The following is a 57,671-nucleotide window of genomic DNA, read 5'->3' as shown; positions in this document are numbered from 1 at the left end:
AAAAGAGAATTCGTATATTATAGAAGACGATTATGATGGAGAATTTAGATATAAAGGAAAACCTATTCCTTCCCTACAAAGTCTTGTTTCAAATAATCGGGTTATATATTTAGGAACCTTTTCTAAGTCCTTGATGCCTTCTATCCGAATTAGCTATATGGTTTTACCCAAAGAATTAATGGAAATATATAAAAATAATTTTACAATCTACGAGCAGCCTGTGCCTAGAATAATTCAAAAATCCTTAGAAATATTTATTAAAGAAGGTCATTGGTACAAACACTTAAAGAAATGTAGAAATGTTTATAAAAAAAAGCATGATTTATTAATAAGCTCTATATATAAATACTTTGGACCAAAAGCAGAAGTAATTGGAGCAGATTCAGGTCTCCATATACTTTTGAAAGTTAATAATGGCATGGATGAAACAAATTTAATATCGGCAGCTAAAGGTTTAGGCGTAAAAGTAAGCCCTACATCAATTTATTACTCATTCCCTAAAAAATCAAATCCTCAACTAATATTTTTAGGCTTCGCAGGCATCAAATTGGAAAACATCCCGAAAGGCATTGAGTTGTTAAGTACTGCCTGGCTATAGTTTACTTACAACCACATTTTTTATACTGCCTATATGTAGACAAGCTTTCATTAATCCTATAAAATAGTTAGGACAACCAAACTAAATATTTAAACAAAATAATAGTTATTCATTTGATTTAACTATTATAAAAGGAAGGATTATTTTATGACAAAAATTCTAATATTATGTATCGTAGGCTTCATCGCATCTTTTGTAGATTCCATTGCTGGTGGAGGGGGTATAATTACAATTCCCGCCTACTTAGCATCTGGAATTTCCCCACACTTGGCTTTAGGAACAAATAAATTTGCTGCTTCATTTGGGTCTGTAACTTCTTCTATCAAATTCGCTAAATCAGGTAAGGTTAATTTTAAATTACTTAAATTTCTTATTCCTTTTACTTTTTTAGGCTCTATTTTGGGAGTTAAAACTGTGCTATCTATCAGTCAAAACTTTTTATCTACTTTTATACTGGTTATGATATTAATAATTGCTGTATATAGCATATTTAACAAATCCCTAGGTATAGAAAACAATTATACCTCACCTACCAAATTAACATTACTATTTGGTATAATTATGGCTTTTTCACTAGGATTTTATGACGGTTTCTTTGGCCCAGGAACAGGTTCTTTTTTAATGTTTTTATTAATTAAAATTTTTAAATTCGATTTTGTTAATGCTTCTGGTAATGCCAAAATATTAAATTTTGTTAGTAACATAACTTCATTGTTTATATTTGCATTAAATAAACAAATCATCTATACTATTGGATTACCTGTAGGTATTTGTATGATTTTTGGTGCAAGATTAGGTAGTCACCTGGCTATAAAAGATGGTGCCAAATTAATTAAACCTATATTTATTATTATGTCTGTAGCTGTAGCAGGTAAACTAATTGTTTCATTCTTCTAAATTTATTCAAAAAAGAAAAAAAGCAAGTCAATTGCTTTAAGTCAACTGCTTGCTTTATTCATATAATACCCAAGTTATAATTTCTAATTTCGTCAATTGCCATAAGGTCAACTGCTTTTTATGATGTATTTTTAATGGTAATACATTTAAAAGCAATATAATCAAATAACCACCATAACATTTATTACAAAATGTTTCATTTATGATATCTGTCATGTTTTATATTAATTTCATTTGCTTTTTAAAGGTATTTACATGTTTTTCCAAACCATCACTAAAACACTATACAACTTTTTTTTAGGCTTGTCAATATTTTACCTCAATTAATAGTAATATATCAACTAAAACACACTTTATTCACCTAAAACCATAACATTCTCATAAGTTATAATACTTTTAATATTATAAATTTTCACACAATTGTACTAATAATATCTTTTACCCTATATTCTGTTCAAAACTATTTCACTCATGATTTTGTTTTCTACATTTTTTTTTGCAGAAACCCTGTTTTTTAGAACATCTTATTTCTTCTGATTTACAATTAGGACATTCAACTTCATCTCTTTCATAATTCATATCAAAAACATGATCACAATCTAAGCATTTCATGCTACATATATTATAAGTGAAGTTTCCTCCATCTATTTTTATGCCCTTTCCTTCAACTAAAGCTATTGTAACTTTTTTTCTTGCACTTTCTATTATATTTTGAAAGGTTTGCCTTGAGACCATCATTTTCTCCGCACATTGTTCTTGATTTAATTTTTCAATATCTTTAAGTCTCATAGCTTCAAGTTCTTCAATTTTCAAGGTCACATTCTCTAACAAGCAATTTTTTTTATCTACTGGAATAAAATAAGTACTCTTAGGTTTGACTTGAACCCTTCTCCACTTAATTGGTCTTGGCATGATTATCCTCCTTACATAAATTGCAGACACCATCAATAACAATATTAGTGTCCATTATATCTATACCATATAATTTTTCTAATTTAATACTTAAATCTAAGTAATTATCCATCAATTCTGCATCTTTAATATCAATTATCTTACCACATTTTTTACATTTTACATGAACGTGAATACACTTATTAATGCATAGCTTAAGTTCATAATAATTTATATCATCGATATTTATCTCTTGAATAATGTTCAAATCTGTAAAAATTTTTAAAGTTCTATATACCGTTGCTAATCCAATATTTTTATTTTTAACTTTATAATATAATTGTTCTGCTTTCATATGCTTTGATGTTAAATAAAATTCATTTAAGATTATTCTTCTTTGATAGGTCATTTTAAATCCACTATTAATTATAATTTGCTCAACATTATCTACTCTACTATCCATACTTACTTCTCCTTTTTACGATTGCTTATATAATAACAGATATTCCTTGAAAAAAAAAGAAAGTTGAAAATATTTTCTCTATTGTTTATACTTTTTAAAAGAACATATATAATATATTATAAAATTTGTTTTATAGATGGGAGTTACTAACTATGCATTATGAAAAAATCAACGGGTCCACTTATATAATTAAAGGTAACACCAACGTTGGTGTTTATGTTTTTAAAAATAAATTTGTTTTATTAATTGACTCTGGAATAGGTGATAGTCACGCAAAAAAAATAGATTTAATTTTAAAAGAAAATAATCTACACCCTAAATATATAGTAAATACTCATAGTCATGAAGATCATTGTGGTGGAAACCCATATTTTAAGAAAAATTACCCTGGTACTTTGGTATATACTTCTGAAAAAGAAAAGCTTTATATGGAGAATAAAGAATTAAGAGCTTTCATTATTTGCAATTCTTCCCCTCTAAAGAAATTTAATAAAGATAAAAATCCTCATGTAGTAGATTTTATTTTAGATTATGGTTTAAATAAAATCAATGATGAGAAATTCCAAATAATATCCTTAAAAGGTCATAGTCATGAACAAATAGGAGTTATAACTGATGACAAAGTTTGTTTTTTAGGAGATTCTATTTTTAGCCAGAAAATTTTAGATAAATATTCTTTTCCTTACCTTTTCAATATTGAAGAAAGTATTGAAACTTTAGAATCTTTAAAAACTATTGATGCTGATTACTTTGTTATTGCCCACGCTGATGAAGTATTAAATAAAGATGAGCTACTTGTATTAATAGATAAGAATTTAGAAAATATAAATACCTATGCAACCCAAATCTATGAGCTTTTAGATCAACCTTTAACAAAAGAAGATTTACTTCAAAATATTATTATTTTAAATGATTTAAATCTCTCAAAATTCGATTATTTTTTAAATCTAACCTCTGCCTCTGCTTTTCTATCTTACTTATATAATAACGACAAAATAGATATTTCTTTAGAAGATGGAAAAATGTATTATTATAAAATATAAATTCAAGTTTTTATAAATGAAAGCTCCTTAGATTAAATGATAGTATTGAAAGTCAAAATATGGGACGGCATGTAAACCGTCCCTACAAAATACAAAATACTTATTCCTCTTCCCATGCCATTTGTGCAAGTGGAAATGGTTTAAGGGCTCTATCCAAAATACCATGCACGTAAGCAATTAAAACCCCATAATTAACTATTGGTACTTGCATTTCTTCTGCTTGATCAATTCGGTGCATCATTCCTGTTCTATTTAACATGCATCCTGCACAGTGAACTATCAAAGCATATTTTTTCACATCTTCTGGGAAACTCATCCCACTTGTATATTCAAACTCTATTTGTTTACCTGTTATTTGTCTTATCCATCTTGGAATTTTTACAGTTCCAATGTCATCAGATTGTCTATGATGAGTACATCCTTCTGATATAAGAATTTTATCACCATCTTTTAATTTTTCAATAGCTTTAGCTCCTCTAACTAGTTCTGACAAGTCTCCTTTTGTTCTAGCTAGCAAAATTGAGAAAGATGTCATTAAAATATCCTGTGGTGTATCTGCTGACACTTTTAAAAATGCTTGTGAATCTGTAATTACCATCTTTGGTTTTTTACCTAGATTTTCCAAGGTTTCTCTTAACTCATATTCTTTAGTAACAATTGCAATAGCATCACTTTCTAAAATATCTCTTATAGTTTGTTGTTGAGGAAGGATAAGTCTTCCTTTTGGTGCTGCTTTATCAATAGGCGTAACTAGCACCACAAAATCTCCTGGCGAAATCAAATCTCCTACTATTTTGAATTTGTCCTCTTCTTCTGGAACTGATTTTGCTAATGCTTCTTTTAATTCATTAATACCTTTTTTAGAATTTGCACTTGTAGCAATAACCTTGCATTTAAATTTCTTTTGTAGCTCATTTATTTTTTCTTTGGGAAATTCACTTAAATCAGTTTTATTAATAACCGCAATCACTGGTATTTTTTTAGCTTTAATTTGTTCTAAAATATCTTCATCATAGTCAGTAACCCCCATGGTTCCATCCATTATAAGTAATGCTATATCTGTTTTATTTAATACCTCTATAGTTTTTTTTCTTCTAAGCTCCCCAAGTTCACTTACATCATCAAGCCCTGCTGTATCTATTAAAACTACTGGTCCTAATGGTAATAGTTCCATAGCTTTATATACTGGGTCTGTAGTTGTACCCTTCACATGTGAAACTAAGGCTAAATCTTGTCCTGTTACTGCATTTATAATACTTGATTTACCTGCATTAGTTTTCCCAAATAAAGCTATATGTACTCTATCTGCACGAGGTGTTTGATTTAATCCACTCATTTATTTTCCTCCTTCTCCTGGTGTTCCAGGACTAGTTATTCCAAAAGGATTAAGAATTTTATTTAATTCTTCCTTTGTAAATAGCTTTTCTTCTTTTAAAATTTCTTTTATAGTTTTTCCTTCATTTATTGCTTTTTTAGATATTTCAGCTGCTTTATCATATCCAATATAATTAACTACAGCTGTTACAAGTGCAAGAGAATTCTCAAGATTTTCCTTACATTTAGCCTCATTAACTTTTATTTCTTTAATACACTTATCTTTGAATTTATTAACAACACTATCCATCAGCTCCAAAGATTCTAATAAACAATGAGCGATTAATGGAGCAAAAGCATTTAATTCTAATTGTCCACTATATGCAGCAGTTGTTATAGCGCTATCATTAGCAATTACTTTCATAGAAACTTGAGCAACCATTTCTGGTATTACTGGGTTTATTTTATTAGGCATAATAGATGAACCTGCTTGCATAGAAGGTAAAATTAATTCTCCCAATCCTCCGTAAGGACCTGAATTTAATAATCTAAAATCATTAGAAATCTTCATTAAATTTACTGCTGCTGATTTCAATAAACCTGATACTTCTACAAATACATCCATATTTTGAGTAGTATCAATAGGGTAATCACTTCTTGCCATACCAAAACCAGTTAATGCCTGAATATAATCTGTTACTATATAAATATATTTTTGAGAAGCATTTAATCCCGTTCCTATTGCTGTGCCCCCCATATTCATTTCCCTAAGTCTTTCTTCTACTTTATAAATTCTCCACCTATCTCTAGCAATAGCTCTTGCGTAAGCCCCAAATTCCTGTCCCACCATTATAGGTACAGCATCCATAAGTTGAGTTCTTCCTAGCTTTATAATATCCGCAAATTCATTTTCTTTTTCTTGAAGTGTTTCTTGAAGAGCTGCAAAACTTTTACTTAACTTTCTTATTAATTTTATAGATGCTATTCGAAGAGCTGTAGGATATACATCATTGGTGGATTGTGCAAAATTAACATGCTCAATAGGATGAATTATATCATATCTTCCCTTCTCCTCATTTATTATTTCAAGAGCTACATTTGCAATTACTTCATTAACATTCATATTAGTAGAAGTTCCTGCTCCTCCTTGATATGGATTCACCAAAAATTCACCTTGAAATTTTCCTTCTAATATTTTATCACAAGCTTGAATTATAGCATCACAAACTTTTATATCTATTTCTTTTAACCTTTTATGAGCCATAGCTGCTGCTTTTTTTACTGTAACCACAGCATTAATCAAATTTATATTTACCGTACTTTTATCTATATTAAAATTATTCAAAGCTCTAGCTGTATGAATACCATAGTAAGCATCCCTAGGAATCTTCAACTCACCAAGAGAATCTTTTTCAATTCTATAATTAACTCCATCTTTATTCATCATTTTTCCTCCAGAAATTCACTTTAACATTCTGACTCATTTCTAATTCTAACAAATTAATAACATATCTTCAATGATAATAATTGTATTTTACATAAAATAAAAGCAAGCTGAAAGCTTGCTTTATTATAAAATTGGTGATAGTAATCTTGATATAGATTCTTTTATTTGAATAATCCTCGATCTATTTTTATACAACTCTTCAGTAATTTCCTCGCAGCACTTCATATCCTCAATAAATATTTTCTGTAATTCTCCCGCCACATCATGGTCGTAAATAAAAGCATTAACTTCGAAATTTAACTTAAAGCTTCTAATATCCATATTAGCTGTTCCCACTGTAGCTATTTCTCCATCAACCACAATAGTCTTTGAATGTAGAAATCCATTGTTATATTTATAACTTTTAACTCCTGCTTTTAATAACTCCCCTACATAAGAGTAAGTAGCCCAATAAACAAAAGGATGGTCCGGCATATGCGGAATCATTATTCTAACATCCACTCCCGACAATGAAGCTATTCTTAATGATTCAATAATACTATCATCCGGAACAAAATAAGGTGATTGAATATAAATAGATTTTTGAGCCTTTTGAATCATTTTTAAAAATCCATTTTTAATTTCCTGCTCCACAGAATCTGGTCCACTAGATACTATTTGAATTCCCGTTGTACCACATTGATCTTTTAATTTAAAATATTTTTGTTCAAAATGAATTTTTTCATCAGAAGCATATCTCCAGTCAAGTAAAAATCTTTTCTGTAACCCGTCAACAACATCGCCGCATAATCTTAAATGAGTATCTCTCCAATTACCAAATTTTTTACTTCTTCCTAAATATTCATCACCAATATTAAAACCACCAACATAAGAAATTTTACTATCAATAACTGCTATTTTTCTGTGGTTTCTATAGTTAACTCTTATATTAAAATGAGGTATTTTTGATGGAAAGAATATTGCTACCTGGCCTCCTGCATCTTTCAATCCGTCAAAAAAATGTTTACCTATAGTTCTTCCTCCCATGGCATCATATAAAAGTCTAACCTTAACCCCTTTTTTAGCTTTCTTAATTAATGCTTCTAAAATTTCATTTCCAATTTTATCTTGCTTGTATATATAATATCCAATATGAATATGGTGAGTTGCATTATTTATATCCTCAAGCAAAAAATTAAATTTTTCATTTCCATCAATGAATATTTTTACAGAATTATTTTGGGTATATAATGAATTACTGTATGTATAATTCATTCTTATCATATCTAAATATCTTTGTGTTTTTGAATCGTTAGGTACTAGCTTTGATTCAATCAACTCTTCATTTTGTAAAAGTAACTTTTTATGAAGTGTGTCTTCTTCAGTTTTTAACTCAAACATCTTTTGTCTATGAAAATTCTGTCCCAAAAACAAATACAATACAAACCCTATGCCTGGTAAAATCAAAAGAATTACAAGCCAAGCCCAAGTAGATGTAGGGTTTCTTCTTTCAATAAATATTAGCAATAAAGCTAGTAACATATTTAAAACAAACAATATTACTACTATAAAATTAAAAATATCCAAATACTCACCTCAACTTAATTATAATTTAATTATAATTTAGGATATCACTATTACTTTCCTTCAACAAAACTATCAATTACTTCTTTATGCACATCTAACCTTTTTAACTCTTCTATCAATGCTGAATTATCATGTTTAAGCTCTATTATTTCTGCACTTATTTCATAATCTATATTTATTAATGCATAAGTTATATTATGAGTTGCATTTTTAGGTTTTCCAACACTTCCATCATTAATCATCATCTTATCACCAAAGTATTTTACAAAAGGTAGATGGGTATGAGCACAAACTAAAACATCTCCTTGGAATTTCTCCATAATTTCTTTTGTATCTTCAGCATCTTCAAAAAGATATTGATTAACCTTTAAAGGACTTCCATGAACTACCTTTATAACCTTACCATTAATAGCAAGAGTAATACTCTCCGGAAGTTTTTTAAGCCAATTTTTATTTTCCTCTGAAACAGTATTTACACTCCATGGCAAAGCAAAATTTTTATTAAAAGGTGTATCTTTTATAAAGTTAACGTCATTATTAGCTACTGCTGCGTCATAATTACCATATATCAATAAAATATTTTTGCTATTAATATATTCAATAACTTCATTTTGGTAAGGACCATATCCCACTAAATCTCCTGCACAAACTATAGTATTCACTTTTCTTTTTTCAATGTCTTGGACTGCTTTCTTTAATGCCTCTAAATTACCATGAATATCTGATATAACTGCTATTTTCATTCTATTATTCCTCCCAATGTTATAATGCTTTTATTTTTATCTTGCCCATTTAATAATACTAATATATCACTGACTGAAAAATATGGCAATTATTTATACGACTCTTTATTATACAGGCTAAATTAAGTTTCACAGTGTGTTCACTATATAATAATTTTACTAGCAACTATCATACATTAAATGTTATTATATACTTATAAATTGTTTGAGTTTAGTATAAAGATATAATGATTTTACTATATTACGGAGGTATTTTTAGTGGAGGAAAAAAATTTAGTTACCCTAAGAAGGGAATTCAAAGCAGAAATTGAAAAACTAGAGCGTAATCATTTGAGGTTCAAAAGAATGATTTGTGTGATTTTTAACTTAATAATTCCAGGTCTAGGATTTTTAATATTTGGAAAAGATTTTCTAAAAGGATTGATATCTTTTATACTTTTTTTTGGATTTATTTATTTACACATTAAATATATTCTTCCTAATACAGACTTTAGTATTGCTGTTATCTACTTTATTCCTGCTCTTATTATTTGGATTATAAGTGCTTTAGTTGTCTCTAATTTAGAAGATTAATTTTATATTTTTTAGTATGTTAGCTCAAAATAAATACTATTAACGTAATTTAGTAGTTATCGATTCAAGCATTTATAAATATAAATATTATTTTACATCGGAAAGGATTAATTATGAATTTATTATCAATTGAAAATATATGCAAAAGTTACAGTGAAAAAATATTACTAAATGAAGTATCTCTTGGTATTGAAGAGGGTGACAAAATAGGGGTTATTGGGGTAAATGGTACAGGTAAATCCACCTTTTTGAAAATTATTGCTGGTGTGGAAGAAGAAGATGCGGGTAGAATCCTTAAAGGGAACAATGTGCGTATTGAGTATCTTTCCCAAAATCCATATATGGATTCTAATGCCACTGTATTAGAACAGATTTTTAAAGGTAATTCTTCATTAATGACCTTATTAAGAGAATATGAATCTTTATTAGATGAGTTAAACTTTAATTCAAATAATGCTTCCTTACAAAATAAATTAATTTCTTTAAACTCAAGAATGGATGCTCAAAATGCTTGGACCGTTGAAAGTGAAGCAAAAACCATTCTTACTCAATTAGGTATTTCAGATTTCCATGCAAAAGTAAGTACATTGTCTGGTGGACAAAAGAAAAGAATAGCATTAGCTTCTACCTTAATATCCCCAGCTGATTTATTGATTTTAGATGAGCCTACTAACCATTTGGATAATCAAACCATAGAATGGCTAGAAAATTTTCTAAATAGTCGCAAAGGCTCTTTACTTATGATTACTCATGATAGGTATTTTCTTGATAGAATAACCAATAAAATCATAGAACTAGATAAAGGAAATTTATATGCTTACAAAGGTAACTATAGCGAATTCTTAGAAAAAAAATCTGAACGATTAGATTTAGAAGCTGCAAGTGAAAATAAAAGAGCTAATCTTTTTCGCAGAGAACTAGCATGGATTAGAAGAGGTGCAAAAGCTAGAACCACAAAACAGAAAGCAAGAATTGACCGTTTTGAAGATATAAAAGCGGCTAAAATAGATATTAATACTGAGAAAATCGAAATTTCCTCTTTAAGTTCTCGACTAGGCAAAAAAATTATTGAAATTGAAAATTTGAGTAAAAGTTACGGTGATAAAAAACTTTTAGAAAATTTCAGCTATATTCTTTTAAGGGATGATAGAATAGGTGTTTTAGGCCCTAACGGAAGTGGAAAATCAACTTTAATGAATATAATTTCCGGTAAAGTTCCTTCTGATAGTGGGCTAGTTGATATAGGTGATACAGTTAAGATAGGCTATTATTCTCAAGAAAATACTCATATGGATGAAAATTTACGTGTTATTGAGTATGTTAAAGAAGGTGCTGAATTCATAACCGTAGCTGATGGAAGTAAAATTAGCGCCTCTCAAATGTTAGAAAGATTCTTATTTCCTCCAACACAGCAATGGACTTATGTAGGGAGTTTATCTGGTGGGGAAAAACGAAGACTTTATTTGTTAAGAGTTTTAATGGAAGCCCCTAATGTACTTTTCTTAGATGAACCTACAAATGACTTAGATATAGAAACTTTGACCATATTAGAAGATTATTTAGATAGTTTTAATGGTCCAGTTATAGCCGTTTCACATGATAGATACTTTCTTGATAGAATGGCTAAAAAAATATTTCAATATGATGGCTCTAGTAATATTAATATATTTATTGGTAACTACTCTGATTACAGTGAAAGAATTCAAATATTAGAAACAGAAAAAGAAATCTCTAAACCTTTATCAGAAAATAAATCTGATACAAATAACTCAAGAGACAAAAAAACAAAACCTTTAAAATTCTCTTATAATGAAAAAAGAGAATTCGAAGAAATAGATTCAATTATTGAAAATCTTGAACTTGCTATAGAAGAAATTAATGTTAAAATCGGAAAAGCATCCTCTGATTATACCAAACTTCAATTATTAATGGAAGAAAAAGGTATTCTTGAAGATAATTTAAATGAAAAAATGGATAGATGGGCTTATTTAAATGAGCTGGCAGAAAAAATCGAAAATGGTATTAATGAATAATTTATTAAAATTAGCCCACCTAAACCGGTGGGCTATATTCAAATTAAATGAATTTTCTATTTTTCATAGATTTAACTAAAAATCCACCTTTAAACTTTCTAGGTTCATAAGAAACAATAAAAGCATTAGGGTCATATTGATCTATATACTTTAAAAGTTCTGTTTCTCTACTTCTCTTTGTTAAGATCTCTAATTTAAATCTTATGCTATCTCTACCTTCCCCTTCATAAACTGTAACCCCAAAACCTTTTTGTCTAAGAAAATCAATCAATTCATCATTCTTATTAAAAAGATTTGCTTGTATTGAAGTGTATCCGATGGCCATTTTGTTTTCAACATACCCTCCAACAAAAAGCCCTAGTCCAAAACCCACTGCATAAACTACCATAGAAATAATATTTTGGTCCCCATTAAAAACTAGTGCTAATCCAAATACATATATTAAGCTTTCTAAAAAACCAAATAAAGAAGCTAGAAAACTCATATTTTTAACCATAAAAATAGTTCTTAAAGTTAACATAGGTACATACATTAATTGCAACAATAAAATTAGTATAATATTTCTCAAATCTCTCTCCTCTCTTATGTTATTTTGTTAAAAAACTCTTGTTTGAATTTTTCAATCTATAGATAATTAAAAAGCAACTTTCAAAATCAAAAGTTGCTTTTTGTTTTATTTATAATGTTTTACATTTTCTAAATATTCATCATAAGTCATTTGCTTATCAATAACACCGTCATTTGTAATTTCAATAATTCTATTAGCTATTGTTTGAACAAATTGATGGTCATGAGAAGCAAATAAAACTACACTTTTGTAATCTGCTAATCCATTATTAACTGCTGTAATAGATTCTAAGTCTAAATGGTTTGTTGGTTGATCCAGCATTATAACATTTGCAGTACTTAACATCATTTTTGATAGCATGCAACGAACTTTTTCTCCCCCGGATAAAACATTAACTTGCTTTAAAGCTTCTTCTCCTGAGAATAACATTCTACCAAGGAAACCTCTTAAGTAACTTTCTGTTTTATCCTCAGAAAATTCACGTAACCACTCAACTAAGCTAAGATTTACATTATCAAAGTATTCATTGTTATCTTTTGGGAAATATGCTTTAGTAATTGTTATTCCCCAAGTGATTTCTCCACTATCTGGCTCCATTTCACCATTTAATATTTTAAATAAAGTTGTAACTGCATTAGGATTTTCACTTACAAAAGCAATTTTATCATCTTTATTTACTGTAAATCTAACATTATCTAAAACTTTTTCTCCATCTATTGTTTTGCTTAAACCATCAACTTGAAGAATTATATTTCCTACTTCTCTTTCTGGTTTGAAACCAACAAAAGGATATTTTCTTGTAGAAGGTTGAATATCATCTAAAGAAATTTTATCTAATAATTTTTTACGAGATGTTGCTTGCTTAGACTTAGAAGCGTTAGCACTAAATCTAGCGATAAAGTTTTGTAAATCTTTTATTTTTTCTTCCTTTTTCTTGTTTTGATCTTTTGTTAATTTAAGCATTAATTGACTTGACTCATACCAAAAATCATAGTTACCTACATAAAGTTTGATTTTTCCAAAGTCTACATCCGCCATATGAGTACATACTTTATTCAAGAAGTGTCTATCATGGGATACAACTATAACAGTGCCTTCAAAATTTATTAAAAATTCTTCAAGCCAGTTAATAGATTGAATATCCAAATGGTTTGTAGGTTCATCTAGAATCAAGACGCCAGGTTTTCCAAATAAAGCTTGCGCTAACAATACTTTTATTTTTTCTGAATCTGAAACATCCATCATTTGCTTATAGTGCAAGTCTGTTCCTATTCCTAGTCCTTGCAATAATGATGCAGCATCTGATTCTGCTTCCCATCCATTTAACTCTGCAAATTCTCCTTCAAGTTCTGAAGCCTTCATTCCATCTTCATCTGTAAAATCTGCTTTTGCATAAAGTTCATCTTTTTCCTTCATAATGGCATACAATCTTGCATTACCCATAATTACTGTATCAAGAACACTATAGCTATCATATTTAAAATGATCCTGTTGTAAAACAGACATACGAACACCACTACCAATTGAAACATCACCTGTATTAGGCTCAATTTCACCAGATAAAATCTTTAAAAAGGTACTTTTACCTGCTCCATTTGCTCCAATTACTCCATAACAATTACCCGGTGTAAATTTAATATTTACATCTTCAAAAAGTTTTCTTGCCCCGAATCTTAGGCTTACATTTGTAACATTAATCACAGCACTACCATCCTTCACTCGTTTTTTAACATTCCAGTAAATTATAACATAGTTTAAAAGCTTTCGCCATAGCGAAAGCTTTCCATTAAAAGTTTATAACCCATAAATTCTTAATTTTCTACTTTTCTTCCTCTAATTCCACAACACTTTCTTTCATAGTAGTTTCCAATTTTTTCCCTTGTAATATTTCTGGCAATTCAAGTCCAGCAGTCTTAAATACGTCATCAAAAGGAGGAATTGATTTTAACATTCCTGATAAAAAATTTGCTGTAGTAGGTGTTCCTTGCCCATTTCCACCCATTGTATCCCAAACTGTAACTTTATCAATTTTAATATTTTTAATTGCTTCCACTTGTAACTTAACAAGTTCTGGTAATTTATCAGCAATCATAAGCATAACTGCATCTTTTGTATCGTTACCTGCTGCTTCAACCAACTTATTGAAACCTTCTGCTTGCTTACTTAAAATCTCCATATTACCTTGTGCTTGAGCCTTCATCTTGAATAAAATAGCGTCTGCTTCCCCTTTTGCTTGTCTTCTTATCTTTTCAGCTTGAGCTTCTGCATCTAATTCAACTTTTTCCTTATCAATTTGAGCTTTTACGATGATATCCGCAACACTTGTTGCTCTATCTCTTTCAGCACGGGCTTTTTCTGATTCTTGTTCTGCTGCATAAGCTTCTTGTAATGCTTTAGCTGTTTGAACTTTTTCAGCAGCTATAGCAATTTTTTCTGCTTCTGCTTCTTTTTCTCTTCTTTCAGCGTCAGATTGAGCAACTGTTATTTTAGCATTATTCTCTCCTTTTATTGCTTGAGAGTTAGCTTCAGATACACTTATTCTTTCTGCTCTTTTTGCTTGAGATTCACCAATAGCACCATCTCTATTTTTCTCAGCTACGCTAACCTTTGCATCATTAATAGCTTTAGCCGCTGCTTCTTTACCTAGTGCCTCTATGTATCCAGATTCATCTTTTATATCTGTAACATTAACATTGATAAGTTTCAAACCTATTTTCTTTAACTCTTGCTCCACATTGGTAGATACATTAGCAAGAAACTTATCTCTATCAGAGTTTATTTCTTCTATATCCATAGTTGCAATAACTAATCTTAATTGTCCAAATATAATATCCTTAGCTAAATCTTGAATATTTTGTCTGCTTAAACCCAAAAGTCTTTCTGCTGCATTATTCATTATTTCTGCATCAGTGGAAATACCAACTGTAAAAGTAGAAGGTACATCAACCCTAATATTTTGCTTACTTAAAGCCTTTGTAAGATTAACATCAATAGATATTGGTGTTAATTCCATAAACTCATAACTTTGAATAACAGGCCAAATAAAAGCGGCTCCCCCATGAATACATTTAGCAGAACGATCTGTTCCATCTGTATCCCTACCAGTTTTACCGTAAACAACTAAAACCTTATCAGAAGGACATCTTTTGTACCTTGCAAATAAAGCCACTATAACAATAAAAATAGTTAAAACAATTGCTGCAATCAAAATCATACCTGGAAAACTTAACTCATTCATTTCTTTTACCCCTTTCAAAATAAATATATTATTTAAGACTTTCAAAGAAAATCTCATAATCTAACAATTATTAACTATGCTCTAAGTATTCTTTAACTAATAACATTCCATTCTTAATTCCTACAACTTTTATTGAAGACCCAGTTTTAATCTTTTCTCCTAGTGTTATTGCCTCAACTACTTGATATCTCCCTTGAAAAGTAATTTCTATCTTGCCGCTACCTTTTTCTTCTTCTGGTATGGTTAAGTAAACCTTTCCTTCCTTATTGATAGCATTTTCGATATTAATATTACCCTTTTCTTGAAGTATTATTAAAAGAGCAAATATAGTTGTTATGATACCAATTACTGTGGTGGCTATTATAGTTGAAATAACAATAGTGAAGAATAAATTCTTACCTTTCTCTAAAAATGTTATTCCTGACCAAGAAAAAATAGTTGAAAATATAATAACGTTTCTTATAGTTATTAATTTAAGTGGTACACTTGATGATTTTACATCCGAAAAAGAAAACTCTCCTTCATGATTCAAATCAAAATCATTTACTTCCACTGAGCCAGTATGCATATCATGAAAATCAAAATCCCCATCTCCATCAACATCTAAACCCAAAACTAAAAGTATCATCTGAAAAATAAACAAAACTGTTGACGGAATAGCTATAATCCAAAATATTTTTTCTACACCAACCAACGCATTCCACCAATTTGTCATATTATTCCCCCTTGAAACTTATATCATATAAAATATTATAACATATATTTCCTTGGATAAATTACAAATGTATTACAAAAGTCATGGTTTATTCACCATGACTTTACTATTATTTTAACTTTATTTTAGATTTTTATGTTCTTTTTTTAAACTCATGCTTACAGGTTTTACATGTAACAACTAAGTTTCCTTTATTTTTAGGTAGTCGTAGTTTTTGTTTGCATTGAGGGCATTTGACTATTTTATAATTTTTATTGTGAGCTGCTTTTCTTAAAGCCTTGTTATAACTGCTTTTTATTCTATCAAATATTCCCCAGTTTAACTTTTTTGATATCTTATAGCTTAATCCACTCAATCTATATTTTAAAGTTCCTACAAAATTTTTATAACCCATTTCTTCTCTTTGTCTTTTCTGAAAATCCTTAGACAAAATTCTAAAGATACCATACCCTGCAAATACAACTGCTGCTGGATATGATTTTATTAAAACTAATACAGCACTTGCTATTAATAAAAACTTTGAAAAACTATCTAATCCGTATCTTCCATTGATGTAATTTTTTTTCATGTGTCCACCCCTAATATTATTTGTTTTTATTTTATAATGATATTTTTATCTATCATTAATTAATAATAATCTGCTTAATGAATAATTACAATAGATTTAAGTGTTTATTAATAGTTTCTTTATAATATCTTATATGTATATGAATAAATAAAAAATAATATATGATTTTAAAAATTATATTTGTGAAAAGAAGCTATAGGGTTTTCAGTTCAAATATTAATTTTGCAAATATATGTATATTGTTGAATTTATCTATTGTTAAATTTTATAGAAATAAAGGTAAAATTAATAATTAGTAGAATATAAATATAGTAATAAATCCTATATCAAATAAAAATTATTTGCTGAAAAGGGGGTAAACAACAGTAGCAAAAACTTTATAAAACATTATAAAACATTAGAAAACTATACACTTTATTTACAATATATGTTATAATAGCTTTAAGAGGTGGTTCTTTTGAAATATTATTCAATAGGAGAGTTTGCAAAAGCTATTGGGAAAACAACGAAGACTTTAAGAAATTGGGATAAAGTAGGTACATTAAAACCTGTTAGAGTTGAATCTACAGGATACAGATATTATTCACAAGAACAACTTAATCATTTTTTAGGAATTAAAGGTATTAAAGCTAAAACTAAAAAAGTAATTGGATACTGTAGAGTTAGTTCACACAAGCAAAAAGATGATTTAGCAAGACAGATAGAAAATGTTAAAACATACATGATTGCTAAAGGCTATCAATTTGATGTTATTACTGACATAGGTAGTGGAATTAATTATAATAAAGAAGGATTAAATCAACTAATAGACATGATAACTAATTCAGAGGTTGAAAAAGTAGTAATTCTATATAAAGATAGATTATTAAGATTTGGGTTTGAAATCATAGAAAATCTATGTAATAAGTATGGAACTGTTATTGAAATTATAGACAATACTGAAAAGACAGAAGAACAGGAATTGGTTGAGGATTTAATTCAAATAGTTACAGTTTTTAGTTGTAGGTTACAAGGTAAGAGAGCAAACAAGGCAAAGAAAATGATTAAGGAGTTGTTGGAGAATGATACTGGGGAATAAAATTAGATTATATCCAACTAGAGAACAGGAACAAAAATTATGGCAATCAGTTGGTACTGCAAGATTTATTTATAATTGGACTTTAGCAAGACAAGAAGAAAATTATAAAAATGGTGGCAAATTTATTTCAGATAATGATTTAAGAAAAGAATTGACTATCTTAAAGAAAACAGAACTTAATTGGCTAAATGAAGTATCTAATAATGTAGCTAAACAAGCTGTTAAAGATTGTTGTGAAGCTTATAAAACCTTTTTTAAAGGAGTAGCGGATAAGCCAAGATTTAAAAGTAGAAGGAAGTCTAAACCAGCATTTTATAATGATACTTCAAAACTTAAAGTTAAAGAAAATTCAGTTCTAGTTGAAAAAATTGGTTGGGTAAAAATTAAGAAAAAATCTGTACCTATGAATTGTAAATATACTAATCCAAGGATAAGTTTTGATGGAAAGTATTGGTTTATATCGGTAGGAATAGAAAAAAAACAACCACAAATTAAACTAACTAATGAGAGTATAGGTGTTGATGTTGGTATCAAAGATTTAGCTATATGCTCAAATAAAATGACTTTTGAAAATATTAATAAAACAAAGAAAGTAAAAAAACTTAAAAAGACTTTGAAAAGAAAACAAAGAAAAGTTAGTCGAAAATATGATATGAATAAAATTGAAAGCGAGGTGAAAAACCGTTGTCAATTCAAAAAGACTAACAACATTATAAAACTTGAAAAGCAAGTTAGATTACTCCATAGAAAATTAGCGAATATAAGGACTAATCACTTACACCAAGCTACTAACGAGATAGTGAAAACCAAGCCATCGAGAGTTGTTATGGAAACACTTAATATAAAAGGTATGATGAAAAACAAATATTTGTCAAAAGCTATTACAGCGCAATGTTTATACGACTTCAAAGTTAAACTTAAATACAAATGTGAGTTTAATGGAATTGAATTTGTAGAAGCTGATAAGTGGTATCCATCATCAAAAACTTGTAGTGAGTGTGGTCATATAAAGCCGAAACTGTCACTATCTGAGAGAACTTATATCTGTGAAGAATGTGGTTGTATTATAGATAGAGATTATAATGCAAGTATAAATCTTAGTAGATATTCAGCATAATTACTTAAACAATTATGGCTGAGGTGTACCATTCGTTGTATGGGAAGTTAAGCCCTTGGACTATTATATCAAACCAAAGTAGCTTTTAGCAAAATGGGATAGGTTGAATGGGGAATTAAACAAGCTTTATAAAGTTTTATAAGGTTTTGGCAACGGTAATTGCTATGTACAAGCACCACGAAGAAACAATAAATACTTTATTAAAGAAACTAAAAGTAGATGAAGAGATAGAAGGCATCTTATTATCTGGTTCTATAGCTCATGGATTTGAAAGCAAAAGATCCGATGTAGACATAATGATTATTGTATCTGAAGAAAACTTTGAAAAAAGATGCAAAAGTGGCAAGTTGACCTATTGGAATAATGAGCTTTGTTCATATGATGGCGGTTATGTGGATGGTAAATATATAAGTGTTAGTTTTATGGAGAAAGTAGCCGATTATGGTAGTGAACCTTCTAAATTCGCTTTTCAAGGAGCTAAAGTATTATATTCAAAGCTTAATGAACTTGAATCATTACTGTCAAAAACCATAAAATATCCAATAAATAATAAAGAAACTAATATAAATAGATTTTATGCCCAATTTCAAGCTTGGAAATGGTATTGTTACGAAGCAATAAAGCACAACAATTTATATTTATTAGATCATTCAATATCTAATTATATCTTATTTGGGGGAAGGCTCATATTAGCCTACAATGAAATACTTTATCCATATCATAAGTGGTTTCTTAAAGTTTTAAATGCAGCTAATGAAAAACCCAAAGACCTTGAGAGTATTATTAATAATTTGCTATCCAATAAAAATAAAGAGAATATTGAAAATTTTTATGATGCCATTATTAATTTTACAAATTGGAATGTGGGAGAAAGCAACTGGCCTAATCAATTTGCAATGGATAGTGAGCTAACTTGGATGTATGGTAATATTCCGGTATCAGATATATAAAACCTGATTTGATGATAAACTTATAAAACCATGATTAATCAATCTTTGATTAATCATGGTTTTATTTATTATGTTTACTAGCTTATAACTAGGTAATTAGGCTAAAACTATTTCTTTCAATTTTCCACTTGACATAAAGGAATTATATGTATAATATATAAAGTGTACTACTTGTAGTAATACACTTAGTTCACGCCACGCACTATTTTTATTTAACCCATTAATGAAAGGAGGTTATTCCTTGTTAAAAATTGATAGCAGAAGCAGTCGCCCTATATACGAACAAATAATTGAGGGAATGAAAGTAAATATTCTTAAAGGCATAATATTACCTGGAGAAAAATTACCCTCAGTAAGAGAATTATCCTCAATGATCACTGCAAATCCAAACACTGTAAGTAAAGCCTACAGGGAGCTTGAACGACAAAAAGTTATTGAAACTATAAGAGGAAGAGGAACTTATGTATCTTCAGATTATAAACCGAAACTGGAGGAGGATAGAATGAAAGTGTTAAAAGAAGATATAAAAAAAATCATTATAGAAGCTCATTATATGGGTATAGAGAAAAAAGATTTATTAGAAATCATGAATAATTTTTACGAAGAAGTAAATGTAAATTTTAAATCCAAAGGAAGTGAAAAAAATGATAAAAGTTTCCAAAGTTTATAAAAGCATTGAAGATAATAACATCCTTAAAAATATTGATTTTTCCTTAGAAAAAGGTAGTATCTTTGGATTAATTGGACCAAACGGTGCTGGTAAAACTACTTTGATAAAATGTTTAACTGGTATTTATGAAGCTGATAAAGGAAGTATCACTATTATGGATGAACCTATTTATAATAATAAATATTTAAAAGAAAAAATTGCTTACGTGCCAGATTCATGTACTTTCTTTGAATTTAATAAAATTAAAGACGTAATTAAATTCTATAAGCTTACTTACAAGAATTTCGATATGAATAAATTTAATAGAATAAATAAAGTTTTTAATATTCCTTTAAATTCTTCAGTAAAAAAATTATCAAAAGGGATGAATATGAGATTCTCCATTCTACTTGCTTTATGCATTAATCCAGAAGTAGTAATCTTAGATGAACCTTTATCAGGAATTGACCCTATTGTTAAAAGTCAAATTTTAAAATTATTAATAGAGGAAGTAAGCGAAAGAGAAACAACTGTAATTATTTCATCTCATAATTTAAGCCAGCTTGAAAAAATATGTGATACTATTGCCGTTATGAATAATGGTGAGATTAAACACTTCAGTTCTTTAGATGAAATGAAAGAGAACTTTAGAAAATTACAATTAGTTTTTAAAGATTCTTCCCTTGTAAAAATTGAAAACTTACCTGGAATTGTTTCCTTTAATAATATTGGAAGGGTACATACCTTTGTAACCTCCAAGTATGACGACTTCAAAAAAGCCCTTACAGGTATTGAATTAGTTCTTTGTGAAGAAATTGATTTAAGTTTAGAAGACATATTTATACATTCACTAGGAGGTGATGGCATTGAAGAAATTTTATAATAAAGCTTTATTGTATAAGGAATTAAAATCCTCTATTGCTTTTATTGGTATAGTATGGATTGCTTTATTTATGGAATTTAGTTATGGTTTTATGAATACTACAAAAAATTTGATTTGGCAAAAAGATTCTTTAGTTAAAAATGGTGAGTACTCTTCCCTCTCCATGACAGATCAGATTAATTGGAGTCTTTCAAACTTAACCAATAGCAGTTATATATTTTTCTCTATACTGTCCATAATATTGATAAGTTCCTGGATTATTGGCAAAGAAAGACAAAATAAAAAAAGTGAAATGCTTTCAACTATGCCCTTTTCCATATTGGAGATTGTTTCCTCTAAATGGATTATAGTAATTTCAAGTATTTTAGTTGGGATGGTCATTAATTTATCTTTAGTATTACTAAATTGTTATAACAGCAGTGAAATATATATTTATTACCCTAAAATATTTAATTTCATTTATTTTTGGATTTTATCAAAAACTTTATTGTATATTTTTATAGCAACTTTTATTATGTTTGTATCTTCTTTATGTGGAAGACTATTTACTGGAGGAATTCTTGGAGGAATTTTCTTACTTGTTCCTTTCTATATACTTGGAATAGTTCCTGCATTTTTAAGGTGCTTTGAAACAATAAATGGTACAACAATTATATCTAAATCTTTTATATCAAATTTAGAGAAAACTATTTATAATATATCAAATTTAGGCATTGACTATGACTCATTTAATTTTATAGCTAAATTCACAATAATCATATATTTATCAATAATATTCATAATTGTTTTCATGATTTTACTAATCCTAATCTATAAAAATAATAAAATCGAGAAAATCGGTGAAATTTCAATGTTTAAATTCTTTGAACATATTTTAAAAATTGGAGTTAGTATATGTTTTGCCTTACTTATTCCAGTACTCTTAGTTGAAAGTATGGTAAATTATAACGACCCTAATCACATATAACAAGCTTACTTAGCTTTTCCAGCAACCTTAGTAACATTTGTTGTTGCTTACTATGTAACCCATAAGATTATAAAACACTTTAAATAAGAGATAGAATAAGTGCACAGTAATGGTAGGGGCGGGTTTCCATGCCCGCCCGTTTGTACTGAACCAACTCAATTACAATTAAACAATAATAGAAAAACAAATATTGTAATATACTTTGATTTACAATATTTATTACACTACATTGGGATTGTGGGGCGGCATGGAAACCGCCCCCTACAAAAATAAGGAGGATACACATGTTTGTATTAGAAGTTAAAAACGTTAATAAGCATTTAGGCAAAAGAGAAATTATAAAAGATCTTAGTTTTTCAGTAAAAAAAGGAGAGATTTTTGGCTTTTTAGGCCCTAATGGGGCTGGTAAAACTACCACTATTAGAATGTTAGTGGGCCTTATTGCCCCCAATTCAGGTTCAATATGTATTATGGGACATAACATCAAAACAGAAAGAGAGCTTGCTTTAAGTAAGGTGGGAGCTGTGGTAGAAAACCCTGAATTATATACTTATCTTTCTGGGAAAGAAAATTTAATGCAAGTTGCAAGAATTAGAAAAATATCAAAAGAAAAAGTAGATGAAGTTATTGAATTAGTTCAATTGACAGATCGTATAAATGATAAAGTTAAAAAGTATTCCCTAGGTATGAAACAAAGATTAGGTCTAGCCTTATCTTTATTATCAGAACCTGCTTTATTAATATTAGACGAGCCTACTAATGGTCTTGACCCTTCTGGTATTTTAGATTTTAGAGAAATTGTACAAAAGGCTGCAAAAGAAACTGGTACCGCAGTTTTTGTTTCTTCTCATATTTTATCAGAGGTACAGCAATTATGTGATACTGTGGCCTTTATCAATAAAGGTGTTATTCAATCAGTTGAAAGCATTAAAAACAATAATGAAGTTAAAAGCGCTTCTGTTACTTTAATTACAAGAGAAATAGAAGAAACAATGGAACTATTAAAAACTTTATCTGTTGTAGAAGATTTTTCTTCAAAAGACAATATATTTTCCTTGAAAATCAAAGAAAAATCTGTTTCTGAGCTAATTTTTGAGTTAGCTAAAAACCATATACATATAGAAGAAATCTTTAAAAACCATAAAGAACTTGAAGAAAGATATATGCAACTTGTAGAAGGAGGAATAAGATAATGTTAACCTTGATTAAAAATGAAACTATTAAACTTTTAAAGAGACCCAAAACTTTAGTTACTTTTATAGCTTTTTTACTTTTAATATCTTTAATAGCTTTTTCTAGTTATAAAGAAGCAGAAAATAGAAAACAATGGAATACTCCTGATTATAAGATAAGTAATGCTGAATATAATTTGGAGTGGATGAAAGAAGAACTTAAAAACCCTAATACTGATGAAATGTATAAAACTCAACTTAAAGAATCCATTAAACAAGAAGAAGAAAATATTATTCAATATAAGAAAGAAAAAGAATCTGGAATTGCTGATTGGAGAATATCAGTAAAAGCATCCATTGAAGAGAACAACTCCCTGCTACAGCAGCCTGAATTAGACGAAGGTAGTAAATCATATTATGAAAGCCAAATAGCCTATAACCAATATCTTTTAGATAATGATATTGATCCAACTAAAGGCATAGAATTCAATTCTTTTAATGCTATTCAAACCATATTTTTAATTTTAGGCATGGTGTTTTTAGCTGTGGGACTTTGTATTTTTGCTGCTGATATGGTTTCAGGCGAATATACCCCTGCCACAATGAAGGTTTTACTTATTCAACCTGTATCAAGAGGAAAAGTATTATTTTCAAAGTTTATTTCTGTTATTATAACCTGTATTCTTTTAATAACATCTGTTGAAGGCATAGCTTTTTTACTAATAGGCTTATTCTTTGGTTTTGGAAATGCTCATTTCCCTATAAGTCAAGGCAGTAAATTTGCTTTTGACAAAATAACCACTAGTGATATGGCTAAGCAAGTACATGAAATTATGGGAAGTTCAACTATGACTCCTATTTGGAAGGTAACTTTGAATTCACTATTATTACAAATACTATTCATAATAGCAGTAGTATCCTTTGTATTTCTAATATCTACAGTGTTAAAAAGTAGCATGCTTTCTACTAGTTTAAGTACTGTTTTAATAGTTGCATTATTTATTATCCCTAATTTATCAGCTTCCATAAGAAAAATAATGCCTTATTGTTTCTTAACTTACGGAAGTCCCTCTGATTTACTTTCTGGATATATAAATATGAATTACAACACCACCTTTATAACTCCAACCTTTGCAATAATAGTTATGCTCATATGGAGCACAGTTTGTTATTTAGTTGCACATTTTGTTTTTGTTAAAAAGGATATACTTATATAAAACTTGTAGGGGCGGGTTTCCATGCCCGCCCTTTGTATTGCACCAACCCAATTACAATTATAAAGTAAATTAAAGAATCACTATACTCTATCCTTTAATTCACTTTATTTCTTTAGTCATCACACTAAAGTGGGGCGGCGTGGAAACCGCCCCCTACAATTAAAACATTCCACCAAATAACCTACTAATAATGGCCCATATTGAAAAATCATTTCCTCCAAAAGCTTGATTAAAACCTGCCACTGTGTTGAATAGTGAAGGCATAGCAAAATTAACTAGTAAAATTAAAACAACTCCACTAATTGCACTTGATACTATTGCAGCTTTTCTTCCACCATAAGCATTAGCAAAAATTGCCCCTGGCGCCACATCAAAAAAGCAAGCCACTGTTAAAGGTATAATAGAGTAATTTATATTACCTGTCCATGCTAAAACTACAATGGTAAGTATACTAGAAATCATACTAATCAAAAATCCTAGAGTTAAAGCATTAGGTGCATAGGAAAAAACCATTGGTATATCCAAAGCTGGAATAGCGTTTGGTATAAATTTATCAGATATACCTTTAAAGGCTGGTATTATTTCTGATAGCATTAATCTAACTCCTGCTAATAAAATTGTGAGTCCTGCTCCAAAAGTTAGCCCTGCCATTAAGCTAAATGAAAATAAATCATATTGCATGCCACCTATAATTGAAATAGAATTTAAAGCTGTTCCAAAAACTTCTACCCTAGCTTCTGACCCTATAATTAACCCTACCACTAAAAAAGTAATAGTTAATATTAATGAAGATGCAATAGTAGTATCTTTTATAAAACCCAGGTAAGAAGGAACTTTTACATCTTCAGTAGATTTATTACTTTCTCCCATTAGCTTTCCAATCCCTGCACCAATAAAACAGAATATAGAAGTAGTATGTCCAATAGTAAATTCATCACTACCAGTTACTTTTTTTACTAAAGGTTTCATTAAAAATGGTACCACAATAATATATATGGATAAAAATATGGTAGCAAATATAATAAGCTTAGTGCCTATTAATCCACTTTCAACTCCAGTTGCCACAAAAATATATGACATCCAAAATAATATATGACCTGTAAGAAAAATATTTTTAACTTTTGTAAATCTAGCTATTAGAATATTAACAATAAATGCCAATACAATTACTACCCCTATTTCACTACCATATGTTCCAATAAAATCAATCCACCCATTAGGATTAAATTCATTGTTTTTTGGAATCTTGTATAAAGTAGAAAAAGCACTTGATAAAGGTGATAAGGCCACAGAAATTATACTTACCCCTTTAAACAAAACTATAACTCCAATTATAGTTTTAAAAGTTCCTTTTATTACATCACTAATGCTCTTACCTTGAATAATTAAACCTATCATAGCTATAAGTCCTAATAAAATTGGTGGTTGTTTAAAAATATTGTTTGTCAAATAACTTATAATACTCACAAAATACCTCCTAGTTTAATCAAATAAAATTTCTTTAATAATAGGCATAGCTTTTTCTTCTATTTCTTTATTACTTAAAAAATTATTAATCCTAATCAAAGGTACAGAAACTTTATCCTTTAATTCATCATAAAACTCACTAGATGTAAAAATCATATCACAATGCATTGCCACAGCTGAAGTAATATCTATATTTTCAACCTCTGCTTCTATGCTATTATTTTTAAGTACTGTTTCTATGTTCATTTTTAACATAAGACTAGTACCTATACCAAAGCCACATACAGCAAGTACTTTTAATTTTTCACTCATAAATTCATCCTCCCTTAATTTCAACATTATAAAAATATTTAATAAATTTCATTATAACAGATATGATCTTATATTATTATATCTATTTTGAAGTTTAATATATTAAGATTTGCACATAATAAATAAGATATTAATTATCCCATAAAATGAAAGGAGATTTGTTATGCAATCTAAAAAAGAAAGAGAATGGACAAAAGAAAATTACAATAAGAATGGAACGAAGTCTCAAGGACAATGGGCTAAGAATAAGTTGAGTACCACCACTGAAGAGCCTGGAATAAATGAAAGCGGAAAAGAAGCAAAGAAAAATGGATGGAGTTAATTGGTACACAATCCACAGTGGTTAAAGATTTTCTCCAAAAACCCTTAATTTCACTATAAATTAAAGACTTAAAAACCTTTTTGAAAAAAGTTTTTAAGTCTTCTGTATATGTTTTTTTATTTTACTTAAAATACTCAACTCCAGAAACAAATATCTGTTGGTCTTTTTCTCCTAGAATATTTTTATATACATTATGTCCTATTCTCTCTGAGTGTCCCATTTTACCAAAAACTCTACCATCAGGACTTGTTATTCCTTCTATTGCAAAACTTGACCCATTTGGATTGAAATCTATATCGTAAGATGGATTACCCTGAAAATCTACATATTGAGTAGCTACTTGGCCATTTTGGAATAATGTTTTTGCTACTTCATCATTACAAACAAATCTTCCTTCACCATGAGAAATCGCAATAGAATGAGTATCCCCTTGTTGTACTTTATTTAACCATGGAGAAAGAGTTGATGTGATTTTTGTTGTAACTATTTTAGACATATGTTTACCTATTTTGTTATAAGTTAAAGTAGGACAATTCTCATCCATTTCTCTTATTTCTCCATAAGGTACTAATCCTAATTTAATAAGCACTTGGAAGCCATTACAAATACCAAGCATTAATCCATCTCTATTTTTCAAAAGATCCATTACTGCATCTGAAATCCTAGGATTTCTAAATACTGCTGCAATAAATTTACCTGAACCTTCTGGTTCATCTCCAGCACTAAATCCACCTGGTAACATGATAATTTGAGATTTTTTAATTTCTTCCACCATCAATTCTATAGATTCATCAATATGAGCTGGTGTTAAATTTTTAAATACTTTTATTTCTGTTTCAGCTCCTGCTTTTACAAAAGCATTTTGTACGTCATACTCACAATTAGTTCCTGGGAATACTGGTATAAATACCTTTGGTTTAGAAACTTTAATTATTGGTGATTTACTTTTAAATATTTCTTTGCTTTCATAAACTATTTCATCTTTTATTTTATAAGGATCTATTTTAAATACTTTTGAAAGTGGTTTCTGCCAGACATCTATCAAATCCTCTAAAGGCATCTCTATATCTTTTATTTTAATTTCTTTCTTTCCTCTAGTAAATCCTAAGAGTTTGTATTGAATACCTTCTAAATCTTCTTTTAATTCAATACTCTCTGCTAATTCTAAGATTATAGAACCATAATCTTGAGTAAACAAATTCTCAGTTTTTAAATTATTGGAAAAATTCATTCCTATTTTATTTCCAAAACACATCTTAGATATAGCAGCTGCTATACCGCCGTATGTAACTGCATTAGAAGACAATACTTTCCCCTCTTTTATAAGTTGAGAAACTTTTTCAAAATTAGTTTTTAATACTTCAAAATCTATTATTCCATCTTCTTTAATAGGGCTTTGTATTAATGCTACCTTACTTCCTTTATGCTTAAATTCTGAACTTATTACATTATCAGTATTTACCACATCTACTGCAAAAGAAACTAGTGTTGGTGGTACGTTTAAATCTTTAAAAGTACCTGACATTGAGTCTTTTCCGCCAATAGCCGCAATTTCTAATTTATTTTGAGCATAAAAAGCTCCTAGTAGCGCACTAAATGGTTTACCCCATTTTTCTGGATTTTTACCTAATCTTTCGAAATATTCTTGGAAGGTAAGTTTTACATTTTTGTAATCTCCCCCAGCTGCAACTATTTTAGTAACAGAATCAACCACTGCATATAATGCTCCATGGAATGGGCTCCATTTAGCAAGTTTTGAATCATATCCATAAGACATAAGCGTTCCTGTTTTTGTTTCTCCTTTAATCAAAGGAATTTTAGCACACATTACTTCTGATGGGGTTAATTGATATTTTCCTCCAAAAGGCATAAGAACTGTCCCAGCACCAATGGAGCTATCAAATTTTTCTGTCAATCCTCTTTGAGATGCAACATTTAAATCCTTAAGATTATTTTTCCACATTTCTTCAATATCATCAACCTGTGGCTCTTCAAAATATGTTTTATCTTCTGGCTTTTCAACCTTAACATCTACCTTTTGTCTTACTCCATTTGTATCTAAGAAGTCTCTGCTAAGAGACACAATAGTTTTATTTCTCCAAACCATTTTTAATCTTCTATCGTCAGTAACCTCAGATACTACTACCGCTTCTAAATTTTCTTCTTCTGAATACTTTATAAACTCATCTACCATTTCTTTTTCTACTACTACAGCAATTCTTTCTTGTGATTCAGAAATAGCAAGCTCTGTTCCGTCTAATCCATCATATTTTTTAGGAACTGCATCTAGATTTATTTCTAATCCATCGCTTAATTCTCCTATTGCTACTGCTACCCCGCCTGCACCGAAGTCATTACATTTTTTTATCATGGCACTTACTTTTTCATTTCTAAATAATCTTTGTAGTTTTCTTTCTGTAGGAGCATTTCCCTTTTGAACTTCCGCTCCACAATTAAAGATTGATGTTTCATCATGTTCTTTTGAAGACCCAGTAGCTCCACCACAACCGTCTCTACCAGTTCTTCCCCCTACCAATATAATTATATCTCCTTTTTTTGGAGTTTCTCTTCTAACATTTTTCTTTGGTGCAGCTGCAATAACAGCCCCTATTTCCATTCTTTTAGCTACGAATCCTTCATCATATATTTCTCTAACTAGCCCTGTTGCTAATCCAATTTGATTACCATATGAGCTATATCCATCTGATGCTCCCAAAGTGATTTGTCTTTGAGGAAGTTTACCTGAAAGAGTTTCATCCATAGATTTTGTAGGGTCTCCACTACCTGTAATTCTCATAGCTTGGTATACATAAGATCTCCCTGACAATGGATCTCTTATAGCACCACCAAGACAAGTTGCCGCTCCACCAAAAGGTTCGATTTCTGTAGGATGATTATGAGTTTCATTTTTAAACATAATTAAATACTTTTCTATTTGTTTATCTATTTCTACATCTGCTTCAATAGAACAAGCATTAATCTCTTCTGAAACCTCTAAATCATCTAATTTGCCTTCTTTTCTAAGCTTTTTCATACCCATTACTGCAATGTCCATAAGAGTCATTTCTTTAACTCTGTCTTTATAAACAAATTCTCTTGAATCTTTGTACATATCAAAAGACTCTTTGATAGCAGCAGTATATTTAGAATCTTCTATTTCGATATTTTCTAATTTTGTTTCAAAAGTTGTGTGTCTACAATGATCTGACCAATAAGTATCAATTACTTTTATCTCTGTTATTGTAGGATTTCTTTTTTCTTCATCTCTAAAATACTCTTGACAAAATTTTAAATCCTCAAGACTCATAGCAAAACCATGCTCATCCATGAAATCACTCAGTTCTTCATCATTCATATCAATAAGCCCATTAAGAATAGCCACATCTTCTGGAGAATTCATTTCTAAATCTAGTTTTTCCGGTTTTTCTAAAGAAGCTTCCCTAGAATCTACATTATTAATATAATATTTTTTGATTTTTTCGAAAGACTCATCACTTATATTTCCTTCAATAACCACTACCTTTGCACAAGCAATTTTAGGTGAATCTCCGTGAGATATTAATTGAATACATTGAGCTGCTGAATCTGCTCTTTGATCATATTGGCCTGGTAAATATTCAACTCCAAAAATTCTCATTTTTGAATCTACTAGATACTCCTCATCAAAAACATCATCCACAGTAGGCTCAGAAAAAATAGTATTTCTAGCCATTTCATATATTTCTTTCGAAACTCCTTCTATATCATATCTATTAACAACTCTTAGCTTTTCTATGCCCTCTATACCAAGATTTTCAGTTAAATCACTATATAAAGCTGATGCTTCTACATCAAATCCTGCTTTTTTTTGCACATAAATTCTTTTGACATTGTTATTCATGAGTTAACTCCTTTATATTAAAATTCTTTTTTTATTCCTATATCTTTTCTATAATGCATACCTTCAAAATTAATATTACTCAAATCCTCATATGCATTTGCTCTTGCTTCTTCTAAATTATCCCCTAAAGCAACAACAGATAAAACTCTACCACCAGTTGTTTTTAATTTACCCTCTTGTAATTCTGCTCCGCATATAAAAACTTTGCTTTTACTTTTTTCTATCCCATTTATTTCGTGACCTTTTTTGTAGTTTCCTGGATACCCTTCGGAAACACCATTTACACAACAAGCATGTTTTTCTTTCCATTTAACACTACATTCATTTAATCTACCTTCTACCGCTTTTATCATTAAATCTAAATAATCACTTTCCATTAATGAAAGTACAGCTTGAGTTTCAGGATCTCCCATTCTCACATTATATTCAAGAAGGTAAACTCCCTTTTTTGTAATCATGAGTCCAAAGAAAATAGTTCCCACAAAATCCATTTTTTCTTCTTTAATACCTTTTAATGTTGGATTCATTAAATTTTCTTCAAACTCTTTTAAAATCTCATCACTACAATAAAAATTTGGAGCAATTACTCCCATTCCTCCTGTATTAGGCCCTTTATCATTGTCAAAAATTTGTTTATGATCTTTACTTGATATAAACGGTATAATAGTTTTTCCATCTGTAATAGAAAGAATTGAAGCTTCTACTCCTTCTAAAAATTCTTCAATAATTATTTTTAAACCTGCTCCATGGAAAACATCTAAAACCATTAAAGTATTTACTGCTTCAATAGCTTCCTCTTCATTTTCACAAATAATAACTCCTTTTCCTGCAGCTAATCCATCCGCTTTAATAACTAAAGGAAAATTAGATCTTTGAATATATTGAATTGCTTTTTTTCTATCAGTGAATTCTTTATACTTAGCACTTTTAATTCCATATTTTTCTGCAAATTCTTTTGCAAATACTTTACTGCCTTCTAATTGTGCAGCATATTTTGAAGGTCCAAAAATTTTCAAGTTTTTTTCTTTGAAAGTATCAACTATTCCATCTACTAAAGGAACTTCTGGTCCCACAATAGTCAAATCTATACAATTATCTTCAGCAAAAGCTACTAATTCATTTATATCCGTTATATTAATATTTTCGCATTTTTCTTCAACTTGTGTTCCTCCATTTCCTGGAGCCACATAAATTTTTTCTACATAATCATTTTCAGCAATTTTCCAAGCTATGGCATGTTCTCTGCCACCAGAACCCACTATTAATATCTTCAAAATTTCCATCTCCCTAAAGCTTATTTCTAATCAAGCTAATGACAATTTGAGCCATTAGCTTGATTTTATATCTATACTTCAAAAATTTTACTTTTTTTTAATGTTTAAAGTGTCTTATCCCAGTCATCACCATAGATATTCCATTATTATTACATGCTTCTATAGAGTCATTATCTCTCATAGAACCACCTGGTTGAATTATTGCTTTAATACCGTATTTTGCTGCTTCTTCTACAACGTCATTAAATGGGAAAAAAGCATCTGATGCCATAACTGTAGCATTACCTTTTGCTCTTTCTAAAGCTTCTTGCGCTGCCCATATTCTATTAACTTGACCTGCTCCAACCCCTGTTGCCATACCATCCTTAGCAACTACAATAGCATTAGATTTCACGTATTTACAAACCTTCATAGCAAATATCATATCATCCATTTCTTGCTGAGATGGTTTTGCTTCTGTTACCACTTCATATTTTGATGCAAATTCATTATCTTCACTCATAACCAGCATTCCACCATCTACCCTTGCTAAATTGTGAGTGTCTTCTGGTTTTACTTCACACTTGATAACTCTAAGATTTTTCTTTGTACAAAGTACTTCTAAAGCTTCCTCATCAAAATCTGGAGCTATTACAATTTCCAAGAAAATCTTGATCATTTCTTCAGCCGCTGCTTTATTTACTTTTGTATTACAAGCAACCACTCCTCCAAAAATTGAAACCGGGTCGCAAGAATAAGCCTTGCTGTAAGCTTCATCAACAGTTTTCCCTAAAGCTACACCACAAGGAGTATTGTGTTTTAAACCACAAACAGCTATTTCATCAAATTCCCAAACTGTTTTCCAAGCTATATCCATATCTTTTATATTATTATAAGATAATTGTTTTCCATTTAATTGTTCAAAATTATTCATTGCACCTATCCCACTAGTAGCGGTGTAGTAAGCTGCTGTTTGATGAGAATTTTCCCCATATCTTAAATCTTCTACTTTTTCATAAGATAAAGATAAGTATTTAGGATATTCTTCTTCTAACATGAAATTACTAATAGCTGCATCATAAGCTGATGTTAAATTAAATACTTTTCCTGCCAATTTTTTCTTAGTAGAATAATCTACATCCCCTGATTCGTTCATTTGATTCATAATATCTTCATAGTCCATTGGATCTGTTAAAACTACTACATCTTGAAAATTCTTAGCAGCTGATCTAAGCATAGTAGGTCCACCTATATCTATAAACTCAACTGTTTCTTGAAATTCTAAATCTTCTTTTACTTTTTCGAAAAAAGGATATAAATTTACTATAACCATATCAATAGGTTTTATGTTAAGTTCTTCAATTTTTTTCATATGTTCTTCTTCAGCTCTAATAGCTAATAATCCACCATGTATAAATGGATGAAGAGTTTTAACTCTACCGTCTAATATTTCTGGAAATCCAGTTACCTCATTTACTTCAGTAACCTTTATCCCATTCTCTTTTAAATGCTTATATGTACCACCAGTAGAAATAATTTCAACATTTTTTTCTTCTAAAAATTTCGCAAATTCAGCTATACCTTCTTTTTCAAAAACGCTTATCAATGCTCTTTTTATCAAAAATAACACCCCTTTATCCAGTGAAAAGTAGACAGTAACAATTATTCACTGTCCACTAACTGATTTTCTAATATAACTTTATTATATCAAAATCAACAAATAAATTAAATTTAACCCTAATTTATTATTCTTGCTTTTCTTCCTTCAATGAGAATTCTATTTTCAGAAATTAATTTTATAGCTTCTGGAAGAGCTATATGTTCTTGAACTAAAACCCTTTGTTGCAGTTCTTCTGCATTATCTGAATCTTTTACTTCCACAGCCTTCTGAAGAATAATTATTCCCGTATCAGTACCTTCATCTACAAAATGAACTGTACATCCCGCAATTTTAACTCCATACTCTATTGCCTTTTGGTGAACTTTGATACCATACATTCCTGCCCCACAGAAGGAAGGTATCAAAGCTGGATGAATATTAATAATTTTATTCTTGAATTTATTTAAAAGTTCCCCTTTTAATATTGAAAGATAACCCGCTAAAACAATTAAATCAACTTTGCCATCGATAATTTTTAATATCTCATCAGATAAATTAGCCCCCAACTCTTTTTTATCTAAAGCCATATTTTTTATATTGTGCTTTTCTGCACGTTCTAAAGCATATATCCCTTTTTTATCCGAAATCACATATTCAACACAACAATTTAAGTATCCATTTTCTATACTATCAATAATGGATTGAAGATTACTTCCTCCACCGGATACCAAAACTGCTATTTTAAACATACTTTTTTGCCCCCTACTTCAACATGCCCAATTTCAAAAGCTTTATCCCCTAGCTTTTGAAGAAGTTCTATTATCCCGTTAGAATCTTCTTTATTCACACAAAGTACAAAACCAATTCCCATATTAAAAGTATTGTACATATGATCTTCTTCAACTCCCAGTTCCATTAAATACTTGAAAATTTCTGGTTTATCGAAAGACTCTTTTTCAATAACTGCTGTAAAATCATCTTTGAACATTCTAGGAATGTTTTCATAAAAACCGCCCCCAGTTATATGAGCCATTCCTTTAATATCAAATTGTTTCATTACTTCTAAAACATTTCTTACATATATTTTAGTAGGTATAAGTAAAACTTCCCCGATAGTTTTACCATTAAACTCTTGGTTTAAATCCGTAATTAATTTTCTAACTAAAGAAAATCCATTACTATGTACTCCTGAAGATTCAATGCCTATAAGCACATCTCCTTCTTTTATACTACTACCATCTATAATTTCTTCTTTTTCTACAGCACCTACACAAAATCCCGCAATATCATATTCTCCACTTTTATAAAAACCTGGCATTTCAGCCGTTTCTCCTCCAGTAAGAGCACAGTTTGATTGTAAACATCCTTCACTTATTCCCTTAACAATATCCGTAGCCGCATCTGCATCTAATTTTCCACAAGCCATGTAATCTAAGAAAAATAATGGTTGTGCTCCATGACATAAAATATCATTAACACACATAGCTACACAATCAATTCCTACAGTATCATATACTTTCATTTCAAAAGCAATTTTAAGTTTTGTTCCTACCCCATCAGTTCCTGAAACTAAAACTGGATTTTTATAATTTTTTAAATGGTATAATCCTGCAAATGAGCCAAGATTATTTAAAACACAATCATTATGAGTTTTTTCTACATGGTTCTTCATTTGAGAAACAGCTTTGTAACCTTCCTCAATATTAACTCCCGCCTCTTTGTAAGTAGCCATTATTCTTCCTACCTTTCCAACAATTCTTTTGAACCTTCAATAGGTGCTGACTCAGGGTAAACCCCTGAAAAACATCCTTTGCATAACCCTTTATTATTAGGAAGTGTTTCCGCTAAGCCCTCTCTACTTAAGTAAGCTAAACTATCTACTCCTAAATATTCTCTTATTTCTTCTGTAGTTTTTTCTGCTGCAATTAATTCTTTTCTATAAGATATATCAATTCCAAAATAACAAGGATATTTAACTTTAGGAGAAGAAACTCTGAAATGAATTTCCTTAGCTCCTGCTTTTTTTAAAATTTCAACTAACCTCTTACTTGTAGTTCCTCTTACTATTGAGTCATCAATTATTACCACTCTTTTACCCTCTATGTCAGGTTTTAATGCATTTAATTTTACTGAAACAGCTTTTTCTCTTAATTCTTGGGTCGGTGCAATAAACGTTCTTGCAACATATTTATTTTTTATAAGCCCTATCCCACAGGGAATACCAGATGCTTTAGAGTACCCTATTGCTGCAGATAATCCTGAATCAGGAACCCCAACTACAATATCTGCTTCTATTGGAGCCTCTTCAAATAGTATCTCCCCTGCTTTAACTCTTGATTCATAAACGGAATATCCGTCCATTACACTATCCGGTCTAGCAAAATAAATATATTCAAACGAGCAAGTTGCATGTTTAGTTTTTTCAGCATATTTTATAGACTTTATTCCATTTTCATCAATGATTACTATTTCACCTGGTTGAACATCTCTGACCAAATCAGCACCAACTGCATCCAATGCACAACTTTCAGAAGCTATAACATAATCATCATCAACTTTTCCAATGCAAAGTGGTCTTATTCCATACGGATCTCTGACTCCAATTAATTTGTTTTCTGTTAAAATCACTATAGCATAAGATCCCTTTATTGCACGAATAGCACTAACAACTGCTTCTTCTATGCCCTTACTTACTTTTCTTGCAATTAAATTAAGAATAACTTCTGAATCATTTGATGTATGAAAAATTACTCCTCCATCTTCAAGTAAGTCTTTAATTACATCTGCATTTACCAAATTTCCATTATGAGCGATAGAAATAGCTCCTAATTTATATTTACTTAACAAAGGTTGAGCATTCTTCACATTACTTGATCCTGTAGTTGAATATCTAACATGCCCAATACCCATATGACCTCTAAGACTTGTAATAGTTTCTGGCTCCAAAGCTTCATGAACCAAGCCCATATCTTTAATACATTTTAATTTTTCTCCATCTGATACAGTTATACCGGCACTTTCCTGTCCTCTATGTTGAAGTGCGTAAAGACCATAATAAACAGAAGAAGCTACATTTATTTCTTTTTTAGAGTATATCCCGAACACTCCACATTCATCCTTGAACTTGTCATCCTTTAATGAGATTGCAGTCATATTATTTTTCCTTCCCAGTTAATCTTTTTAAAATCTCCTCGTAAGCTTCTTTAACATTTCCCATATCTCTTCTAAATCTATCTTTATCTAATTTCTCATTAGTTGTAGCATCCCAAAATCTACAAGTATCAGGAGAAATTTCATCTGCTAATAATATTTCGCCATTATATCTTCCAAATTCAATTTTAAAGTCAATTAATTTAATATTTTGTTTTAAAAAGAATTCTTTTAATATTTCATTTATTTTATCAGTAATTGAGTATATTATTTTTAATTCTTCAAAAGTTGCTGCTCCTAGAGCTACAGCATGATAATCATTTATTAATGGATCCCCTAATTCGTCATCTTTGTAACAGATTTCAAAAATAGTTGTTGAAAGTTCTGTACCTTCTTCCATTCTTAATCTTTTAGCCATGCTACCTGCTGCTACATTTCTAACTATAACTTCAAGAGGTACTATTTCAACTTTCTTGCAAAGTTGCTCTCTATCACTTAATTTTTTAATAAAATGACTTTCAACTCCGTTTTCTTTCAATAAATCAAAGATCATAGTAGTAATACTATTATTTAAAATTCCTTTACTGTCAATTTGTGATTTCTTTTCACCATTAAAAGCTGTAGCATCATCTTTGTAGTAAATAATTACTTCGTCATCTTTCTCCGTTGCAAATACTTGCTTAGCTTTTCCCTCATATAACATTGTTCTTTCCATTTTATAATTCCACCCCTTCAGTATTCTCTTCAATAAATTTTATTTTCATATCTTCACGATATTGAATTAGTTTTTGTTTTAATTCCGGGTATTTCACAGATAGAATTTGAACTGCGAGCATTGCAGCATTAGATGAATTGTTTATGCCTACTGTAGCAACTGGAATTGGTTTTGGCATTTGAACTATTGATAAAAGAGCATCTATTCCTTGCATACCTGCATCGATAGGAACGCCAATAACTGGCAGAATTGTTTTTGAAGCTATAACTCCTGGGAGATGTGCAGCCAAACCTGCTGCTGCTATAATACATTCGTAACCATCTTCTTCTAAATCATTAAGTACTTCTGTTAATTTTTCAGGAACTCTATGTGCTGATAAAATAAAAGCTTTATACTCCACTGAAAATTCTTTTAAAATGCTGGCTGCGCCTCTCATTTTTTCAATGTCTGATCTACTACCAAAAATAATCGCAACTTTCATTATTAACCTCCATAATTATAGATAAACATCTACATTTATTGCTCATCTTAATATATAAATTTTCCTAAAATGAATATTCATTGAAAAGCCCACCATTAAAAAATTAATGGTGGATGGTGCTTTAAAATATATTTTAGGGGAAATATATTTACGTACTAATTATATTAATATTTGTTATTATACTACCACTTGATTTTTTAAAAGTCAATACAATATTCTTTATTTTTTTGATATAATTCGCTATATATGAACTATAGCATCACTTATTGTGCTTTATAATTCGTAACGTATCGAACATATATTTTCCTGCACATATTATCCATTTTTGCTATTAGCAAATTATATAGTTTATTTTCTAAAATAATATTCAAAAAAAGAACGCTTCTAAGCGTTCTCATAAAATTTTATTAAATTTCATTTTCTCTAATATTATCAAAGTATAGTTTTGTTTCTGCTATAATAACTCCACTTAATCCTAATAGAGCTATTAAATTTGGTATTGCCATTAATCCATTTACTATATCAGCAATAACCCAAATCATTTCTAATTTTATAAATGCACCAGCTGCTACTAAAGCAATATAAATATATCTATAAGGCTTTATTCCTTTAACCCCAACTAGATACTCCATACATCTTTCACCATAATAACTCCACCCAAGTATAGTTGTAAATGCAAAGAAAATTAATCCTATTGTTACTATCAACTGCCCTATATTAATAAATGGCAAAGCACTTGAAAATGCTGCATTTGTCATAGCTGCTCCACTGAATTCTGAAGTCCACGCACCGGACATAATTAATACTAAACCTGTCATAGTACATATAATAATAGTATCTATAAATGTTCCTGTCATAGATATTAATCCTTGTCTTACACAAGATTTTGTTTTAGCTGCCGCTGCTGCTATTGGCGCTGAACCTAATCCTGATTCATTAGAGAATACCCCTCTTGCCACCCCACTTTGAATAGCAATCATGATAGTAGCTCCTGCAAAGCCACCAGTCATAGCTGTACTAGTAAAAGCACTTTTCACTACCAAAGCTATGGTGCCTGGAAGTAATTTTATATTTAAAATAATTATTAACAATGACCCAACAATATAGAATACAGCCATAAAAGGAACTGTTTTTTCTGCTACTGCTGCAATATTTTTAATTCCACCAATAATAACTAATGCCACTAAAACAGTAATTACTATTGCTGTTAATATTTTTGGAAGTTTGAATGTGATTTCTGTTGCTTCCACAATAGCATTTACCTGTGGAAATGTTCCTATACCAAACCAAGCAACACCAACACCAAAAACAGCAAAGATTTTTGCTAAAAATTTATTTCCTAATCCTTTTTCTATATAATACATTGGTCCACCAGACATTTGACCATTTTCGTCAACTTCTCTATATTTTACTGCCAGTAGTCCCTCTGCATATTTTGTGGCCATTCCAAAGAAAGCTGCCATCCACATCCAGAATAAAGCACCTGGTCCACCCATTTTGATTGCTGTTGCAACCCCAACAATATTTCCTGTACCAATTGTAGCTGAAAGTGCTGTACATAATGCTGCAAAAGATGATACATCCCCTTCACCAAGATCATCATCACTTTTTTTAGAAAATAAATACTTAAATGCTAATGGAAGTTTACTAACCTGAAGAACTCCAAGTCGTATAGTAAGATAAATACCTGTTCCAACCAATAAGATTAGAAGTGGTGGACCCCACACAAGTTTGTCCAGTTTGCTAAGAATGTTCATAAAATTTGACATGAAAATTTTCCCCCTTAATTTTTTGTTTTCTTAAGAGGAGACTAAATAATAACTTAATCCCCTGTCCTTTTACCTGAGAGATTCAATAGCAATAGCTATTTTGCTCCTTCGGTGACTGTTTACCAGTACTCTCCAAGGGCTCGTCCAATAACGGTCTTGCCTTATATATGTATCCTAGTTCAACTAGTAATTATACATGTCCCAAACTCGCAAAAACGGAGCTTTTGGAACAAGTATAAATTAAGTTTCTCAATAGAATTCCTATAAAATAAGGCACCTGAAAGCTTTACATCTTCGGTAGATGGTTTCCCATCATTCTCCCGCTATCTTCATCCGAACACAATATTTGATTTATCATGATTATACTAAGGTTTTTCTGTTTAATCAATAGCAAATATAATTAACAGAATTTTAAGATTATTTATATATATTTTTTTTTACCAAAGCGTGAAACTATGAATACAATAAATAATATTGGTACATAGTATTTTAAAATGACACTATTGGAATCAATTAAATTTATCATAGCAAATAAAATTATTAAAATTCCTATAGAATAAGCAAAATTCTGTTCCCATTTTATCAAGCTATTGATATTCTTGATATTTCTTTTCGCATATGTAACTTTTGTTATCTTATCCATATAAAAACCCATAATCAATTCTAAAACACCTAATAAAAACATAGTTATTATAAATGCATTATTCATAAGTTCTTCCCTCTTTCTATGACATCTTTTTTGTGAAAATAAATATAAAGCTTTTCAAAAATGAAAAGCTTCTTAAAATATACTTTTTATAAAATTTCGTAAACCTTATCATATTCCAATGTACAATTGCCTGTAGTTTCCATATCCGCACATAAATCACTTTCAATATATAAAAAATGACCTTGCTTTTCAATTATTTTTCTTATAACAGTATCTTCTTCACTTGTTGGAAAAGTATAAACTACTTTGTAATCCGCGTATATCGGTTTCTCTATTTCCTGAGAATTAACAGTTTCGCTGATTAAGTTTAACTTATCTCCACCTTCTTCAATAATTTTGATAATATGTTCAATATTCATGCTTATACACCTCTTTATTTCTATATAGTATTTATTCTTAATTTATTATACACTAGTATTAATTTAAAATCAAAAACAAATATATAGATATAAAAACTCTTTTAATTGCTAAGAAACTGCACTTAAATTATTAATTAAATTCATTGCTATGTTTTTTAATTCCGTTTCTTCCTCAATATTACCTTGAAATAAATCTGGTAATGTTTCTTTTGAACACAATCTTTCAATTATTTTAAGATTATTTTTAAATTCTTCTCTTAGAACAACATTTTTACTATTCAATTCTTTTATAAACTTTGAATTTTCTTCATAATCTTTTGTATATTTTCCCACCAATCTAGCCCCTTCTAGCTCACATGTTAACTCGATAAATTTACCTGCAGAAACTATTAGCTCTTCTACTACATCAATGTATTCTTTTTCCTCTGATGACATCAATATGTTTATAAATTCCTTAATACAATACAAATCCATTTTTTACCTCCTGGCTGATGAGTGATTAAACTTCCTTATTAAAGCTTATGCTATTTAACCAAAAAAATACTGTATATTTTATTTTTGTTTATATTGGAAATTTTATGCTATTATCATGTTACCATTTTTTTGGAATTTTATCAATCATAAAAACAAATCAATTTATGAATTATTTGTCATCTATCTTAAGATTTATTTGCTATAAGTTTAAACTATGTTGCTGAGTATTATAAAAATAAATATTTTCTACCATTACACATGTACTAATTGTGTAAGTTATTATATAATGTTCAAATATAGATTATTAAACGAGTCTTGATTTATAAGGGGGTTTTTTATTTGGAATACTTATGTGGCAATGATCAAAAATGTATTCTTTCATACAACGATATTGAAACAGCAACTAAAAATTTAAATGGAATATCAAAAAAAACTGAGCTTATTTATAGTACTATTTTCAGCAATGAATACAGCAACAATGTTTATATTAAACCTGAAAATTTACAAATAACCGGTTCTTTCAAAGTTAGAGGAGCCTATAATAAAATATGTAAGTTAAGTGAAGAAGAAAAGAAAAATGGTATAATAGCTTCATCCGCTGGAAATCATTCTCAAGGAGTTGCTTATGCAGCTAAATTATTAGGAGTTAATGCAACCATCGTAATGCCAAAAACTACTCCTTTGATAAAAGTATCTTCCACTAAATCTTATGGTGCAAATGTAATACTTCATGGTTCTTGTTATGATGAAGCATATGCAAAAGCACTAGAATTACAAGAAGAACATAATTATAGTTTTGTACATCCTTTTGATGATAAAGATGTAATTGCAGGTCAAGGAACAATTAGTGTTGAAATATTAAACGAACTTAGTGACGCTGATTATATTTTGATTCCCATTGGTGGTGGTGGTTTAATAGCCGGAATGGCTTATGCTGCTAAATCTATAAATCCTAACATTAAAATTATAGGTGTAGAGCCTGAAGGCGCTAATGCTATGAAAGAGTCTATTAAAAATAATAAGGTCACTAGCCTAAGTATGGTTACTACCATAGCAGAAGGTGTTGCTGTTAAAAAGCCTGGCTATATTACTTTTGAAATAATCAAGGATTATGTAGATGATATAATCACAGTTTCTGATTTAGACATAATGGAAGCATTCCTAATGGTTATAGAGAAACATAAACTTGTTGCTGAAACATCTGGTGTAGTGTCAATTGCAGCATTAAAAAAATTAAATGTAAAAGATAAAAAGGTTGTTTGCGTTTTAAGTGGTGGAAATATAGATGTTGTAACTATCTCTTCAATGATCAACTCCGGTCTTGTTTCAAGAGGCAGAATGTTCTGTTTCTCTGTAGAACTACCAGATAAACCAGGAGAACTTCTAGAAATTTCCAGAATACTTGCTGAACTAAACGCAAATGTAATTCAATTAGATCACAATCAATTTAAAGCTTTTGATAGATTGAAAAATGTTGTTCTCGAAATAACTTGTGAAACAAATGGTCACGAACACATTAATGACATTGTCACTTCATTAAATGCTCGTGGTTATAAAGTTAATAAAGTTTATTAAACCATATTCTTATATAATTACAAAGTCACACCATTTAATTTGTGTGGCTTTGTTTAGTTTTATTAACCTTATAATTTTTCAGCATACTAATTATCAATAAACTTGAAGGAATAGCAATTTGCAGAGGAATATTAATATATTTAGCAGTTATCTCTGGCCCCACCCATTTTTGAACCAAAATGTTGGGCATTGTATAGAATGAAACGTATAATGTTACTAATCCTACAGGAATAAGTATCCTCCTATAATCCTTTAATTTAAACAAAGTGCTAAAACATGATACTCCCGCATAAAAAAATATTGTAAACTTAAAAAAACCTCCAATAAGCATATTTAAGATAGCTATTGCATCAAAATTCCTTAATATTCCTAAAATATTAATTTGTTTAACCACATCTAATAATGGTATTAAAGAATTTGATGCTATTGTCACCCCCAGAACAGATACAATTATAATTAATGAAAAACATAATAATATAGAAGATGTCAATAAAGCCATATACGAAACTTTCCTTATTTTATCCTTTGGTTCTACAAAACACCAAAACATAAGAAAATATGTAATTAATAAAAAAAACATCAATATTTTGATCATCATTTTCCCTGTGTTCACAAATGCCTCTATCCCTAAATAAAGAGCAAAAATTGAAACAGATATGAATATAAGAAAAATAATTATCCTTGGAGTCTTATCAAGCAATGTAATTGATACTATATTACTAAATTCATTTAAATTGTGGGTAGAGATGTGTAAAAAATACAAAGCATTAACTATAACAAAAGGTGTTCCTATTGTTGTTCCTAATACTTCTATAATTATTTCTGCGTAGTTTTTGTCTGGAAAAAAAACCTGTAGCTTAATATAAATCCACAACAATAATATTCCTATTAAAGCTGCTATTATAATAGCAATCCAAGCATCTTGATTAGAATCTATTCCCAATGCAAATAACGTTGTACTCCCAATTTCTAGTAATAATATCAATGTGAATAATCCATGTTCATCAATACGTACTTTCATATTCTCATCCTACTTCGTTTTTTTCTTTCATTTCCTTTGGTTTCCTGTTACTCTAATCTTATTATTATCAATTTTGTTTAAAATTAATCAAACAAAGTATACCTATTATTTTGCTACAATAAAAATAAAACACTCACAATAAAGTGAATGTTTTATTTGGTACGAGCAAGTCGTAAGCCGAGTTCTGTATTTTAAAACGATCATCTATCTAGGCCCATTGTTACCAATAGGCTCAAGCGATCTTACCCGAAGACAGGACGAGCAGCCCCATGTGTCTTCCTATTTGATCTTGCTCCAGATGGGGTTTACATAGCCGCAAAGTCGCCAGTGCGCTGGTGAGCTCTTACCTCGCCTTTCCATCCTTACCATGTTTCCATGGCGGTCTATTTCTGTTGCACTTTCCTTGGAGTTACCTCCACTGGGTGTTACCCAGCACCCTGCTCTAAGGAGCTCGGACTTTCCTCTCCTACTTTTCAGTAGCAGCGATCGTTTAGCTTACTCGCAAGATAAATAATAACACATATTAATATAAAAATCAATTCTATTTATCTAGAAATATTATCCTGCCACAATTATCACATAATATTATCTTATTACCTTTTTTACATTCATCTAATGTAACTGCTGAAATACCAAGTTTACAGCCTAAACAAGTATGTTCTCTAAGTTTAGCAATTGGTTCTTTTCTTTTCTTTCTTGTCTCAAAATATATTTCTAATATTTCTTCTGGTATTTTATCTTGCAACAAAGATATTCGTTTTGTGGAACCTTCAATATTTTTATTGGCTATTTGAACTTTTTCATTTAATTTCTTTTTCAAATCAAAAAACTTTTCTTTTAACTTTGTTAATTCTTTTGAAATTATTTTTATTTCTTGTTTATAATTATTTTCTTCATTTAGATTAGTATCTAATTCTTTGTTTATTAAATTTACTTTTTCTTTTAATGTACCAATAATATTTTCTGTGTTTTTAATTTTATGAATGTCACTACCACAATGATTTAATAAAATATCTTCCTTTTCATTTAATTCTTCTTCAACACCTTCTATTTCCTTGGAAATATTTTCACAAAGTTCAGAGGTTTCTTTTAGTTGTTTAACTAACAAATTATATTCCTCTTTATTTTTTTCATAGCTTTTCTTAACCTCTTTTAAAATTTCATACACAGTTTTATCTTCTAATATTTTTAAGTTTTCCTTAAGTATTTTTTTATTTTCATCAAATTCTACTAATAATTCAAATTCTTTTTTCATTGTATATACCTCCTTAAAATTGAGCACAAAAAAATAGAAAGCTAAATTTACTTTCTATTTAAACCTATAAGGGTCCTTGTTGGTATCAGATATAATAAGTTCTACCTGGAACCCCTTATTAATTATTAACTTTTGAATAGTTTTGGCTATATGTTTCATGGCAGGCCATTCAGTATTAAAATGTCCCGCATCTATTATACACATATCTTCTTCGTAAAAATCACTTACATAGTGATATGTAGTATCCCCTGTAATTATACATTCTGCTCCCATTTTTTTAGCCAATGAAAAATAATCTTGACCACTTCCGTTAATAACAGCAATTTTATTAATCAATTTTTCTTCATTTCCAACAACTCTTACCATAGATAAATTCAAAGAATTTTTCACTAAAGAAATGATATTATTGAACATCCTTGGCTCACTTAATGTAGCTAATCTTCCTATACCAGTTTTAGTATCACCATCACTAGCGGCAGATGATAAATCTAATGTAATAAAATTATCAAAACCTAAAATATTCATAATCTCATGATTTACCCCATTAATAACAGCGTCTAAATTTGTATGACTTGAATAAAGATTAATATCATTTTTAACCAAAGAAATTATTTTTTTTCCTAACAATGTATCTTTAGTTATAGTAGAAGGCTTTTTAAACAACAAAGGATGGTGTGAGATGATTAAATTGCATCCTTTAGCTTTAGCCTCTTCAATGACCTCTAATGTACAATCTAATGCTATAAGTATAGATTTTAACTCTGCATTTCTATCACCAACCATTAAACCTATATTATCAAAATCTTCTTTGAATTTTAAAGGCGCAAAATTTTCTAAAATATTAATAATATCATTTACAATTAAAGACATTTAAGCATCTCCTTTAAACCCTCAATATAATAAAGTAATTGTTTTTTTCTTTGAATAGAAGTTTCCCCTGTATCTTGTATAAAATCCAATATATTTTTGTACTTATTAATTCTAAAACCAATATATTCTTTTACTAAAGGATGTTTTTTTTGTATAAGTTTTTCTCCTATCAAATAGAAAACTTCCTGATTAAATTCTATTATCTTGCTTTCATTATATCTAACTTTAATGATTTCGTAGTACTTACCTTCATCATAACACAGTTCTTCATCTAAAACCTCATATTTATTTTCATAAATATATTTTCTTAAAACTTCTGGGTTTTGAACTGGTTGAAAAATTAGATATTCCATTTTTTTTACCAAATCAATACTTTCTTCTAAAATATCTTTAATTAAATTTCCGCCCATTCCAGCTATTACTACGGCATCTACTTCATTAGTTTTTATGGTAGTAAGTCCACCACCCAATCTACATTCAATTTTATCTTGTAGATTTTCTTTATTAATATTATATTTAGCTTTTTCTACTGGACCTTTATTAATATCAGAAGCTATTACTTTATTTGTAATATCTTTACTAATTAAATATATGGGCAAATATCCATGATCTGTTCCTACATCAATTATTGATTCAACTGAATCTACCATTTTCGCTATAGATTCAAGCCTATGACTTATTATCATTATCTTCTCCTAAATATATTGAAATATAATTCTTACCTGCATAAAAAAGAAAACTGCTGCTATTATAAATGAAACATATATATATATGTATGCTGTTTTTTCATCATATTTAATATGGCTGAAAGCTGCAAAAAACATACACAATAATATTCCCATATTTATAATACCATATATAAGTTGCTTTGAGACAAACTGTTTGCTTGTACCCATTATCAATGGCATAAACTTAGAGTTTAATGTTAAAGGCATCTCTTTAGGCAATAAATTTGCTTGATATAATATTAATGGCGTTATGGTGAAGATAAAAATCAAAGCACTAATTACAATTATAAAAATAACAAACTTCTTTTTATTATGTAACTTAGAATTATTTTCATAATCATACTCCCATTTTCCACTCTTAATACTATGTTTATCCATAATACCTGCTATAAAATCAAGATTTTCAGGGGATATAGCATAATTTACTTCATCTGTTTTTAAATAAATAAGATTATGACAAGTTGCAAACATCCTAGTTGTACCAATTTTATTTACAACAAATCTCCCAATAGCAAATTTTTTAGTTGAAAAGCCATATAACTTTACAGATGAAATATGTTCCCTACTGATAAAATAAGAAGTTATGTCTTTAATAGGAATAATAACTCTTTTAACATTTCCAATGCCGCTTATTATTATTTTTTCATCATCAATGCTATATTTCATGGTTAAAATGAAAATAATGTTAAACCCCAAATAAATATCAGTTATTATTAAAAACACTTTTATCAAGGTAACGATTTCATATACATCTATTAGTCCCATAAGTAAGATTATGCTTATGTTCCACATTAAAGCAATTAATAATATATGTATGTGCCCTACTCCTTTTTTACATTCATAAGTTGACATTCCCTCACCTCACAAAAGTATTATACCACAAAAAAAGAGTAAAGTTAATCTTTACTCTTTTTACTGATTTAATTTAAATAATCTTTTAATTTTTTACTTCTACTTGGATGACGAAGTTTTCTTAGTGCTTTTGCTTCTATTTGTCTAATTCTTTCTCTAGTAACATTAAATTCTTTTCCAACTTCCTCTAGCGTTCTAGCTCTTCCATCATCAAGTCCAAATCTCAACCTTAAGACTTTTTCTTCTCTTGGAGTTAAAGTATCTAATACATTAATTAGTTGTTCTTTTAACATTGTAAATGCAGCCGCTTCTGCTGGTGCTGGAGAATCATCATCTGGTATAAAGTCTCCCAAATGGCTATCTTCTTCTTCTCCAATTGGAGTTTCTAAAGAAACAGGTTCTTGAGCAATTTTCATAATTTCTCTTACTTTTTCCACTGTCATTTCCATTTCTTTTGCTATTTCTTCTGGAAGAGGTTCTCTACCTAATTCTTGTAATAATTGTCTTGAAACCCTTATTAATTTATTTATAGTTTCTACCATATGAACCGGTATTCTTATTGTTCTTGCTTGGTCGGCAATGGCACGAGTTATCGCCTGTCTAATCCACCAAGTAGCATATGTGGAGAATTTATAACCTTTTCTGTAATCAAATTTTTCCACTGCTTTTATAAGTCCTAAATTCCCTTCTTGAATCAAGTCCAAAAAAAGCATTCCTCTTCCTACATATCTCTTTGCTATACTAACAACTAATCTTAAATTGGCCTCTGCTAATTTCTTCCTAGCATATAAGTCTCCATCTTCGATTCTTTGTGCTAAATCCACTTCTTCTTCTGAGCTTAAAAGCGGTACTTTACCTATTTCTTTCAAATACATTCTAACAGGGTCATCTATTGAAATCCCCTCTGGAACAGATAAATCTAATTTTTCTTCTTCTTCTTCCTCTTTTATATCCCCTACAACTTCAATGTTCATAGACTCCAAAACATCATAGATTGCTTCAATTTGTTGAGGAGAAAGCTCTATTTCTGCAAGTTCCTCCATTATCTCTTTATAGGTCAAACTGCCTGTTTTCTTTGCTTTATCCATTAAGCTCTTAATAATTTTCATTTTAGTTTCTTTATCAAATTCTGCAGGTTTCTTTAGAGAGCTTTTTTGATCTTGCTGTTGCTTTTTTATTACTTCAGCCATTTAATTGCCTCCTTTCAACCTATTAAAATCCGTTAATTTATTTTGCATTTCATTTAAATCTTTTACAAGTCCTAAAACCTCTTTATAAGCACCTTTTTTCTCTAGTATTTTAATCTCCCTCATAATTGTTCTTTTCGACTCCTCTAGCTTATATTTTTTAACTTCCTTTATAAACCCTTGTATAACTTCAACATCATCCAAGGAAATATTGATATTTTCTTCAAATTCCATTTGCTGGATATTGGCCCATTCTTTAGCAAGCTCTATATTAGTGCATCTTAAATCAATATAATTATTTAAATTTTTATGATTGTGTTCACTTTCAAGTATAATTTGAAATAATTGTTTATGCTCTTCAAGTGTAAAATCTTCAATTTCAATTTTATTCTTTATATATGAGTAAATATCATTGTTTTCTATGGAAAGTTTTATTAAATTCCTAGCTGCTTTTAAATGAGCTGGTTCTAAGTATAATTTTTGTCCAAAACCCTGTTGATTATGCATGTTTTGCGAATCCACTTTGTAATCTTTATTGTCTTGTTTAATTAAATCATAAATTGATTGTTCTTTTATGCCTGTTTCTTCTGCAATTTTTTTTGTATAAATATTTTTTTCAACGGGATTCAAATTTTGAATAATCTCAGAAATTTTCGAAATATATTGAATTACTTTTCTATTATCTTTGTAATCTATTCCTTCCCCCGCTTTTTTTATTCTGTATTCTATCATAGGTAAAGAATTATCAATCAATTGTTTAAAAGCTAATTTCCCATTGTTTCTTATAAACTCATCTGGATCTTTACCTTCTGGAACCTCCAAAATTCTCAAATCAAAACCTTCTTTTGCAAGTACTTCTAAACCTCTTTGTGTAGCATTTTTACCTGCCAAATCTGCATCATAAGATATAACAACTTTTTCAAAATGTTTTCTCAGTAATTTTGCTTGTTTTTCTGTTAATGCCGTCCCTAAAGATGCTACTACATTATTAAATCCAAATTGATGCAAAGCTATGCAATCCATATAACCTTCAACAATAATAATAGTTTTTTCATTACCCTTATCTTTAAGTACAAAATTTAATCCATATAAATTTGTACCTTTCTTAAATAATTTTGTTTCAGGTGAATTTAGATATTTAGGCTTGCTATCATTAAGAACTCTACCTCCAAAACCTATCACTTTTCCCGAGTAATCAAAAATGGGGAAAATTATTCTCTCTCTAAATCTATCATAAATGGAATCATTTTTACCTTTAACTATTAATCCAATATTTAAAAGGTCCAATTCTGAATGACCTTTAGATTTCATGTAATTTAAAGTATTTTTCCACCCATCTGGAGCATAACCAAGACCAAATTTTCTCATAGTATTGGATGATATCCCTCTGTTTTGAAAGTATTCTAATGCTTCCTTGTTTTTATACAGATTATTAAAATAAAATCTAGCTGCATCAACATTTATTTTGTAAAGTTTATCGTTAGTTCTTTCAAATGATTTCGTATTGTTATTTGGTAAAATATCAATATTTGCTCTATCCGCCAAGAAATTCACTGCTTCTACAAAAGAATAATTATGATACTTCATTACAAATGAAAACACGTTTCCTGCTTCACCACATCCAAAGCATTTAAATATTTGTTTTTCTCTAGAAACACTAAAAGACGGAGTTTTTTCATTGTGAAATGGACATAATCCTGTATAATTACTTCCCGAATTTTTTAAACTTACATTATCAGAAATAACATCAATTATATCATTTTCATCTTTTATTCTTTGAATTATTTCTTCACTGAATTTAATATTATTTTTCACCTACTTCGTTAAATTTAGTCAACTCTAAAGTATATTCGACAAATTATTTGAATTTCCTTTTAAATTATATATTTTTTTTAAACTAACTTAAGCAGTTTAAATCTAAATAAGTTTATTTATTCTTAATTTATATAATTCTTTGCGAAAAGCAAAATCCCTTTATTTTTTTGTAATTAATCACTTTCATTTTTATCTTTCCTATTTTTTGAAATAATATGTAAGATTTTGCTTAATATATAACAAATTTAGGTACATATATTTCATTAAAAACCCACAGACAATAATCATCGCTCATTCCTGCTATATAATCTGTTACTCCTACCTGCAAACCTTCTTTTTCCACAATCTTTTGATAGAATTCCGGCATTTTATTAGGATTTTTGTTAAAATAGTTAATAACTTGCTCCAATACAAATTTAGCCTTATTTCTCTCTATTGCTAATATTTCCCCTTTATAAACCTTCCTAAACATAAAACTTCTTAAATCCCCTAAAGTTTCTTCCACATTTTCACTTAAAGTAACTTCTTTTCTTCCTATAGATAAATTATTTAAAGTAGTATAAATACAATCTTTTACTAAAGTATCAACTCTTTTTCCATGTGTGTACCCTAATGAATCTATAAGATTTTTAGGTATCTGATCCATATTTAATATTTTTGCTCTTATAGAATCATCTATATCATGATTGACATAAGCAATTTTATCACTATATTTTACAATCTGACCTTCTAACGTAAAAGATTTTCCATCACTCTTAGAAAAACCACTATGATATAATATTCCATTCAAAACCTCTTTCGTCAGATTTAATCCTTCTCCATTTTTTTCTATTTTAGTTAGCACTCTAATACTATTTTCATTATGTTTAAATCCATTAATATTTAATTTATTCAATACCTCTTCCCCATTGTGTGCAAATGGTACATGCCCAATATCATGTCCTAGTGCTATAGCCTCTATTAAATCTTCATTTAACCCAATCCCTTTTCCAATTGTCTTTGCTATTTGTGCCACTTCAAGAGTATGTGTTAATCTTGTTCTATAATGATCCCCCCATGTTTTAATATACACTTGGGTTTTATGTTTTAATCTTCTAAAAGCTTTGCTATGAATTATCCTATCCCTATCTACCATATAAACTGTTCTTATATCATCTTTTTTTTCCACAATTTCTCTTCCTAGAGAATTGGCAGACAATGATGCATCTCTATTTAATATAGCAAGTTCATTTTTTTCAATTTTTTCTCTAATGGAATCCATAACATAACCTCCTATACAAAATACTATATATTTATTATTTCTATATAATAAGAAAAAATCCTTTATTTCATATACAAAAACATATACATTTAATTCAAATTAAATGTATATTATCCTCAATCATTTAATATGATTATATTGAGTACTTTTTAAGGGGGATTTTATGTCACAAGTAGCGAATACATACAATATAGATATTTTTTCTGAAGAGAACATAAGAAAACAAGTGCTTCCCAAATATGATTTAACGGATGCACGTATTGTAAATATAAAATTTAAAGACACTGATAAACAAAGAGCCGTTTATAAAGTAGATAAAAATAATAATAGTTTCTGCTTGAAAAAGGTTTATTTTAATGAAAATGAGCTTTTATTTGTATATTCCTCTATTGAATGGTTATATAGAAATGATATTCACGTTCCAAGGATTCTTCCCAATAATTCCAAAGGAAGATTTGTAAATTATAATGATATGCTTTTTATACTAACCCCATGGATTGAGGGAGATAAATGTGATTATGATAATAAAATTCACTTAAAAAAGGTTTGTGAGACACTAGCTATAATTCATAATAAATGCAATAACTTTGTTCCAATAAAAAATAGCGCAAATAGAATTGGATATAAAGACTTATATGCTGAAGTAAGCAAGCATTTTGATAATATTCTTGTCACATCAAATCTTGCTTTTAAACATAAAGATAGATTTTCTAAAATTTATTTAGATAATTTCGATTTCGCAGTAGATTTAGCAACTAGTTCTTGTAAGATGCTTACTACGTTAAATTTAGATAATTTAAGTATTTCCCTTTGCCATAATGATTATGTGAATAAAAATATTATTATTGATAAACAAAATGAGGTTTGGTTAATAGACTTCGATAAATGTAGAATGGATTTTTCAATTCATGATTTTGCTTATTTTCTTAGAAGATTGATGAAACGTGAAGAAACTAATTGGGATTTTAAAATAGCCGTTCAATGCTTTAATTACTATAATTCTTATAGAAAAATCAATTTAGAAGATTACAAATTCTTATATGGTTATTTAATTTTTCCTCAAAGATATTGGAAAATCTCTAGAGATTATTATCGAAATATTTATAAATGTAATAAAAGTGCTTTTATTGGAATTCTAGAAAAGTCCACAAGACATTTCAAGGAACAAATAGAATTTTCTATTCTTTTTAAGAACTATATAGAAAACACTTTCAAAACAAACTTAGACTTATAAAGCGCACCCTAGGGGTGCGCTTATATTTTATAAACTATCTTTTATTAGTTACTTGTGCTTGTGCTGCAGCAAGTCTAGCAATCGGAACTCTAAATGGTGAACAAGATACATAGTTTAATCCAACATTATGGCAGAATTCAACTGAAGATGGGTCTCCACCATGTTCTCCACATATACCTAATTTTAAATCTGGTCTAGTTTCTCTACCAAGTTTTGAAGCTATTTTTACTAATTGACCAACACCTGTTTGATCAATCTTTTGGAATGGATCAAACTCATAAACTTTCTTATCATAGTAGTCAGCCAGGAATTTTCCTGCATCATCTCTTGAAAAACCAAATGTCATTTGTGTTAAGTCATTTGTTCCAAATGAGAAGAATTCTGCTTCTTTAGCTATTTCATCAGCTGTCAACGCTGCTCTTGGTATTTCAATCATAGTTCCTACCATGTATTTTAGATCAACACCTGACTCTTTTATTAAAGCATCAGCAGTTGATACAACTATATCTTTAACATATTTTAATTCTTTTACTTCTCCAACAAGCGGAATCATTATTTCTGGTACTATATTAAATCCTTTTTCCTTATTTACTTGAATAGCTGCTTCTATAACTGCTCTTGTTTGCATTTCTGCTATTTCTGGGTAGGAGATAGCTAAACGGCAACCTCTATGACCCATCATTGGGTTAAACTCATGTAATGAATCAATTGTTGCTTTTAATTCATCATAAGTAATACTCATTTGTTCTGCCAAGTCTTTTATATCTTCATCAATACTTGGTAAAAATTCGTGAAGAGGTGGATCTAAGAATCTTATAGTAACCGGTCTATATTCCATTGCTTCATAAATTCCAATAAAATCTTGTCTTTGCATTGGAAGAATTTTTTCTAAAGCTACTTTTCTTTGTTCTAAAGTCTTTGAAACAATCATTTCTCTAACTGCTGCTATTCTATCTTCTTCAAAAAACATGTGTTCAGTTCTGCATAAGCCAATACCTTCTGCACCAAACTCCACTGCTTGAGCTGCATCTTTAGGAGTATCTGCATTTGCTCTTACTTTTAGTGATCTTATTTCATCTGCCCAAGACATAAAAGTTCCAAAGTATCCACTGATTTCCGGAGATACTGTTTTAATAGCTGCACCATATACTTTACCAGTACTTCCATCAATAGAAATGTAATCTCCTTCGTTATATGTTACTCCACCAACAGTAAATGTTTTATTTTTTTCACTAACAGCAATTTCGCCACACCCTGCAACGCAACATGTGCCCATGCCTCTAGCTACAACTGCCGCATGTGAAGTCATTCCACCTCTTACAGTAAGAATCCCCACTGCTGCCGCCATACCTTCAATATCTTCTGGTGATGTTTCAAGTCTGACTAAAACCACTTTTTCTCCTGAATCTGAATGAGCTTTTGCATCAAGAGCTGTGAAGTATATCTTTCCACATGCTGCTCCTGGTGATGCTGCTAGACCCTTTGCAATAGGAGTTGCTTCTTTTAATCCTTGAGGATCAAACGTTGGATGAAGAAGAGTATCTAATTTCTTAGGCTCAACTTTCATTATTGCTTCTTCTTTAGAAAGAATTCCTTCTTCCACAAGTTCTACAGCAATTTTTAACGCAGCTTGTGCTGTTCTTTTACCATTTCTTGTTTGTAAGAAATAAAGCTTTCCTTGCTGAATTGTGAACTCCATATCTTGCATATCTCTATAGTGACTTTCTAGCTTATTAGCTATTTCCATAAATTCTTTATAAACTTCTGGCATATCTTCTTCTAACTTTGCTATAGGAAGTGGTGTTCTTATTCCTGCAACAACATCTTCTCCTTGTGCATTTATTAGATATTCACCAAAAATTTTATTTTCTCCTGTAGCAGGATCTCTTGTAAATGCAACACCAGTACCACAATCATTCCCCATATTGCCAAATACCATTGCTTGAACGTTTACAGCTGTACCCCAATTACCTGGAATATCATTTAATCTTCTATAAACATTTGCTCTTGGATTATCCCAAGAATCAAATACAGCTCTTACAGCATTTATCAACTGTTCCTTCGGAGATTGAGGGAACTCCTTACCCATTTCTTTTCTAAATAATTCTTTATATTTTGCAACAACTTCCTTTAAGTCCTCTGCTGTTAATTCAGTATCTAATTTAACATTTCTACTTTCTTTTATATCATCTAATATATCTTCAAAATCTCTTTTTTCAAGACCTAAAGCAACATCTGAAAACATTTGTATAAATCTTCTATAAGAATCATATGCAAATCTTTCATTGTTTGTAAGCTTAGCTAAGCCTAAAACTGCTTCATCATTTAATCCAAGATTCAATATAGTATCCATCATACCTGGCATGGAAACTCTTGCTCCTGATCTTACTGATACTAATAACGGGTTTTCGATGTCACCAAATTTTTTACCTGTAATTTCTTCTGTTCTTTGCATAGCTAAATCAATTTCTTCTATAACGCTATCTGAAATCGTTTTACCATCAACATAAAATTTAGTACAAGCTTCTGTTGAGATTGTAAATCCTTGAGGTATAGGTAATCCTAATTTAGTCATTTCACCTAAGTTAGCGCCTTTACCTCCAACAAGATTTCTCATTGTGGCATCGATTTCATTGAAAAGGTATACATATTTTTTACTTTCCATTGTAAACATCCCCTTATAATATATTATGCAATATTTTTCAAAGGTAAAATGACTATAGCCATTTTACCTTAATGACCTAATAAATTTTATTGATTATAAATTTTGCCCTAACCTCACTAATAATTTAGTGATATTAGTTTTGGAACACTTCCCTACAACCTTTATTTTTTCTTCATCATTTTCGTAGTTTCTTTCAACTACAGGTAAACTATCAACCTCATGATCAATTATTTTTTGTGCTGCATCATAAGCTAAATCATCCATATCTACACAAACTACATTGGGCATTCTGGTCATAATTATACCAACTGGAACTTTATTTAAATCAGTCCCGCCCATAGCTACCTTTAGAAAGTCTTTCCTAGATACTGCACCAACCAAATTACCATTATTCTCAATCCATAAAGTTCCAACATCGTTCAAGAAAAGTGTAACTATAGCATCATAAATAGTACTTTGCTCATCTATAGTAACCGCTTTAGTCATAATTTCATTAACCTTAATTTTTTTTATGTAATCATGCACTAAACTTACAGAAGATTTTTCTGAACAAACATAGCCTACTTTAGGTTTAGCATCTAAAATTCCTATCATAGTCAAGATAGCCAAATCCGGTCTTAATGCCGCCCTTGTAACTCCAACCTTTGCTGCTAATTTTTCACTAGTAATAGGCTGTTCTTGCTTTACTAGCTTAATTATTTCCTTTTGTCTCGGCGATAAATTAATATTGATCACCCTCCCCTCAGTCATCTCGACTACACTTGTATATTATAACAGAAAACACTATTTTATTATACATGATAATTAGAAATTATGAGCAATTATTCCTGATTAGCATTAATTTGTTCTTGTTATCTTGTAATTACTCATTATTTTATATATTTTGAATTTTTGTAATATTCCATAAAATTCACTCAATTTCGATTATTTTTTTTGGATATTACCCAAATTTTGTATTAAAAATAATAATTTTTCCTTTACTATACTAACTATATTATCCAATTATATTTTTTTTATCCATATAAAAAGTGATACAAAAATGTATCACTTTTTATATTTTTTTATTTTTCTTCTTCTTCTTTTTCTTCTTCTTTTTTCTCTTTTGTAGCTTCTTCTACATCTTCAAAAGTTACAGTATACTGATATACATTTTCATCATCGTTTTCTACTTTTTTATTGGAATTATCCAACTTATCCTTTACATCTTTAGATAAGTCGCCCATTTTTTCTTTAACCTCTGATGCTAAATCATTCATCTTATTCTTAACATCATCCGCTTTATTTTTAATTATTGAGTTTACTACTTCCACACTACCATCGGCTTTAGTTATTTCCACAGTTATTTTAGTAACAAGAGCTGTAACTACCCCTAGAACAAGTAATTCACGGAAAAATAAAGAAACTAAACTTACAGCTACACCTGCAGTAACCGGAATATCCATAATGACTTTACTACCCTTTTTCACTTTAATTCTATTTATGTTACCTTTTTCTAAAATTTCTTTTATCCATTGTTTAAAATCTTCAAAAGACGAAAACACCGTTTCCGTAACTCCACTTTGGTTGTTCTCAATGTAAATTAAAGCTTCTAAAACATCCCCATCTGTTGCTAAAAGAGCTTCTTTTGCTTCCTTGTAGGAAACCCCACTTCTTTCTTTAATAATGTCAATCTTTTCTAAAGTAACTTCACTCATTTATAATCACTTCCTCTCTATACTTTAATTTTCTCTTGATATCTCTCCCATTCTTACAATATCATCATGACTAAAAAGAACTCCTTGGATATACATTGAAGCAATTCAAATATATGGACATATATTGACCACCTAAATAAAGCTATCCACGTTTTGTTAAAATATGGTTACTATAGGTGTCCGCAATAACTCTGGTAACTTACCCTTCCATGTCTCACAGGATCTGTGTCCTAAATTCCTTCGTTCAGTCTATCCAAGAGGCGGATGTCAGCATATGCTCCTCGACCGGGTCTCTATGCCCTTATGGAAAATTTTCAAACCTGACTAATCCCA

General features: G+C 29.5%; 52 protein-coding genes, 1 other RNA gene and 1 riboswitch (1 of these 54 running past the window's edge). Of the genes, 16 read left to right on the top strand and 37 right to left on the bottom strand.

Features of this window, described 5'->3' with window-relative positions:
- Window positions 1-598, top strand: partial view of a MocR-like pyridoxine biosynthesis transcription factor PdxR gene (pdxR, locus tag BUB83_RS00265; RefSeq protein ID WP_073335802.1) — the 3' portion only. 809 nt of this gene lie to the left of the window's left edge; the window shows 598 of its 1,407 coding nt (coding positions 810-1,407); the start codon falls outside the window, past its left edge; it ends in the stop codon at window positions 596-598.
- 147 nt (window positions 599-745) lie between these two features.
- Window positions 746-1,495: a TSUP family transporter gene (locus BUB83_RS00260; RefSeq protein ID WP_073335800.1), complete on the top strand. Its 750-nt coding sequence runs from the start codon at window positions 746-748 to the stop codon at window positions 1,493-1,495.
- 465 nt (window positions 1,496-1,960) lie between these two features.
- On the opposite strand, the gene BUB83_RS00255 is transcribed toward BUB83_RS00260, so the two are convergent.
- Together BUB83_RS00255 and BUB83_RS00250 are read right to left on the bottom strand one after the other, a co-directional pair.
- Window positions 1,961-2,407, bottom strand: a complete 447-nt coding sequence (locus tag BUB83_RS00255; RefSeq protein ID WP_073335798.1) for a DUF134 domain-containing protein — start codon at window positions 2,405-2,407, stop codon at window positions 1,961-1,963.
- Window positions 2,391-2,849: a Fur family transcriptional regulator gene (locus BUB83_RS00250; RefSeq protein ID WP_073335796.1), complete on the bottom strand. Its 459-nt coding sequence runs from the start codon at window positions 2,847-2,849 to the stop codon at window positions 2,391-2,393. Before BUB83_RS00250 ends, BUB83_RS00255 begins: the two co-directional genes overlap by 17 nt.
- A 152-nt stretch (window positions 2,850-3,001) precedes the next feature.
- Here BUB83_RS00250 and BUB83_RS00245 point away from each other — a divergent pair, with 152 nt between their 5' ends.
- Window positions 3,002-3,892, top strand: coding sequence for an MBL fold metallo-hydrolase (locus tag BUB83_RS00245; protein ID WP_073335794.1), 891 nt, complete (start codon window positions 3,002-3,004; stop codon window positions 3,890-3,892).
- 100 nt (window positions 3,893-3,992) lie between these two features.
- On the opposite strand, the gene hydF is transcribed toward BUB83_RS00245, so the two are convergent.
- The 4 genes from hydF to BUB83_RS00225 form a co-directional block, all read right to left on the bottom strand.
- Window positions 3,993-5,228: a [FeFe] hydrogenase H-cluster maturation GTPase HydF gene (gene hydF / locus BUB83_RS00240; RefSeq protein WP_073335792.1), complete on the bottom strand. Its 1,236-nt coding sequence runs from the start codon at window positions 5,226-5,228 to the stop codon at window positions 3,993-3,995.
- Window positions 5,229-6,650 carry an aspartate ammonia-lyase gene (locus tag BUB83_RS00235; protein WP_073335790.1) on the bottom strand — a complete coding sequence of 474 codons (1,422 nt, stop codon included), beginning with the start codon at window positions 6,648-6,650 and terminating at the stop codon, window positions 5,229-5,231.
- A 126-nt stretch (window positions 6,651-6,776) separates the two neighbouring features.
- Complete coding sequence (gene cls / locus BUB83_RS00230; protein ID WP_073335788.1) at window positions 6,777-8,219, bottom strand: cardiolipin synthase; 1,443 nt, start codon at window positions 8,217-8,219, stop codon at window positions 6,777-6,779.
- A gap of 50 nt (window positions 8,220-8,269) precedes the next feature.
- A complete protein-coding gene (locus BUB83_RS00225) occupies window positions 8,270-8,962 on the bottom strand; it encodes a metallophosphoesterase family protein (protein WP_073335786.1) in 693 nt (230 codons plus the stop codon).
- Window positions 8,963-9,220: 258 nt separating this feature from the next.
- Here BUB83_RS00225 and BUB83_RS00220 point away from each other — a divergent pair, with 258 nt between their 5' ends.
- Together BUB83_RS00220 and BUB83_RS00215 are read left to right on the top strand one after the other, a co-directional pair.
- The gene (locus BUB83_RS00220; RefSeq protein ID WP_073335784.1) at window positions 9,221-9,535 is read left to right on the top strand and encodes a hypothetical protein; all 315 of its coding nucleotides are present in this window, start codon (window positions 9,221-9,223) and stop codon (window positions 9,533-9,535) included.
- A gap of 113 nt (window positions 9,536-9,648) precedes the next feature.
- Window positions 9,649-11,568, top strand: a complete 1,920-nt coding sequence (locus BUB83_RS00215; RefSeq protein ID WP_073335782.1) for an ABC-F family ATP-binding cassette domain-containing protein — start codon at window positions 9,649-9,651, stop codon at window positions 11,566-11,568.
- A 43-nt stretch (window positions 11,569-11,611) separates the two neighbouring features.
- On the opposite strand, the gene BUB83_RS00210 is transcribed toward BUB83_RS00215, so the two are convergent.
- The 5 genes from BUB83_RS00210 to BUB83_RS00190 all read right to left on the bottom strand — a co-directional run bounded on the left by BUB83_RS00210 (window position 11,612) and on the right by BUB83_RS00190 (window position 16,657).
- Window positions 11,612-12,136: a DUF2179 domain-containing protein gene (locus tag BUB83_RS00210; protein WP_073335780.1), complete on the bottom strand. Its 525-nt coding sequence runs from the start codon at window positions 12,134-12,136 to the stop codon at window positions 11,612-11,614.
- A gap of 105 nt (window positions 12,137-12,241) precedes the next feature.
- A complete protein-coding gene (locus BUB83_RS00205) occupies window positions 12,242-13,837 on the bottom strand; it encodes an ABC-F family ATP-binding cassette domain-containing protein (protein WP_073335778.1) in 1,596 nt (531 codons plus the stop codon).
- Between the two features lie 118 nt (window positions 13,838-13,955).
- Window positions 13,956-15,374 (bottom strand): flotillin family protein, encoded by a 1,419-nt coding sequence (locus tag BUB83_RS00200; RefSeq protein WP_073335776.1) that lies wholly within the window; start codon window positions 15,372-15,374, stop codon window positions 13,956-13,958.
- A 70-nt stretch (window positions 15,375-15,444) separates the two neighbouring features.
- Complete coding sequence (locus BUB83_RS00195; RefSeq protein WP_073335774.1) at window positions 15,445-16,089, bottom strand: hypothetical protein; 645 nt, start codon at window positions 16,087-16,089, stop codon at window positions 15,445-15,447.
- Window positions 16,090-16,222: 133 nt separating this feature from the next.
- On the bottom strand, window positions 16,223-16,657 hold the full coding sequence (locus tag BUB83_RS00190; protein ID WP_073335772.1) for a hypothetical protein: 435 nt from the start codon (window positions 16,655-16,657) through the stop codon (window positions 16,223-16,225).
- Between the two features lie 457 nt (window positions 16,658-17,114).
- Between BUB83_RS00190 and BUB83_RS00185 the strand changes: the two genes are divergently transcribed.
- The 8 genes from BUB83_RS00185 to BUB83_RS00150 all read left to right on the top strand — a co-directional run bounded on the left by BUB83_RS00185 (window position 17,115) and on the right by BUB83_RS00150 (window position 24,690).
- Window positions 17,115-17,735, top strand: a complete 621-nt coding sequence (locus BUB83_RS00185; RefSeq protein WP_073335770.1) for an IS607 family transposase — start codon at window positions 17,115-17,117, stop codon at window positions 17,733-17,735.
- Window positions 17,719-18,852, top strand: coding sequence for an RNA-guided endonuclease InsQ/TnpB family protein (locus BUB83_RS00180; RefSeq protein WP_073335768.1), 1,134 nt, complete (start codon window positions 17,719-17,721; stop codon window positions 18,850-18,852). Before BUB83_RS00185 ends, BUB83_RS00180 begins: the two co-directional genes overlap by 17 nt.
- 146 nt (window positions 18,853-18,998) lie before the next feature.
- Window positions 18,999-19,802, top strand: coding sequence for a nucleotidyltransferase domain-containing protein (locus BUB83_RS00175; protein ID WP_073335766.1), 804 nt, complete (start codon window positions 18,999-19,001; stop codon window positions 19,800-19,802).
- A gap of 241 nt (window positions 19,803-20,043) precedes the next feature.
- Entirely contained in the window at window positions 20,044-20,472 is a 429-nt protein-coding gene (locus tag BUB83_RS00170) for a GntR family transcriptional regulator (RefSeq protein WP_073335764.1), read from the top strand.
- Complete coding sequence (locus tag BUB83_RS00165) at window positions 20,447-21,334, top strand: ABC transporter ATP-binding protein (RefSeq protein ID WP_073335762.1); 888 nt, start codon at window positions 20,447-20,449, stop codon at window positions 21,332-21,334. Before BUB83_RS00170 ends, BUB83_RS00165 begins: the two co-directional genes overlap by 26 nt.
- On the top strand, window positions 21,318-22,301 hold the full coding sequence (locus tag BUB83_RS00160) for a hypothetical protein (protein WP_073335760.1): 984 nt from the start codon (window positions 21,318-21,320) through the stop codon (window positions 22,299-22,301). Before BUB83_RS00165 ends, BUB83_RS00160 begins: the two co-directional genes overlap by 17 nt.
- Before the next feature lie 284 nt (window positions 22,302-22,585).
- Window positions 22,586-23,494 carry an ABC transporter ATP-binding protein gene (locus BUB83_RS00155; RefSeq protein ID WP_073335758.1) on the top strand — a complete coding sequence of 303 codons (909 nt, stop codon included), beginning with the start codon at window positions 22,586-22,588 and terminating at the stop codon, window positions 23,492-23,494.
- Complete coding sequence (locus BUB83_RS00150; RefSeq protein WP_084133328.1) at window positions 23,494-24,690, top strand: ABC transporter permease subunit; 1,197 nt, start codon at window positions 23,494-23,496, stop codon at window positions 24,688-24,690. The genes BUB83_RS00155 and BUB83_RS00150 overlap by 1 nt, the downstream gene beginning before the upstream one ends.
- Before the next feature lie 159 nt (window positions 24,691-24,849).
- Here BUB83_RS00150 and BUB83_RS00145 read toward each other — a convergent pair whose 3' ends face one another.
- Together BUB83_RS00145 and BUB83_RS00140 are read right to left on the bottom strand one after the other, a co-directional pair.
- Entirely contained in the window at window positions 24,850-26,157 is a 1,308-nt protein-coding gene (locus BUB83_RS00145) for a PTS ascorbate transporter subunit IIC (protein ID WP_073335753.1), read from the bottom strand.
- 15 nt (window positions 26,158-26,172) lie between these two features.
- A complete protein-coding gene (locus BUB83_RS00140; protein ID WP_073335751.1) occupies window positions 26,173-26,469 on the bottom strand; it encodes a PTS sugar transporter subunit IIB in 297 nt (98 codons plus the stop codon).
- Between the two features lie 163 nt (window positions 26,470-26,632).
- On the opposite strand from BUB83_RS00140, the gene BUB83_RS22150 reads away from it, so the two are divergent.
- Entirely contained in the window at window positions 26,633-26,791 is a 159-nt protein-coding gene (locus BUB83_RS22150; RefSeq protein ID WP_200801413.1) for a hypothetical protein, read from the top strand.
- A 121-nt stretch (window positions 26,792-26,912) separates the two neighbouring features.
- On the opposite strand, the gene BUB83_RS00135 is transcribed toward BUB83_RS22150, so the two are convergent.
- The 12 genes from BUB83_RS00135 to BUB83_RS00080 all read right to left on the bottom strand — a co-directional run bounded on the left by BUB83_RS00135 (window position 26,913) and on the right by BUB83_RS00080 (window position 41,181).
- Entirely contained in the window at window positions 26,913-30,671 is a 3,759-nt protein-coding gene (locus BUB83_RS00135) for a phosphoribosylformylglycinamidine synthase (protein WP_073335749.1), read from the bottom strand.
- 17 nt (window positions 30,672-30,688) lie between these two features.
- A complete protein-coding gene (gene purD, locus BUB83_RS00130) occupies window positions 30,689-31,945 on the bottom strand; it encodes a phosphoribosylamine--glycine ligase (RefSeq protein ID WP_073335747.1) in 1,257 nt (418 codons plus the stop codon).
- A 97-nt stretch (window positions 31,946-32,042) separates the two neighbouring features.
- Window positions 32,043-33,545, bottom strand: coding sequence for a bifunctional phosphoribosylaminoimidazolecarboxamide formyltransferase/IMP cyclohydrolase (purH, locus tag BUB83_RS00125; protein ID WP_073335745.1), 1,503 nt, complete (start codon window positions 33,543-33,545; stop codon window positions 32,043-32,045).
- A 116-nt stretch (window positions 33,546-33,661) separates the two neighbouring features.
- Window positions 33,662-34,273 carry a phosphoribosylglycinamide formyltransferase gene (purN, locus tag BUB83_RS00120; protein WP_073335743.1) on the bottom strand — a complete coding sequence of 204 codons (612 nt, stop codon included), beginning with the start codon at window positions 34,271-34,273 and terminating at the stop codon, window positions 33,662-33,664.
- Window positions 34,261-35,256 (bottom strand): phosphoribosylformylglycinamidine cyclo-ligase, encoded by a 996-nt coding sequence (purM, locus tag BUB83_RS00115; protein WP_073335741.1) that lies wholly within the window; start codon window positions 35,254-35,256, stop codon window positions 34,261-34,263. Before purM ends, purN begins: the two co-directional genes overlap by 13 nt.
- A gap of 8 nt (window positions 35,257-35,264) precedes the next feature.
- Window positions 35,265-36,677 carry an amidophosphoribosyltransferase gene (purF, locus tag BUB83_RS00110; protein WP_073335739.1) on the bottom strand — a complete coding sequence of 471 codons (1,413 nt, stop codon included), beginning with the start codon at window positions 36,675-36,677 and terminating at the stop codon, window positions 35,265-35,267.
- A 1-nt stretch (window position 36,678) separates the two neighbouring features.
- The gene (gene purC / locus BUB83_RS00105; RefSeq protein ID WP_073335737.1) at window positions 36,679-37,389 is read right to left on the bottom strand and encodes a phosphoribosylaminoimidazolesuccinocarboxamide synthase; all 711 of its coding nucleotides are present in this window, start codon (window positions 37,387-37,389) and stop codon (window positions 36,679-36,681) included.
- Window position 37,390: 1 nt separating this feature from the next.
- On the bottom strand, window positions 37,391-37,870 hold the full coding sequence (gene purE, locus BUB83_RS00100; protein WP_073335735.1) for a 5-(carboxyamino)imidazole ribonucleotide mutase: 480 nt from the start codon (window positions 37,868-37,870) through the stop codon (window positions 37,391-37,393).
- 407 nt (window positions 37,871-38,277) lie between these two features.
- Window positions 38,278-39,639 (bottom strand): alanine/glycine:cation symporter family protein, encoded by a 1,362-nt coding sequence (locus tag BUB83_RS00095; protein ID WP_073335733.1) that lies wholly within the window; start codon window positions 39,637-39,639, stop codon window positions 38,278-38,280.
- 51 nt (window positions 39,640-39,690) lie between these two features.
- Window positions 39,691-39,785, bottom strand: a riboswitch (glycine riboswitch).
- A 275-nt stretch (window positions 39,786-40,060) separates the two neighbouring features.
- The gene (locus BUB83_RS00090) at window positions 40,061-40,348 is read right to left on the bottom strand and encodes a hypothetical protein (RefSeq protein ID WP_073335731.1); all 288 of its coding nucleotides are present in this window, start codon (window positions 40,346-40,348) and stop codon (window positions 40,061-40,063) included.
- A gap of 86 nt (window positions 40,349-40,434) precedes the next feature.
- Window positions 40,435-40,707 carry a hypothetical protein gene (locus BUB83_RS00085; RefSeq protein WP_073335729.1) on the bottom strand — a complete coding sequence of 91 codons (273 nt, stop codon included), beginning with the start codon at window positions 40,705-40,707 and terminating at the stop codon, window positions 40,435-40,437.
- 108 nt (window positions 40,708-40,815) lie between these two features.
- Complete coding sequence (locus BUB83_RS00080) at window positions 40,816-41,181, bottom strand: DUF3232 domain-containing protein (RefSeq protein WP_073335727.1); 366 nt, start codon at window positions 41,179-41,181, stop codon at window positions 40,816-40,818.
- Window positions 41,182-41,520: 339 nt separating this feature from the next.
- Between BUB83_RS00080 and ilvA the strand changes: the two genes are divergently transcribed.
- Window positions 41,521-42,756: a threonine ammonia-lyase gene (ilvA, locus tag BUB83_RS00075; protein ID WP_073335725.1), complete on the top strand. Its 1,236-nt coding sequence runs from the start codon at window positions 41,521-41,523 to the stop codon at window positions 42,754-42,756.
- Window positions 42,757-42,790: 34 nt separating this feature from the next.
- On the opposite strand, the gene BUB83_RS00070 is transcribed toward ilvA, so the two are convergent.
- From BUB83_RS00070 to BUB83_RS00030, 9 genes are all read right to left on the bottom strand, one after another.
- A complete protein-coding gene (locus tag BUB83_RS00070) occupies window positions 42,791-43,777 on the bottom strand; it encodes a GerAB/ArcD/ProY family transporter (RefSeq protein ID WP_073335723.1) in 987 nt (328 codons plus the stop codon).
- 158 nt (window positions 43,778-43,935) lie between these two features.
- An RNA gene (gene rnpB, locus BUB83_RS00065) (RNase P RNA component class A) lies at window positions 43,936-44,279 on the bottom strand.
- Between the two features lie 39 nt (window positions 44,280-44,318).
- Complete coding sequence (locus BUB83_RS00060; protein WP_073335721.1) at window positions 44,319-45,032, bottom strand: C4-type zinc ribbon domain-containing protein; 714 nt, start codon at window positions 45,030-45,032, stop codon at window positions 44,319-44,321.
- Between the two features lie 54 nt (window positions 45,033-45,086).
- Window positions 45,087-45,902 (bottom strand): Nif3-like dinuclear metal center hexameric protein, encoded by an 816-nt coding sequence (locus tag BUB83_RS00055; protein ID WP_073335719.1) that lies wholly within the window; start codon window positions 45,900-45,902, stop codon window positions 45,087-45,089.
- Window positions 45,893-46,588, bottom strand: coding sequence for a tRNA (adenine(22)-N(1))-methyltransferase (locus BUB83_RS00050; RefSeq protein WP_073335717.1), 696 nt, complete (start codon window positions 46,586-46,588; stop codon window positions 45,893-45,895). The genes BUB83_RS00055 and BUB83_RS00050 overlap by 10 nt, the downstream gene beginning before the upstream one ends.
- Window positions 46,589-46,597: 9 nt before the next feature.
- Window positions 46,598-47,482, bottom strand: coding sequence for a PH domain-containing protein (locus BUB83_RS00045; RefSeq protein WP_073335715.1), 885 nt, complete (start codon window positions 47,480-47,482; stop codon window positions 46,598-46,600).
- Window positions 47,483-47,550: 68 nt separating this feature from the next.
- On the bottom strand, window positions 47,551-48,672 hold the full coding sequence (gene rpoD, locus BUB83_RS00040) for an RNA polymerase sigma factor RpoD (protein ID WP_084133327.1): 1,122 nt from the start codon (window positions 48,670-48,672) through the stop codon (window positions 47,551-47,553).
- A complete protein-coding gene (gene dnaG / locus BUB83_RS00035; protein ID WP_242950606.1) occupies window positions 48,673-50,484 on the bottom strand; it encodes a DNA primase in 1,812 nt (603 codons plus the stop codon).
- Window positions 50,485-50,713: 229 nt separating this feature from the next.
- Complete coding sequence (locus tag BUB83_RS00030; RefSeq protein WP_073335713.1) at window positions 50,714-51,745, bottom strand: deoxyguanosinetriphosphate triphosphohydrolase; 1,032 nt, start codon at window positions 51,743-51,745, stop codon at window positions 50,714-50,716.
- Between the two features lie 163 nt (window positions 51,746-51,908).
- Between BUB83_RS00030 and BUB83_RS00025 the strand changes: the two genes are divergently transcribed.
- A complete protein-coding gene (locus BUB83_RS00025) occupies window positions 51,909-52,979 on the top strand; it encodes a CotS family spore coat protein (protein WP_073335711.1) in 1,071 nt (356 codons plus the stop codon).
- Window positions 52,980-53,013: 34 nt separating this feature from the next.
- On the opposite strand, the gene ppdK is transcribed toward BUB83_RS00025, so the two are convergent.
- From ppdK to BUB83_RS00010, 3 genes are all read right to left on the bottom strand, one after another.
- Window positions 53,014-55,644 carry a pyruvate, phosphate dikinase gene (gene ppdK / locus BUB83_RS00020; protein ID WP_073335709.1) on the bottom strand — a complete coding sequence of 877 codons (2,631 nt, stop codon included), beginning with the start codon at window positions 55,642-55,644 and terminating at the stop codon, window positions 53,014-53,016.
- A gap of 93 nt (window positions 55,645-55,737) precedes the next feature.
- Window positions 55,738-56,394: a transcriptional regulator CcpN gene (gene ccpN, locus BUB83_RS00015; protein ID WP_073335707.1), complete on the bottom strand. Its 657-nt coding sequence runs from the start codon at window positions 56,392-56,394 to the stop codon at window positions 55,738-55,740.
- A 311-nt stretch (window positions 56,395-56,705) separates the two neighbouring features.
- Window positions 56,706-57,338 (bottom strand): DUF4342 domain-containing protein, encoded by a 633-nt coding sequence (locus BUB83_RS00010; RefSeq protein WP_073335705.1) that lies wholly within the window; start codon window positions 57,336-57,338, stop codon window positions 56,706-56,708.
- Window positions 57,339-57,671 lie beyond the last annotated feature (333 nt).

It is taken from the genome of Clostridium grantii DSM 8605 (assembly GCF_900129965.1).
Taxonomy (GTDB): Bacteria; Bacillota; Clostridia; order Clostridiales; family Clostridiaceae; genus Clostridium_AF; species Clostridium_AF grantii.
This window is presented reverse-complemented; position numbering and strand designations above follow the sequence as displayed.

What these genes read in the sequence shown, in the direction of transcription:
- BUB83_RS00260 (WP_073335800.1), top strand. Translation starts at nt 746, where the DNA reads ATGACAAAAATTCTAATATTATGTATCGTAGGCTTCATCGCATCTTTT.
- BUB83_RS00255 (WP_073335798.1), bottom strand. Translation starts at nt 2,407, where the DNA reads ATGCCAAGACCAATTAAGTGGAGAAGGGTTCAAGTCAAACCTAAGAGT.
- BUB83_RS00250 (WP_073335796.1), bottom strand. Translation starts at nt 2,849, where the DNA reads ATGGATAGTAGAGTAGATAATGTTGAGCAAATTATAATTAATAGTGGA.
- BUB83_RS00245 (WP_073335794.1), top strand. Translation starts at nt 3,002, where the DNA reads ATGCATTATGAAAAAATCAACGGGTCCACTTATATAATTAAAGGTAAC.
- hydF (WP_073335792.1), bottom strand. Translation starts at nt 5,228, where the DNA reads ATGAGTGGATTAAATCAAACACCTCGTGCAGATAGAGTACATATAGCT.
- BUB83_RS00235 (WP_073335790.1), bottom strand. Translation starts at nt 6,650, where the DNA reads ATGAATAAAGATGGAGTTAATTATAGAATTGAAAAAGATTCTCTTGGT.
- BUB83_RS00225 (WP_073335786.1), bottom strand. Translation starts at nt 8,962, where the DNA reads ATGAAAATAGCAGTTATATCAGATATTCATGGTAATTTAGAGGCATTA.
- BUB83_RS00215 (WP_073335782.1), top strand. Translation starts at nt 9,649, where the DNA reads ATGAATTTATTATCAATTGAAAATATATGCAAAAGTTACAGTGAAAAA.
- BUB83_RS00200 (WP_073335776.1), bottom strand. Translation starts at nt 15,374, where the DNA reads ATGAATGAGTTAAGTTTTCCAGGTATGATTTTGATTGCAGCAATTGTT.
- BUB83_RS00195 (WP_073335774.1), bottom strand. Translation starts at nt 16,089, where the DNA reads ATGACAAATTGGTGGAATGCGTTGGTTGGTGTAGAAAAAATATTTTGG.
- BUB83_RS00190 (WP_073335772.1), bottom strand. Translation starts at nt 16,657, where the DNA reads ATGAAAAAAAATTACATCAATGGAAGATACGGATTAGATAGTTTTTCA.
- BUB83_RS00180 (WP_073335768.1), top strand. Translation starts at nt 17,719, where the DNA reads ATGATACTGGGGAATAAAATTAGATTATATCCAACTAGAGAACAGGAA.
- BUB83_RS00165 (WP_073335762.1), top strand. Translation starts at nt 20,447, where the DNA reads ATGATAAAAGTTTCCAAAGTTTATAAAAGCATTGAAGATAATAACATC.
- BUB83_RS00155 (WP_073335758.1), top strand. Translation starts at nt 22,586, where the DNA reads ATGTTTGTATTAGAAGTTAAAAACGTTAATAAGCATTTAGGCAAAAGA.
- BUB83_RS00150 (WP_084133328.1), top strand. Translation starts at nt 23,494, where the DNA reads ATGTTAACCTTGATTAAAAATGAAACTATTAAACTTTTAAAGAGACCC.
- BUB83_RS00140 (WP_073335751.1), bottom strand. Translation starts at nt 26,469, where the DNA reads ATGAGTGAAAAATTAAAAGTACTTGCTGTATGTGGCTTTGGTATAGGT.
- BUB83_RS22150 (WP_200801413.1), top strand. Translation starts at nt 26,633, where the DNA reads ATGCAATCTAAAAAAGAAAGAGAATGGACAAAAGAAAATTACAATAAG.
- BUB83_RS00135 (WP_073335749.1), bottom strand. Translation starts at nt 30,671, where the DNA reads ATGAATAACAATGTCAAAAGAATTTATGTGCAAAAAAAAGCAGGATTT.
- purN (WP_073335743.1), bottom strand. Translation starts at nt 34,273, where the DNA reads ATGTTTAAAATAGCAGTTTTGGTATCCGGTGGAGGAAGTAATCTTCAA.
- purM (WP_073335741.1), bottom strand. Translation starts at nt 35,256, where the DNA reads ATGGCTACTTACAAAGAGGCGGGAGTTAATATTGAGGAAGGTTACAAA.
- purF (WP_073335739.1), bottom strand. Translation starts at nt 36,677, where the DNA reads ATGACTGCAATCTCATTAAAGGATGACAAGTTCAAGGATGAATGTGGA.
- purC (WP_073335737.1), bottom strand. Translation starts at nt 37,389, where the DNA reads ATGGAAAGAACAATGTTATATGAGGGAAAAGCTAAGCAAGTATTTGCA.
- purE (WP_073335735.1), bottom strand. Translation starts at nt 37,870, where the DNA reads ATGAAAGTTGCGATTATTTTTGGTAGTAGATCAGACATTGAAAAAATG.
- BUB83_RS00095 (WP_073335733.1), bottom strand. Translation starts at nt 39,639, where the DNA reads ATGTCAAATTTTATGAACATTCTTAGCAAACTGGACAAACTTGTGTGG.
- BUB83_RS00090 (WP_073335731.1), bottom strand. Translation starts at nt 40,348, where the DNA reads ATGAATAATGCATTTATAATAACTATGTTTTTATTAGGTGTTTTAGAA.
- BUB83_RS00085 (WP_073335729.1), bottom strand. Translation starts at nt 40,707, where the DNA reads ATGAATATTGAACATATTATCAAAATTATTGAAGAAGGTGGAGATAAG.
- BUB83_RS00080 (WP_073335727.1), bottom strand. Translation starts at nt 41,181, where the DNA reads ATGGATTTGTATTGTATTAAGGAATTTATAAACATATTGATGTCATCA.
- BUB83_RS00070 (WP_073335723.1), bottom strand. Translation starts at nt 43,777, where the DNA reads ATGAAAGTACGTATTGATGAACATGGATTATTCACATTGATATTATTA.
- BUB83_RS00060 (WP_073335721.1), bottom strand. Translation starts at nt 45,032, where the DNA reads ATGAAAAAAGAATTTGAATTATTAGTAGAATTTGATGAAAATAAAAAA.
- BUB83_RS00055 (WP_073335719.1), bottom strand. Translation starts at nt 45,902, where the DNA reads ATGTCTTTAATTGTAAATGATATTATTAATATTTTAGAAAATTTTGCG.
- BUB83_RS00050 (WP_073335717.1), bottom strand. Translation starts at nt 46,588, where the DNA reads ATGATAATAAGTCATAGGCTTGAATCTATAGCGAAAATGGTAGATTCA.
- BUB83_RS00045 (WP_073335715.1), bottom strand. Translation starts at nt 47,482, where the DNA reads ATGTCAACTTATGAATGTAAAAAAGGAGTAGGGCACATACATATATTA.
- rpoD (WP_084133327.1), bottom strand. Translation starts at nt 48,672, where the DNA reads ATGGCTGAAGTAATAAAAAAGCAACAGCAAGATCAAAAAAGCTCTCTA.
- BUB83_RS00030 (WP_073335713.1), bottom strand. Translation starts at nt 51,745, where the DNA reads ATGGATTCCATTAGAGAAAAAATTGAAAAAAATGAACTTGCTATATTA.
- BUB83_RS00025 (WP_073335711.1), top strand. Translation starts at nt 51,909, where the DNA reads ATGTCACAAGTAGCGAATACATACAATATAGATATTTTTTCTGAAGAG.
- ppdK (WP_073335709.1), bottom strand. Translation starts at nt 55,644, where the DNA reads ATGGAAAGTAAAAAATATGTATACCTTTTCAATGAAATCGATGCCACA.
- ccpN (WP_073335707.1), bottom strand. Translation starts at nt 56,394, where the DNA reads ATGACTGAGGGGAGGGTGATCAATATTAATTTATCGCCGAGACAAAAG.
- BUB83_RS00010 (WP_073335705.1), bottom strand. Translation starts at nt 57,338, where the DNA reads ATGAGTGAAGTTACTTTAGAAAAGATTGACATTATTAAAGAAAGAAGT.